Source organism: Yersinia frederiksenii ATCC 33641, assembly GCF_000754805.1.
Classification (GTDB): domain Bacteria; phylum Pseudomonadota; class Gammaproteobacteria; order Enterobacterales; family Enterobacteriaceae; genus Yersinia; species Yersinia frederiksenii.
On the sequence record NZ_KN150731.1, the window covers coordinates 401,749 to 459,419 of the forward strand.

Sequence of the window (57,671 nt, forward strand, 5' to 3'; positions counted from 1 at the left end):
CCCTTTAGAATGTAGAGCGCTATCACATCCAGGGATTACAGTTTATTTATCCATATATTCAGCAAATTTAACCTCTCTCTAACTTTTGACTGACATCACAAAAACGCTGTAGGAAGCAGAAAAGTGCATACTTCCAGCTATTGGCTCCTCACATCTTGGGGTCACTCACTCCTATGGTTATTGCCAATGAACTCTTGTTTTCTGCAATCCTTAGGAGCCCCCCATGGCAGGCGACGTTATATCGGCAGGCGGTCCTTTATCGGAAAACCGCCTTTTATCCCCCCAGGGTGCTATCGCGCTTGGGTTGGATTTTGGCAGCGACTCCGTCCGGGTATTGGCGGTGGATTGCCAACATGGCACCGAAATCGATACCGAAGTGGTTTATTACCCTCGCTGGCAGCAAGGTCTTTATAGTCAGGCAGCACAAAATCAGTTTCGCCATCATCCCCTCGACTATATAGAAGCCATGGAGCAGGCCATTCAGCAGGTGGTTAATCGCCTGTCGCCACAGCAGCGTCAGCAGATTGTCGGCATTGGCGTCGACACCACCGGCTCGACTCCTGCTCCCATTGATGAACAAGGGCAGGTATTGGCGCTGCGTCCGGATTTTGCCGACAACCCCAATGCCATGTTCGTGTTATGGAAAGACCACACCGCTATTGAAGAAGCTGAAGAAATCAACCGCTTATGCCGCAGTGGCGAGTTTGCTGACTATTCGCGCTATATCGGCGGTGTTTACTCTTCTGAATGGTTCTGGGCCAAAATTCTGCATGTGACCCGTGCGGATAAGGCAGTTCGTGATGCGGCAGTATCATGGATTGAACTGTGCGACTGGATCCCGGCGTTACTCTCTGGCACCACGGCCCCGTCAGATATTCAACGAGGCCGTTGCAGTGCCGGGCATAAAAGCTTGTGGCATCCATCCTGGGGTGGCTTGCCGCCACGTGAATTCCTGGCAGCACTGGATAGCAGTCTGGTTAACCATCTCGATTACCCCATGTTTACCGAGACCCACACCGCAGAACGTCCAGTGGGGCTGCTTACCGCTGAATGGGCTGAACGTTTGGGATTACCGGCCACCGTAGTTATTTCTGGCGGTGCATTCGATTGTCATATGGGTGCGGTCGGTGCAGGCGCTCAGCCTTATACCTTGGTCAAAGTTATTGGCACTTCTACTTGCGATATCTTGATTGCAGATGAGAAATTGGTGGGTGACCGGGCAATAGCGGGCATCTGTGGACAGGTGGAGGGCAGCGTTGTGCCGGGCTGGATTGGAATGGAAGCGGGTCAATCGGCATTTGGTGATATGTATGCCTGGTTTAGCCGATTATTAAGCTGGCCATTGCATCAGGCCGCATTAGCGCAACCTGAATTACAACCCCAGCTCAAACAGATTGAATCCACCCTGCTCGCTTCTCTCACCGCCGAGTGGGCGAAGAATCCATCCCTTGATCACCTGCCCGTGGTCTTAGATTGGTTCAATGGTCGCCGCACCCCGAATGCCAATCAGCGTCTAAAAGGCGTGATTGCCGACCTCAATCTGGGGACTGATGCCCCGACGTTATTTGGCGGATTTATCGCCGCTACCGCATTTGGTGCTCGCGCCATTATGGAATGTTTTGAACAGCAGGATATTCCGGTGGAGAACGTGCTGGCATTAGGCGGTATTGCACGCAAATCACCGGTTATCATGCAAGTTTGTGCTGATGTAATGAATCGACCCTTACAGATAGTCGCATCAGATCAATGCTGTGCTCTGGGGGCCGCCATTTTTGCTGCTGTGGCTGCGGGTATCTTTGAGGATGTTCCAGCGGCACAGCGGCAGATGGCGTGTAAGATTGAACGCACCCTAACGCCAAATGCGGCACAAGTCGCACGCTATCAACAGCTTTATCAACGCTATCAACAGTGGTGCATATCGGCTGAGCCACACTATGCGCCGGTCACTGAAGCTAAGCACTAATTGATAAAAAAAACCTATTTTTCCCCAAAGAAATTGGAGTGCCAGATGGACGTATTCAAGCAATCAGAAGTGTGGTTTGTGATCGGCAGTCAGAACCTGTATGGCCCTAAAACCCTGCAACAAGTTATGGATAATGCCCATCATGTCGTCAACAGCCTAAACAGTGAAGCGGGTTTACCGGTCAAATTGGTGCTAAAACCTTTGGTCACCACACCGGATGAAATCACCGCTCTGTGCCGTGAAGCAAATTACGACACCGCCTGTATCGGGATCATGACTTGGCTGCATACCTTCTCCCCAGCCAAAATGTGGATTGGCGGGTTGAGTATTCTGAATAAACCTTTACTGCAATTCCATACCCAGTTTAATGCCCAGATCCCGTGGGAAACCATGGATATGGACTTTATGAACTTGAACCAAACGGCTCACGGTGGCCGTGAGTTTGGTTTTATCGGCGCTCGTATGCGCCAGCAGCATAGCGTTATCACCGGCCACTGGCAGGATAAAGCTGCCCACCAGCGTATTGGTCAGTGGATGCGAGTCGCTGCCGCTAAACAGGAAAGCCAACAGCTGAAAGTTGCCCGGTTTGGCGACAATATGCGCGAAGTGGCCGTCACTGATGGTGATAAAGTGGCGGCACAAATTCAGTTCGGATACTCGGTAAATGCCTACGGCATCGGGGATTTGGTCAGCGTGGTGGACGCCGTCAGTCAAGGCGATATTGATACCCTGGTGGAAGAGTATGAAGCCACCTATCGCTTGACTGATGCCGTGAAATTGAACGGCAATAAACGTGAAAATCTGCTGGATGCGGCGCGCATTGAGCTAGGCATGAAGCGTTTCCTGGAACAAGGCGGCTTTAAAGCCTTTACCACCAACTTTGAAAACTTATATGGCCTGAAGCAGTTACCGGGGCTGGCGGTTCAGCGCCTGATGCAACAAGGCTATGGTTTTGGCGGCGAAGGCGACTGGAAAACAGCGGCGCTACTGCGCATTCTGAAAGTGATGGGAACCGGCCTAAAAGGCGGGACTTCCTTTATGGAGGATTACACCTATAACTTCCAGCCGGGCAATGATTTGGTGGTCGGCTCACATATGTTGGAAGTGTGCCCATCGATCGCCAAAGAAGAAAAACCCCTGTTAGATGTGCAACATTTAGGTATTGGTGGCAAAGCTGACCCAGCGCGCTTGATCTTCTCAACTCCAGCAGGCCCGGCCCTGAACGCCAGCCTGATTGATATGGGTAACCGCTTCCGCTTACTGGTCAATGTGGTCGATACTGTTGAACAGCCGCACCCACTGCCAAAACTGCCGGTCGCTCGTGCTATTTGGCAAGCCCAGCCGTCACTGGCTACTGCAGCTGAAGCCTGGATTATTGCCGGCGGTGCGCACCACACCGTGTTCTCACAAGCTATTGGTGTCGATGAATTGCGCCTGTACGCCGAAATGCACGGCATTGAATTCCTGCTTATCGATAATGACACCACGTTACCGGCGTTTAAAAATGAAATCCGTTGGAACGAAGTCTATTACCATCTGAATCACTGAGTTAAGAGCCATAACAACTTAGCATTTTGATTTATCTGCGCAGTAAACTCAGGGGGCTTCACCGCCCCCTTATCATTGCTAGTTTCCAACTCTATGCCATTAACGCGATGGCCAGCGCCACTCCGGCATCGTTTCTTGTTGTACGGTGGTTTCACTCAGTTGTTTATCCAACAAGATATGGCGACAAGTTTCCTCCTGCTGTAGCGCCCCCACCAACCCGGCGGCATGAGAAACCACAATCACCTGAGTATGTTGTGACGCCTGAGCAATCAGTCGGGCCAAGGGTTGCAGCAAATCAACATGCAGGCTGATTTCTGGTTCATTAAGAATCATCATCTCTGGTGGGCGTGGCGAAAGTAATGCGGCCACCAGCAACAAATAGCGCAAAGTGCCATCCGACAACTCAGCCACTTTAAGCGGCCTCAGTAAGCCCTGTTGTGACAGTAGAATTTCAAAATTGGGCAGGATTTGCAGAGTGGTTCCAGGAAAGGCATCGGCAATGGTGTAGCTCAATGCGTCCGAATCCCCTATTTCGATGATAGTTTGCAATGCCGCCGCCAAATCAGCACCATCACTGGCGAGTACTGGCGTATAAGTGCCAATTTGTGGCTGGCGCGCCGGTGCAGAGCGATCGGTTCGCAGATTGTCATAAAAACGCCACGCCCGCATGCGCTCGCGCATGACCAGAATCTCCGGGGCATCACGAGGGTCGGTACTGTGTGTCATCATGCTGTCATTAGCCGCCAGCCCGTGATGAGCTTCCTGCCAGCTACCGTGCGCATCACGAATGCGCACACTGGGGCCACGGCGTTCAGCAAAAACATTGCTGTGGTGCAGTGTGTCGCCGCACCACAAGCTTTCAATTTTAATTTCTGGATCTTTGGCGAAATAGGATTCACGTGGAGGCGGCAGCCCTAAATCAATGGCATAGCCGTAATCTTCGCCCGAAAAACCCAGCTTCAAACTCACTGGGTGATGACGCACCACACCTTGAACTGGCTGTTCTCCTAGTTTCATTGCCCTGGAGAATGATTCTGGCCCTGCCCATAGCGTTGACTGTAATCCGCCTTCTGCAGCAAGTGATTGAATAACCTGCCCCTGACCAATGTCAGACAGTAATCTCAACGCTCGATAGAGGCTGGATTTACCGCTACCATTAGCACCGGTGATCACATTCAATTGCCCCAATTCAAGCACCACATCGCGTAAAGAGCGATAACCAGAGATAGCCAGCCGAGTAATCATAGTCCTCTCTTTTAATGTCACTGATCCCGTACGCCTCGAAACACTGAATGTATATACAGTATCTTTTTATTCCACTATTTGTCTACATCACAATCACAGAAACCGGTTACAGAAACCGGTTGCATAAATAGCGAGTTCACGAATACACTGGTGACAGATGCTCGAACAACCTCCCTTTTCATTCATTACATAAGAGAGATTTTATGTCTGCTTTCCCGAAGGATTTCTTATGGGGTGCTGCCAGCGCCGCTTATCAAGTTGAAGGTGCCTATGACGCTGATGGTAAAGGCCCGTCAATCTGGGATACCTTTTCTCATCTGCCAGGAACCACTTATCAGGGCACCAATGGTGATGTCGCCGTCGACCACTATCATCGTTTCCGTGAAGATGTGGCGCTAATGGCGGAAATGGGCATGAAAAGCTATCGTTTTTCTATTTCATGGCCTCGATTGCTGCCCAACGGCCGTGGCGAGGTCAATGCCGCTGGGGTCAAATTCTACAGTGAACTGATTGATGCCCTGCTAGAACACCATATCGAGCCGATGATCACCCTGTATCACTGGGATTTACCGCAAGCGTTGCAGGATGAAGGCGGTTGGGAAGCGCGCAGCACTGCCGATGCTTTCGCAGAATATGCCCGTTTGTGCTATCAACACTATGGTGATCGGGTCAAACTTTGGTCTACGTTTAATGAAACCGTCTGTTTTATTGGCTTTGGCTATATTGTCGGCGCTCACCCACCGGGTGTTCAGGATCCAAGCCGTGCTATTCAAGCTTGCCATCACGTTTTTGTCGCGCATACCAAAGCAGTTGCCGCATTCCGCGCCAGTGGTATTGATGGGAAAATAGGTTTTGTGAATGTGCTGCAGACCCACACACCATTGAGTGATTCACCTGAAGATATGGCTGCATTCCATTTAGCGGAAGGGATCTTTACCCACTGGCTGTATGATCCGGTATTGAAGGGGGAATATCCGGCTGAGTTATTGGCGCAAACCCAAGCCATCTGGGGCGTGCCGCAATTTGCACCGGGTGATGATGCATTGCTGCGTGATAATATCTGCGACTTTATTGGGCTGAATTATTATAAGCGCGAGACTGTTGCTGCTAATCATCAGGAAACGCACTTCACGCTCAACACCTCAGGCAAAAAAGGCTCTGGTCATCAGCAAGGTAGTGAGTTTGGCTTTAAGGGATTATTTAAGTTTGTGCGTAATCCTCACGGAGTTTATACCGACTGGGATTGGGAGATTTACCCTCAAGGCCTCACTGAAGGCATCATGAATATCAAAGCCCGTTATGGCGATATTCCTATCTATATCACCGAGAATGGTTTAGGTGCCAAAGACCCGATTATTGACGGTGAAGTGGTTGATGACGATCGTATTGATTACCTGCGTCAGCATATTATCGCTATCGAAGATGCCATCAAGCAAGGCGCTGATGTCCGTGGCTACTATCCATGGTCATTTATTGACTTGCTGAGTTGGTTGAATGGCTTCCAAAAGCAATATGGCTTTGTTTATGTTGACCACCAGAAACAGCTAGCGCGCCAGCGTAAGAAAAGCTTTTTCTGGTATCAGGAGGTCATTAAATCCAATGGTGACAAACTATAATTAGCTGATAAGCATAAATTTATTAAAATGGCCGGGTGGAAATTCACACCCGGTTTTATTGCAATAAATTAAGCGAAAGTTTAGCCGCGCCTGATGTTACTCAGTCTGTAATCGCCACAAATGTGCATAAACCCCCGCCTGCGCCAACAACTGTTGATGGCTTCCTTGCTCTAACACTTGCCCCTCTTTTAATACTAAAATGCGATGACACAAGCGCAATGTATTCAAACGATGTGCAATACAAATGACGGTGCGATTACGGATAATCTCTGGCAACTGACGCATGATGGCCGCCTCAGATTCATAATCCAGTGCGCTGGTGGCTTCATCAAGAATTAATATTTTGGGATCTGCCATCAATGCCCTGGCCAACGCCACCCGCTGCCGCTGTCCACCGGAGAGCATGCCACCCCGCTCACCCACCGGTGTCTGGTAGCCCTGCTGCAATGACACAATAAAATCATGAGCACCTGCCAACCGCGCAATACGTTCAACTTGAGCATCATCCGCATCAGGCCGGCACTGACAGATATTGTCCCTTATCGTGCCGGAAAACAGCACACTTTCCTGCAATACCACACTCATTTGGCAGCGTAAACTGGTGGCATCAGTAATGGCTAAATCCTGCCCATCCACCAGAATCTGCCCGTGCTGCGGGGTGTATAACCGCTGGAGTAACTTGGTCAAGGTTGACTTGCCGCAACCGGATGGCCCAGTAATGCCAATAAACTCGCCCCCGACAACCTCTAAATTGAGATTTTGGATAACTTCCGCAGTATCAGGCCGGTAGCGAAAACGCACCTGCTTAAAGGCCAGATTCCCCACCATGGTGTGGTTTGCCACCAGCCCAACACTGCCCGGTTCCGTTGGGTAATCCAGAATGCTGCCGATGCGTTGCAAGGAGACTTGTGTATGCTGGAAGTCTTGCCATATCTGGGCCAGACGTAAGATAGGTTGCGTGACGTAGCCGGAAAACAGTGTAAAAGCAATAAATTGCCCTGGACTGAGCTCCCCGGCCAGTACCAGCATTACACCACTCCACAGCAAAATCGCCGAAGTCACTTTATTGATCAGCATGATGCCTTGTTCAGCAACATTCGCCGCCCAAGAAGAGGCAAATGACGCTCGCACATAACCGGCCAACGAATTTCGCCAACTGCGGTTAAACAAACGCTCGGTGGCGGAGGTTTTGATGGTTTCCAAACCGCTGATCGCTTCGGTTAGAAAAGCAGTGTTATGAGCACTGGCTTCATATTGACGTTCCACCCGCCGACGCAGAACGCCGCTCACTGCCCACCAAAACAACAGATAACAAACTAGCGAGAATATCACTATCCAGGTCAGCCGTTGGCTGTAGCAAAACATCACCGCAATAAAGGTGCTGACGAAAACTAAATCCAATAGCATGGTCAGGGCTGAACCGGTTAAGAAACTGCGGATTTGCTCCATTTCCCGTACTTTAGCGATGGTTTTCCCGGTTTGTTGTGCGGCAAAGTAGCCCAGTGGCAAGCCTAATAAATGGCGATACAGGCCGGTATTGAGTTCTGCTCCCACCCGGCTGGAGAGATGTGAAAACAGCCAGCCACGCAAAAAGGTATAGCATGGTTCGGCAATCGCCAAGGCAATCATGGCGGTGCCCAGCACCATTAAACTCCCCACCCCACGGCTCACCAGCACTTTGTCGATCACCGTTTCAAATAACATCGGCGTCACCAACAAAATGCCCTGTAACAGTAGCGAAACCAAAATAATGTTACGCAACTGATGGCGATACTTCGTAATCACTGGAATAAACCAGCTAAAACCGAAAGCGGCTTTTTTGGCCGCTGACGGTTCGGCTTTCGCGAGTAAGATAGCCTCACCGCACCACAAACCGGCGAGTTCCTGCTGGCTTATCTGTTGCTGCTGCCCAGTGGCTGAGAAATGAATAAGCGCCCCTTGCTCATTGAGTGCCAGTAACACGTACCACTCAGTCCCATTACGGAACAGAATAGGCAGCGTCGAATGGCTCAAACGCTCAAATGATTGGCTAACCACTCTGGCGCGCAAACCAATCCAATTAGCGCAGCGGCACAGAGCAATGTTGTCTATTTGTTGGGGGGGTAAACCAAGCTTATGCGCTAACACCGGGACTTCAACGGCGAGATCAAAACATGCCGCCGCCCGAACCAGTGCTTCCAATGGTTGAATAACCGGCGTTGAAGTTGAATGCAGCATATCAACGCTCCCTCATGGCTTCTGATTGATACTGTTGCAATGGGCTGAGCAAGTAATCAATCACCCGACGACGGCCAGTTTTAATTTCTACACTGACCGCCATGCCAGCAGATAGACGTACCGGACGCCCCTCGACGCTCAGCGTATCGCTATCGAGCCGAACCCGTGCGGGGAACACCAAACCTTGCTGTTGATCTTCCATCGCATCACGCGAGATATGTTTAACTTCACCGGAAAGTGTGCCGAATCGGGTATAGGGGAAACTGTCAACTTTGACTTCAACCGCCTGTCCAGGCAGAACAAATCCGACATCTTTATTCAGAATCATCACATCCAGTTCCAGCGGATAATCTTCCGGCACCAGCACCATCAGCGGCTGAGCGGTGGTAACCACTCCGCCCAGCGTATGGACCGCTAATTGCTGAATAACCCCACTTTCCGGCGCACGTAAAGTTTGCTGCCGCTGCCGTTCTACCGACTTAATCAGCTCCTGCTGTAATTGATTAATTACTTCGTGGGTTTTATTTAATTGTTCCTGATAACTTCGTTTCTTTTCCGCTAAGTAGTGCAATCGCGTTTGCGTAAGATGGCCCGCTTTCGCTTGTAAGATAGCCAGTTCATTCTGCATACGGCTGGCTTCCGCTTGAGCATTGAGCCACTCCCGCTCTTGTATCAATAACTCCACGGCAGCAATTGATTTAGACTTGGCGAGTGTCTGCAATGCCTGTAGCCGCTGATAAATGTTTTTCATCAAGGTTTTCTGGTTGGCAATGTTGGTAACGGCTGAGTGCATATGTGCTTGATTAACAGCCAGTTCACTCTCTTGGCGCGCCAGTTCTGCATGATGCTCATCATGCTTTTTTATCAACAGTGACTTCGCCGTCATCACCAGATTCTCAGCGCTATCTTCTGGGTAGGTAAAATTCGCCAGTGGATCATCGGTCAGTAACGCGGTGATTTGCGCAGCTTCGAGCAAACGATGTATTAACTGTTGATTGATATTGTCGACTTCGGCGTCAATCCCAATAGGATTTAACTCTATTAGCACCTGACCGGCGCTAACATGGTCCCCATCACGAACATGAATGGCCGCCACGACTCCGGGCTCAAAGGGTTGGATGACTTTCGAGTGTTCGGAGACAATCACTTTGCCATTGGCTGAGGCGTGGATATCTAATTTACCGATTATTGACCAAGCCAATACCGACAGTAATGTCAGTGCCAGAAACCAGGCGGTACGCCGCGCCAATGGCGATACTGGACGCTCAACGATATCCAGATAAGCGGGCAGAAAATCATATTCATCGCGCGTTTTACCTTGATCGACGTGGCGCTGCCAGCGCTGTTTGAGCGCATTTATCCCAGACAATTTAGCCAGATATTGCATCAACTTCATTTTGATCCCTCATGGCAAAAGTCTGCTTGTTGTTGCCACAACTGGGCATAAATTCCGTTGAGTGCCAATAATTCACCATGACTAGCAAGTTCAGCCACTCGGCCCTGAGTGATAACGGCAATACGGTGGCAATGTCGCACGGTCGAAAGACGGTGGGCGATGGTAATCACCGTGCGATTGGCAATAATGCGGGACATATTTTTCTGGACTTCAGCTTGTGACTCATCGTCCAGTGCACTGGTTGCCTCATCAAAAATTAAGACTCGCGGATTCGCCAGCAGTGTTCGCGCAATCGCAATCCGTTGACGCTGCCCACCAGACAGCGATGCCCCTCCCTCTGCTAGCACGGTGTCATAACCCAGCGGCAGGGCAAGAATAAAGGCATGAGCGCCCGCTAACGAGGCCGCATCAACCACTTCACTAAGTGGCGCCGTGGGCCGGGAATAAGCAATGTTTTCACGGACAGTCCGGTTAAACAGGTAATTTTCCTGCATCACCACCCCGACTTGCCGCCGCAAATATTCAGGAGAGAAACGGTTGATTGGCTGACCATCAATACTGATTTCCCCCTGTTCGGCGATATACAGGCGCTGTAGTAACCGAGCGACGGTACTTTTCCCCGAGCCGGATGGCCCCACTAACCCGATATGCTCTCCGGCCGGTAGTGACAGTGAAAAATGGTGTAGCACCGGCTCAAGATCGGGACGATAGCGGAAAGTGACATTTTTCAGCGAAATATGGCCTTGAATCGGGCTATCAGAGGGTACGGACCCTGCTGCTTGTTCGGCGGGTAAACTCAAAATATCGGAGATCAGGGTCAGCCCAACCTGAGCCCGTACGCTCTGTTGCCATAAATCCACCAACTTACTCATCGGCATTAATGCCTGGACAGCCAACATGTTAAAAGCAATTAACTGCCCAATGCTGAGCTGCACCGACATCACTTGATAAGCCCCAACGACAATAACCAGTGCTCCAGCCAACTTTTGCAGCAACTGAGCGCTCTGGCTGCTGAAGTTTTGCAAATTCTGCACGTTAAAATTAGCGTGGGCATAATCACGCGTTTGTCTTTCCCAGCGTTGCTGCATTTGCGGTTCTAATGCCAGGCTTTTTACCGTCTCCACCCCAGATAATGTTTCGGTTAAAAATGCGCCATTTTGGGCGGCACAAGAGCACAATACGCCAACTTTCTTTTGCAATGGCCGCGTGCTGAATGCGGCTAATAACAAATAGAGAGGCAATGTGGCGAGAACAATCAGTGTCAGCTGCGGCGAAATACACCACATAACAATAAACAATACGAGGGTAAAGACAACATCGACAGATAATGTTAGGGCTGAACCGGTGATGAATTCTCGAATATTATCCAGCTCCCGCACTCGAGCAACAATATTCCCCACATGACGTTGCTTAAAGTAACTTAAAGGTAATTTAATTAAATGATTAAATAGCTTTCCGCCTAATAAAATATCCACCCGCGTCGTGGTATGCGTAAAAATATATTCACGCAGAAATTTCAGAACCACCTCATAGATACCAGTCACTAATAATACAATAATTAGCACATCAAGGGTTGTCAGTGCATTATGAACTAAGACCTTGTCCATAATAACTTGAAAGAAAAGTGGCGAGATAAGTGCTAGAAACTGTAATAGCAGTGACAACACCAATACCTGAGTCAGTGATTTACGGTGATGGAGTAAAGCAGGGATAAACCAGCGGATATCAAAGCGTGAATGGCTACAATAGAGAACAACACCGCCCCACAAAGCACTAAGCTCATGATAGCTTATGATTTTTGGCTGTTTACTGTCAGCGTATTGCAACAGTGCTTGATTATCATTCATCCGAGCCAATAAGATAAATCGGCCCTGTATATCGCGAAACGCGAGTGGCAACTGCTCTGCCTTAACACGATTTAATGACTGTTTCTTAACATTAAGACGTGTTGGGATGGTGCGTGATAATTGTGATAAATAGCGTTGCAATAAGCTGATCGTTGCCATTGCCGAGGCTTCAATATTGGCATTTTGTCTAAATATTTTCACAGGTTCCGCGCTGAATCCCGCCAAGCTGAGTAATCGCGCCGCGCATACCAAAGAGGAGTGAACGTGGTTTTCCATAAATTACATTTTCCATTATTTCATCGTAGAAACAGATAGGTTTCCATGCACTAAAAATATAACTATGGAATTGTATGACTTCTTTGATAAACCAACCTCATAAAGTAAGAAGTTTTAATATTCAATATCTCAAAGATTCTTTAATGTTATTTAAAAAATACAATAGATATAAAAACGAGCAAAAATAAAACCGCCAAGATAGAAATCGAGCATTCTGCATTAATCTTTGAATGTGAAAAACACGACATGTTCAACGGCTGACGACTTCACATTTATTGATTTGTATCGCCAAATCCCCAGAACTTTGTGTGATAATTTCGCGGTGATTTATAGCCCCGTGATTGGCTACCGTCGTTTTGTCACTGATAACAGGAATTTCCCCAGCATGACATCAACTCTACCGTCTATTGCCGCTAACCTCTGCCCGATAACCCATGCGAGTCATAACCTCAGCTTGCAACCTATCCAGTATATTGCACAGCAATTAGGTCTCACGGCTGAGGATTTAATTCCATATGGGCATCATATGGCGAAAGTCGATATCAGTGCCTTACGCCCCGGAGAAACGCGCGGCAAACTGATTCTGGTTTCCAGCATTACGCCCACTCCAATGGGAGAGGGAAAAACGGTCACAACCATTGGATTAAGTCAGGGGATCAACCGGTTAGGTCATCGTGGGGTGGCGTGTATCCGTCAACCTAGTCTTGGCCCGGTCTTTGGTGTGAAAGGCGGTGCTGCAGGCGGAGGGGCCGCACAAGTGCTGCCGATGGAGAAATTAAACCTGCATCTAACAGGGGATATTCATGCCATCAGTGCCGCGCATAATCTGGCGGCGGCGGCGCTGGATGCCCGTTTGTATCATGAGCAACGTTTGGGGCAAGCCTTTAGTCAACAAACTGGTATGCCGCTGTTGAATATCGATGTTCAGCAGATCCTGTGGCCACGCGTGGTTGACCATAATGATCGTGCATTACGGCACATTAAAGTGGGTGTTGGTGGCGGAACCCAGGGTGTTGAACGTACCGACCACGTAGAGATAACCGCAGCATCAGAATTAATGGCTATTCTGGCGTTATCGGAAAACTTGCAAGATATGCGGCAGCGTATTGGCCGGATCATTTTGGCAAAAAACACCGACGGTAAACCCATTACCGCCGATGACCTGGGCGTTGCTGGGGCAATGACCGCATTAATGAAAGAGACTATTCATCCAACATTAATGCAGACCAGCGAACATACACCGGTATTGATCCATGCAGGGCCATTTGCCAATATCGCGCACGGAAACTCTTCCGTGTTGGCTGACCGTTTGGGGCTACAGTTGGCGGATTATGTGGTTACCGAGGCCGGTTTTGGCTCCGACATGGGAATGGAAAAGTTCTTTAATATCAAATATCGCCAATCCGGTATTGCCCCTGCTTGTGTGGTCTTGGTCGCGACAATTCGCAGCCTGAAAGCCAACAGTGGCGCTTTTGACATCAAACCGGGCCAGCCACTGCCCGCAGAGATTCTCAGCACCAATATTCCTTTGCTCAGTCAAGGTTGCGCCAATCTGAAATGGCATATTAACCATGCTAAAAGCTATGGTCTGCCGGTGGTGGTCGCCCTCAATCGCTTCCCCGACGACAGCGTGGAGGAACTGGCCTTTGTCAACGATTATGCCCTGTCTGCTGGAGCGGTTGCCTGCGAAATCAGTGAAGCATTTGCCAACGGTGGCGCTGGGACCACGGCACTGGCGCAGCAGGTTATCAATGCTTGCGCCGATGCTCAGCAACCAATATTGCCTTACCCCGATCATGCCTCACTGGAGCAAAAAATAGCCGTCATGGCCCAAGGTTATGGTGCTCATGATGTTGAATTTACACCACAAGCCCGCCAGCAACTTGCGGCAATTACCGCCGCCGGTTTTGCTCATTTGCCACTGTGTATGGCCAAAACGCCCTTGTCTATCAGCGCCGATCCACGTTTGAAGAATGTCCCTCAAGACTTTGTCTTGCCGATCACCGCCTGTGCGGTGTCAGCCGGTGCCGGTTTTGTGCGGATTTATGCTGGAGATATTATGACCATGCCCGGTCTTGGCACCCAGCCAGCGTATTATCATATTGATATAGATGACGAAGGACACATTTGCGGGTTAAGCTAACCCGCATGCAATTTCAGGTAAAAAGGTTCACTATGTCTCAACAGCAAGAATATCAACGTATTGGTGGCTGGTTATTGGCCCCGCTGGCCTATTTAATAGTGACATTGCTCAGTGCCAGTCTGATGCTGGCGCTGTATGCCATGGCAATTTTCACACCAGAATCCAGAGAGTATTTAGTCACTAATTCACAGGCGTTTACCCTGCAATGGTACTTTTCAGTTGTAACCACAATTGTAATGTGGATTTATACGATATGGGTTATCTGGCTATTGTGTAGCCGCTCACAACGTTTCCCCCAATTGTTTATTTTATGGTTATTGTTAACCGTATTATTGGCGTTAAAGGCATTTGCGTTTTCCCCCATCAGCGATGCTATCGCCTTACGTACCTTGGGTTGGCCTCTGCTGGCGGCGGCTGTTTTTGTTCCCTATATCAAGCGTTCTCAGCGGGTGAAAGCCACATTTACCGAAAAATAACAGGAAAAAGGGAATTAACGCCTCTTTTTCCTGGCGCTAAGAAATTTTGATTGGCTGATAGGCTGTCACTTTTCGCCCCAGTAAATACGATAAAAATCAATTCGTTAAATTGGCTTTGGCAACTCACAGCCCCAGTCCTTGCAAGCTGACGGGGATAAATCGTAATAACCTTGCACTTCATCTGTTGTCGTCAGGCCGCCAATTTTGGATAATAGGCGGCTTTTATTTTTTTAGGCTCCGCAATGACTGAATACCTGCTCCTGTTTGTCGGTACTGTTTTGGTAAACAACTTCGTCCTGGTCAAATTTCTTGGCCTGTGCCCTTTCATGGGTGTCTCCAAAAAATTGGAGACCGCCATTGGTATGGGGCTGGCAACCACTTTTGTCCTGACACTGGCCTCGGTGTGTGCCTGGATGGTCAACAGCTTTATTTTGCTGCCGCTCGGCTTGGTTTATTTACGGACGTTGGCATTTATTTTAGTTATCGCGGTGGTCGTGCAATTTACTGAATTGGTGGTCCGCAAAACCAGCCCGGCGCTTTATCGCCTGCTGGGGATATTTTTGCCATTGATCACCACTAACTGTGCAGTGTTAGGTGTGGCGCTACTTAATATCAATCAATCTCACAATTTTATGCAATCGGCCGTCTATGGCTTCAGTGCCGCCGCCGGTTTCTCTTTGGTCATGGTGCTATTTGCCGCGATCCGCGAGCGCCTTGCTGTTGCTGACGTTCCGGCGCCGTTCCGCGGCTCATCCATTGCCCTGATTACTGCTGGGCTGATGTCATTGGCCTTTATGGGCTTTACCGGGTTGGTGAAGTTCTAATGATGTCGTTATGGATTGCCATAGGCGCACTCAGTACGTTAGCGCTGATTTCAGGTGCAGTGCTGGGGTTTGCTGCCCGCCGTTTTCAGGTTGAACAAGACCCCATCGTTGAGCAAGTCGATGCTATCTTGCCGCAAAGCCAGTGTGGCCAGTGCGGCTACCCCGGCTGTCGCCCCTATGCCGAGGCAGTCTCCGGGGGTAGTGAAAAAATAAATAAGTGCGCCCCAGGTGGCGAGCAAGTGATGCTTAAGCTGGCGGAGTTGCTGGCTGTTGAACCACAACCGTTAGATGGCGATGAAACCGCCGCTCATCCTCAGCGCAAAGTGGCGTTTATTGATGAAGCAAACTGTATCGGTTGCACTAAATGTATTCAAGCATGCCCGGTCGACGCCATCGTGGGTGCCACCCGCGCGATGCACACCGTGTTGCCCGATCTCTGCACTGGCTGTGACCTTTGTGTCGCCCCTTGCCCGACCGACTGTATTGAAATGATCCCGGTTGCTACCACCACCGCTAATTGGAAGTGGGATTTGAGCACCATCCCGGTCAAGAATCTTCCCACACAGTTAGCTGCCTCACAGATGATTCCGGTGAAAATGATAGATGTGGAGCAACATGTTTAAGCTGTTTACTGCCCGTCAGCACGACACCCTATGGGATTTCGACGGCGGGATACATCCACCAGAAATGAAGTTGCAATCAAGCCGGGTACCGATGCGTATCGCGTCCCTGCCTGCACAGATGATTATTCCATTGCAGCAACATCTTGGGCCGGAAGGTGAACTCTGTGTTAAGGCTGGCGACCAAGTACTCAAGGGCCAACCACTGACTATTGGCCATGGCCGTACCGTACCGGTGCATGCACCAACATCCGGTACCATTACCGCCATTGCTCCCCACACCACTGCACACCCCTCAGGGTTGGCAGAGTTGTGCGTGCATATTACCCCTGATGGTGAAGACCGCTGGCGCGAACAACAACCTTGGGCCGACTATCAGCAGCACGACAAACTCGCGCTGTTGAACAGGATCCATCAGGCGGGCATTGCCGGTTTAGGTGGCGCGGGTTTCCCTACAGCCAGCAAATTGCATGGCGGTTTAAGCAGCGTAACCACACTCATTATCAACGCAGCAGAGTGCGAGCCTTATATCACTGCCGATGACCGGTTGATGCAAGACCATGCAGAAGAACTGGTTAGCGGGATTCGTATTTTAATCTATCTGCTGCAACCTCAGCAGGTATTAATCGGCATTGAAGATAATAAACCTGAAGCTATCGCAGCCCTGAATCAGGCGCTACGCGGCCATGATGATATACAGTTGCGTGTGGTTCCTACCAAATACCCGTCCGGGGGGGCCAAGCAACTGACCAAAATTCTGACCGGTAAAGAAGTGCCCTTTGGCAAACACTCATCATCCATTGGGGTGTTGATGCAAAATGTCGGGACGGTGGTGGCTATCAAGCGGGCGGTGATCGACGACGAGCCATTAATCGAACGTGTGGTAACTTTAACTGGCGCGGCGTTATCAAAGCCAGGTAACTTCTGGGCCAGAATCGGCACGCCGGTCATACACTTGTTAACATTGGCCGGTTTTCAACCACCACACCAGCCGATGGTCATTATGGGTGGCCCGCTGATGGGCTTTACCCTGCCAAGTTTGGATGTGCCCATTGTTAAAATCAGTAACTGCATTTTAGCCCCAACAGAGGCTGAAATGGGGTTATCCGAGCCAGAGCAAGCTTGTATTCGTTGTGGCTTATGTGTCGATGCTTGTCCAGCCAGTTTATTACCTCAACAACTCTATTGGTTTAGCCGGGGTGAAGAACATGAGAAGGCCCGCAATCATAATTTATTTGATTGTATTGAATGTGGTGCCTGCGCTTATGTTTGCCCAAGTAATATTCCGTTAGTGCAGTACTACCGTCAGGAAAAAGCGGAAATTCGCGCCCTTGATGAAGAGAGCGCCCGAGCTGCGGAAGCTAAAGCACGTTTTGAGGCTAAACAAGCTCGGCTCCAACGAGAGAAACTGGCGCGTGAATTACGTCATAAGCAAGCTGCAGTCAAACTAACAGAGGCCGACCAACAGACAGTTGAAGCAGCGGTTAGCCGTTTGACCCGTGAGTCAGAGAATAAACATTCCGCCATCCATGTCACTGTGGGAGAAACACCGGACAACAGCGCCGTTATTGCTGCCCGAGAGGCGCGGAAAGCACAGGCCAGAGCACGCCAGGCAGAAAAACAGGCCACCGCCGCAACGGAAGAGACAACAGACGCGATTGACCCACGCCAGGCAGCAGTTGCCGCCGCCATTGCCAGAGTCAAAGCCAAGAAAGTGGCGCAAGCACAGGCTCAGACCGACGCGGTGAAAAGTGAAAGTGCTGCACTAGAGGAGGATCCGCGCAAAGCTGCCGTTGCTGCCGCCATCGCCAGAGTCAAAGCCAAAAAAGCGGCGCAAGTACAGGCTCAGCCCGACGCGGTGAAAAGTGAAAGTGCTGCGCCAGAGGAGGATCCGCGCAAAGCTGCCGTTGCTGCCGCCATCGCCAGAGTCAAAGCCAAAAAAGCGGCGCAAGCACAGGCTCAGCCCGACGCGGTGAAAAGTGAAAGTGCTGCACTAGAGGAAGACCCGCGCAAAGCTGCCGTTGCCGCCGCCATCGCCAGAGTCAAAGCCAAGAAAGCGGCGCAAGCCGCCAATCCAGATTAAGGTTTTAATTTACAGCCATTAAATAGTGATAGAGACAGGAAATATCGCGCATTTTAGATTCGGCATTGCAACTGCTATCAACCTCGATAACTTCCATTTCTAAGCCGCCACCGAATTCATCACGCAGCTTAGGTAATACTTCGTTAAACAGATAGATAGAGAATTTCACGCACTCTTTAGCGCTACCCTGATGAGTTATCGACAAAAACTCACCCGCCGGTATCGAGATGTGGTCTATCTCACGATGGCCCTGAATTTCGTGCTTTTTCTCTTTATCAATCGCAGTCGAATAATACACACTGTTCTGCCCTCGCTGACACTCTTTGGCTGAGAACAAAGAATAAACTCGCTGGCATGAGAAGTTCACTTCCTTAAAGAAATCGAGCAAAATTTCATCTTTCATTGCCATACATGATGAATGCTGGCCACTACAATGGTTATGCTCATCGAAATCTAACCGCCGGGTAAAACCAACCAACTCTCGCTCAGGTAAAACTATCCGCTTGATTTCAGGCGTATAATGCTCATAGAAGCCAAAGCGTGGGATCATGTTCTGGACATCCCACTGCACCATCTGACGGAAACTATTGGGTGTCACACCAAAACGCTTTTTAAAGGTACGGGTGAAGGTCTGCTGCGAGTCAAAACCTAACTCATCAGAAATTTCAATGATTGGTCGCCGAGAAATGCGCAAAGCAACTGCCGCCCGAGTCAACACGCGGCCACGTATATAGGAGGCTAATTGTAACCCGACAATACTTTTAAATTTACGTTGTAGATGCCATTTTGAATATCCTGAAATCCTCGCCACGTCATCCAAAGTGGGTCTCTTTTCTAAATTGATTTCAATCCATTCAATTAATTCTTCTATAAATAATATGTCTTCATTAATCATTTTATTGTTCTTTAAATATATAATTACCTTGCATACTACATTAATCTATCATTATGCCAACGCTTTTCTCAAATCTAATTTGATTTGTCAATAAATCGTTAATTTACAATCAATTGACAAAATATAGCGCAATGGAAAATACAATTAAAACAATGATTTCCGGCCCTCTTTCTGACACTTAAATCTAATAAGACTCTTTGATAATTCAGCGCTGTCGACTATTTGTTTGTTACTATTCTTATATGAATTGCAAGTTAATTCTTTGATTGGTTACACTTATTAAACCCCGCTATTTCCGAAACATCACTCGATAGGATGAGCAATAACCCTATAATTAAGGCGTATTACACTTTGTCTGAATAGGGTAGAATACGGCACCAATATTATTCCCCTGACGGCTGAGTGTATTGACGCCCGCAAGTACTAACTTGCCCGCGCGACGCCTGCGTTTGAGAATCCTGTTAAGTATTCGACATATGGTTGCAATTTCATGAAATTCAGGCCTGTAACACCGACCCATAACCAAGGGTTGCAAATAGCCAGCGCCCCTTTTACCCATAATCAACGTAGCACTCGCAGTATCATGCTATTGGTGATTTTAGCCTGTATTCCGGGCATTATTGCCCAGACCTATTTCTTTGGTTATGGCAGTCTGATCCAGGTCGCTCTGGCTATGGTTACCGCTTTGCTGGCGGAAGGCGCGGTTTTGCACTTACGTCAACAACCGGTATTGATACGGTTGCAAGACAATTCGGCCCTGCTCACAGGCTTACTGTTAGGGATAAGCCTGCCACCGCTGGCACCCTGGTGGATGGTTGTCTTGGGTACCTTGTTCGCCATTATCATCGCCAAACAACTCTATGGAGGCTTGGGGCAAAATCCCTTTAACCCTGCCATGGTCGGCTATGTCGTCCTGCTGATTTCATTCCCGGTACAAATGACCAGTTGGCTACCGCCGCTACCATTACAAGGTACGCCGGTCGGATTTTATGACAGCCTGTTAACCATTTTTACCGGGTTTACCCACAGTGGTGCCGATATCCATCAATTGCAAATTGGCGTCGATGGCGTCAGTCAAGCCACCCCACTCGACCACTTTAAAACGGCACTGCGTTCACAACCTGCCGAGCAAATTCTCCACCAGCCGCTCTTTGCTGGGATTTTGGCGGGCATCGGTTGGCAATGGGTTAACCTCGGTTTTTTGGCGGGCGGTATAGTGCTTCTGTGGTGCAAAGCCATTCACTGGCATATTCCGGTCAGTTTTCTGCTGGCCTTGGCCGGTTGCGCCGCGATCAGCTGGATAATTGCGCCACACAGCTTTGCTCCACCACTGCTACATCTGTTTTCTGGCGCAACAATGTTAGGAGCGTTCTTCATTGCCACTGACCCAGTCAGCGCCTCTACCACACCGCGTGGTCGCCTGATTTTCGGTGCATTGATTGGGATTTTAGTGTGGTTAATTCGCGTTTATGGTGGCTATCCCGACGGCGTTGCCTTTGCCGTGTTGCTGGCTAATATTACTGTTCCGCTCATTGATCACTATACCCAGCCACGGGTCTATGGTCATCATCGCGGGCACAAATAAGGAGCCGTTATGCTAAACACTATGAAGCGTCACGGCATCACTCTGGCACTGTTTGCCGCCGGCGCTACCGGCTTAACCGCCGTGGTTAACTCGTTGACCGAGACCACCATCGCCCAGCAGGCTGCTTTGCAACAAAAAGCCTTGCTCGATCAGGTTGTTCCAGCTGAATATTATGACAATGACATGCAAACAGAATGTTACGTTGTCACTGATTCCGCACTCGGCAATAACTCCCCTCACCGCCTCTATTTGGCGCGCAAAGAGGGCCAACCGGTCGCGGCAGCTATTGAAACCACCGCGCCAGAGGGTTATTCCGGTGCTATCCAACTGTTGGTGGGGGCCGATTTTCACGGTAACGTACTGGGCAGCCGGGTGATTGAACACCACGAAACTCCCGGCCTTGGCGATAAAATTGATATCCGTATCTCTGATTGGATAACCCATTTCAGTGGTCAGCAGGTTGATAATGCTCAGGATAAACGCTGGGCGGTGAAAAAAGATGGCGGGACTTTTGATCAATTTACCGGTGCGACCATCACCCCACGCGCAGTGGTGCGAGCGGTGAAAAATACCGCACTGTATTTGGAAACCCTACCGGCAAAACTCGATAGCTTGCCGGTTTGTGGAGAGCATCAATGAGTGAAGCAAAAGATCTGTTAGCCCAAGGGTTATGGAAAAATAACTCCGCTTTGGTCCAACTGCTGGGCCTTTGCCCCTTGTTGGCAGTTTCATCTACTGCCACCAATGCTTTAGGTCTAGGTCTAGCCACGACACTGGTATTGGTCTGCACCAATACCGCCGTCTCTGCGCTACGTCGCTGGGTGCCGAATGAAATCCGCATCCCGATTTATGTGATGATCATTGCATCCGTGGTCAGTACCGTACAAATGCTGATTAACGCCTATGCCTTTGGCTTATACCAATCGTTAGGGATATTCATTCCATTGATTGTGACCAACTGCATTGTCATTGGCCGGGCGGAAGCTTATGCCGCAAAAAATCCGGTGGGTTTATCGGCGCTGGATGGCCTGGCTATGGGGCTGGGGGCGACGGGCGCGCTATTTGTGCTGGGATCACTGCGTGAGCTTCTAGGCAATGGCACCCTATTTGATGGGGCTGACATGCTGCTAGGCAGTTGGGCAAAAGTGCTGCGAATTGACGTCTTGCATCTGGACAGCCCATTCTTGTTGGCGATGCTGCCCCCAGGCGCTTTTATTGGCCTGGGCTTATTGCTTGCCGGTAAATATGTTATTGACGAGAAAATGAAAGCGCGCAAAGCCAAAGCATTGGCCACTGCGCCACAAGCTCAGGATATCGCGGCCGGGAAAGCCTAATGAATAAAGAAAAACGTGTCGCTATTTTAACCCGCTTGCGGGATAACAACCCACATCCAACCACCGAGTTGGTCTATCACACCCCTTTTGAGTTGCTGATTTCAGTGCTGCTTTCAGCGCAAGCCACCGACGTCAGTGTCAATAAAGCCACCGCCAAGCTCTATCCTCTGGCCAACACTCCGCAGGCCATATTGGACTTGGGGGTTGAGGGTTTGAAGTCATACATTAAAACTATCGGTCTGTTTAATACCAAAGCCGAAAACGTCATTAAAACATGCCGTATTTTGCTGGAAAAACATCATGGTGAAGTCCCCGAAGACCGCGCCGCGCTAGAGGCATTGCCTGGTGTCGGTCGTAAGACCGCCAATGTGGTATTGAACACCGCCTTTGGTTGGCCGACCATCGCGGTTGATACACATATATTTCGGGTTTGTAATCGCACCGGTTTTGCCCCCGGCACGAATGTTGATCAAGTTGAAGCCAAGCTGATCAAAGTAGTACCCGCAGAATTTAAACTCGATTGCCACCATTGGTTGATTCTGCATGGCCGCTACACCTGTATTGCCCGCAAACCACGCTGCGGCTCATGCATTATTGAAGACCTGTGCGAGTTCAAAGAAAAAGTTTACCCCGAACATTGATTAGCCCGCCCGGCAACCTAAGCCGGGTGGGATCGTGATAAGCCCCCTCTATGCCGCGATTGCGCTATTCGATTAGACGCCTCAGCCCCGCCCCACTAGACTTGTGACAAAATAGACTCAAGCAGTTAATTATTTTGTTACCTGCTTGAAACAAAAATAACACCTGCGGCGTATCTATAATGAAATTTAAATCAGCAATAAAACCTTATACCGGAGCAGCCGGTGGTTGGGGATCCCTTGAAGCCACGACTCGCTTTGTATTGGACAGTAAGCAAGCTCTGAAGAATATCCGTAACTTGCTGCGCGTCAATCAGGTTAAGGGTTTTGACTGTCCGGGCTGTGCCTGGGGTGATGACAACCACAGCACCTTCAGTTTTTGTGAGAATGGTGCCAAGGCGGTGAGTTGGGAAGCGACACGTAAAGCAGTGGAGCCGCAATTCTTTGCCGAACATAGCCTAACCAGCCTGCGCCAGCAAAGTGACTATTTCCTTGAGTATCAAGGGCGAATCACTCACCCGATGCGCTATAATCCTCAAACTGACCGTTACCAGCCCGTCAGTTGGCAAGCCGCCCTTGAGTTGATTGCCAAACATATTAATGGTCTGGATAGCCCCAATCAGTTGGAGCTGTATACCTCCGGCCGTGCCAGTAATGAAGCTTCCTACCTTTATCAGTTATTTGGTCGCATGTTAGGCACCAATGACTTCCCTGACTGCTCAAATATGTGCCATGAAGCCAGTGGCACCGGGCTAAAACAGAGTATTGGTGTTGGTAAAGGCACCATTCGCATGCAGGATTTTGAACGGGCTGATGCTATCTTTGTTTTCGGGCAGAATCCGGGCACCAACCACCCACGCATGCTACACAGCTTGCGCCATGCCAAAGATCGTGGTGCACGGATTGTGAGCTTTAATACCTTGCGTGAACGCGGATTAGAACGCTTTGCCGATCCACAAAATCCCATTGAAATGTTGACGCCCAAATCCTCACCGATTAGCTCCGCCTATTTCCAGCCCAATCTGGGCGGCGACATGGCGGCGGTGCGCGGTATGGTAAAAGCCCTGCTGGAAACTCATCGTATGCAACTAGCGCAAGGGGAAACTGGCTTATTCAATCAAGCATTTATTGCCGAACAGACTCAAGGCATCGATGACTATCTGGCAGCGGTCGATAACACCTCATGGGCGCAAATAACACAACAATCCGGTTTAAGTGAAGAGCAAATACGCCATGCGGCGGATATTTATCAGCATGCAGAACGCGTCATCGTGACCTGGGCCATGGGAGTAACACAGCATAAACACTCGGTGATAACCGTGCGCGAACTTGCCAATCTTCAACTCCTGTTCGGCCAGCTCGGTAAGCCGGGAGCGGGTTTGTGTCCGGTTCGTGGGCACAGTAACGTGCAAGGCAACCGCACCATGGGGATTGATGAAAAACCCTCGGCCGCCATGCTGGAGCGCTTAGGCCACCACTTTGGTTTCACAGCACCTCAAGTTGCGGGCCACAACACGGTAGAAGCACTGGAGGCCATGCTGCGCGGCGAAGTCAAAGTGCTGCTGGCCCTGGGAGGGAATTTGGCAGCCGCCGCGCCAGATACTGAACGGACGGCACAAGCACTGCGCAGTTGTGACCTCACCGTACACATCAGCACAAAACTCAACCGTAGCCACCTGATTACCGGTACTGAAGCCCTGATTTTACCGACCCTCGGGCGCACCGAGCGCGATATGCAAGCCACTGGCTCACAATTTATTACCGTGGAAGACTCTTTCAGTATGGTGCATGCCTCTGAAGGTGTAGGGAAACCCTTGGCGGATACCCAGCATTCAGAAACTGCCATTGTCTGCGCTATCGCCAATGCGGTTTTTACCCAGCAGCCAGCTCAGGGAAAAACGTTGGATTGGTTGGCATTGGCTGATGATTACAATCTTATCCGTGACCATATTGCTGCCACCATTCCCGGTTTTGCTGATTTCAATGCACGCTGCGAGCAACCCGGTGGTTTCTATTTGGGAAGCGCTGCCGCCGAAATGCGTTTTGCCACCCCAAGCGGCAAAGCCGAGTTTTGTGCCTCAACTCTGCCAGATAGCTTGTTCCCGCAGATTGCTGGGGAGCAAGTCCCGTTTGTGTTGCAAACCTTGCGCTCTCATGATCAGTACAACACCACCATTTACGGCCTTGATGATCGCTATCGTGGGGTTTATGGGCAACGGGAAGTGCTGTTTATTAATCCACAAGATTTGGCCGAATTGTCGCTGGAAGCAGGTGAATTGGTCGAAATTGAAACCCTGTGGCATGACGGAGTCACTCGTAAGGTTAGCGGGTTCAAGTTAGTGAGCTATGATATTCCGCGTGGCAATCTGGCTGCCTACTACCCCGAAACCAATCCTCTGGTGCCGCTGTCCAGTTTCGGTGATGAGACCCATACACCGACATCAAAATCAGTCCCGGTGACGGTACGGCGCTGGCAGCAGCCTCCATCGCTGCGTATTGCCTGAATGGATTAGAACTGGGGTAACAAACATGCCCCTACCTTAACCAGGGAATTGCTCTCTAAGGTGATATGCCGCTTGCCCGATGGGACTGATTCGCGTAAAACTGTCAGCCGGATTAATCCCACTCACTACACCATTCACTGGACGATATGTTTCAAGATAACCCGCTGCTGGCGCAGCTAAAACAGCAACTTCACACTCAGACCCCACGCATCGAAGGCGTGGTTAAAGGTACTGAGAAAGGCTTTGGCTTTCTTGAGGTAGATGGGCAGAAAAGTTACTTTATTCCGCCACCGCAAATGAAGAAAGTCATGCATGGCGATCGGATTATTGCCACTTTACACACGGATAAAGATCGTGAGATTGCTGAGCCGGAAACACTGGTTGAGCCATTTTTATCGCGCTTTGTTGGCCGAGTGCAGAGAAAAGACGACCGCCTGTCTATTGTGCCTGACCATCCTCTGTTGCGTGATGCCATTCAATGCCGTCCGGTGCGTGAATTAACCCACGACTTCCAGAATGGGGATTGGGCTGTTGCTGAAATGTGTCGCCATCCATTAAAAGGTGATCGCGCCTTTAATGCTGATTTGACGGCCTTTATCACCAATGCTGAAGATCATTTTGTCCCTTGGTGGGTCACCCTGGCACGCCATAATCTGGAACGCGAAGCGCCGGTGATGGTCGAATCATCCTTGCATGATAACGAACTGCAACGTGAAGATTTAACCGCACTTAATTTTGTCACTATTGACAGCGCCAGCACCGAAGACATGGATGATGCGTTGCATGTTGAAGAGCAAGGTGACGGTTCCCTGCTGTTGACCATTGCTATCGCCGACCCGACCGCATATGTCGATGAAAACAGTGAGTTGGATTTAATTGCCCGTAAACGTGCTTTTACCAACTATCTGCCGGGCTTTAATATCCCGATGCTGCCGCGGGATTTATCTGACAATCTCTGCTCATTGCGCCCCAATGAGCGCCGCCCGGTATTGGTGTGCCGTGTGACCATTGCTGCCGATGGCGCTATGGGTGATGATATTCACTTCTCCGCCGCTTGGGTCGAGTCCAAAGCCAAACTGGTTTATGACGAGGTTTCTGACTGGTTAGAAGGTTTAGGTGACTGGCAGCCGCAAAATGCCGCTATTGCAGAGCAAATCACTCTACTGAAACGTGTATGTGAAGCCCGCAGTAGCTGGCGTCAACATCATGCATTGGTGTTTAAAGACCGCCCTGACTATCGCTTCTTGTTGGGTGAAAAAGGCGAAGTGCTGGATATTATTGTTGAGCATCGCCGCATTGCCAACCGGATTGTTGAAGAGTGCATGATTGCCGCTAACGTCTGCGCTGCCATAGCATTACGCGATAATCTCGGATTTGGTATTTACAACGTGCATACCGGGTTTGATCCCGCGCTGGTTGAGCAAGCCGCTACTGTACTGCAAGCCAATGGCGTGGAAGCGGACCCACAAGCCCTGCTGACCTTGCCGGGTTTTTGTGAGTTGCGTCGCCATCTTGATGCCTTACCAACTCAATTCCTCGACAGCCGCATCCGCCGTTTCCAGACTTTCGCTGAAATCAGCACCGTTCCTGGCCCACACTTCGGTTTGGGGCTTGAGGCTTATGCCACTTGGACTTCGCCAATTCGTAAATACGGCGATATGGTCAATCATCGTCTGCTGAAAGCCATTATTACCGGCCAACAAGCAGAGAAACCGCAGGATGAAATTACGGTGCAATTGGCTGAACGCCGCCGGTTGAATCGTATGGCTGAACGCGATGTCAGTGACTGGTTATATGCCCGTTATCTCCAGCCGCAAGCGGGAACTGATACGCGCTTCCCAGCAGAAATCATTGATATCACTCGTGGTGGCCTGCGGGTTCGCTTACTGGATAACGGTGCGGTGGCCTTTATTCCTGCACCCTTTATTCATGCAGTACGCGATGAGATGGTTTGCAGCCAAGAAACCGGAACCGTGCAGATCAAAGGTGAAACGGTTTACAGCCAGAGCGACAAGATTGAAGTACGGATTGCCGAAGTGCGCATGGAAACCCGCAATGTGGTGGCCCGCCCTGTCGTTTGATAACTAACATGTAGAAAACTAATAAGCCGTGGTGATAAATAACATCCCACGGCTTTTTTTTATTTTCATTTCTCTATGGTCAATAGATTGCAAGATGCAGCCCTGAATCTTAAGTGATGCTGGGTATATGTCACAATATGTAAGCAAATAATACCAATCATAAGTTAAAAACAAATAGCTCATCACATTTCTCACTTTCGCTACTTTTCTTTCACATTAAAGCTCCTATGTTAAATAACCGTTACAGACCACTTAATTCTACCGACATTAATAACGGTGAACCCCCCCAACATAACGAAGGAGTCGTTACCCATGAAGAACGTCAAGACCGTCGTCATATGGCTGACCGTGGCGTTAATTGGCGCATTTGCCTTTGCCATGCTAGCCCTGAGCCGGGGTGAGCATGTCAATGCCATCTGGCTGGTAATTGCCTCGGTGGCTTGTTACAGCATCGCTTACCGCTTTTACAGTCTATTTATTGCCAAGAATGTGTTTGAGTTAGATGATCGGCGGCTAACACCGGCTGAGCGGCGCAATGACGGGTTGGATTATGTCCCGACCAACAAATGGGTACTCTTTGGTCACCATTTTGCGGCTATTGCCGGGGCCGGGCCATTAGTTGGGCCTATTTTAGCGGCACAAATGGGTTTCTTGCCCGGTACTATCTGGATTCTGGTTGGGGTAATGATGGCGGGTGCAGTACAGGATTTCCTGATCCTGTTCATCTCGACCCGCCGTGATGGTCGCTCTTTGGGGGAGATGGCGAAACAAGAACTGGGCGCTTTCGCCGGCGTCATCACCATGCTGGGGGCATTGGGGGTAATGATTATCATCCTGTCTGCACTGGCATTAGTGGTGGTTAAAGCATTGGCCGATAGCCCTTGGGGCCTGTTTACCATTGCCGCAACCATCCCCATCGCCCTGTTTATGGGCGTCTACATGCGTTTTCTTCGTCCGGGTAAAATCGCTGAAGTGTCATTAATTGGTTTTGTGTTAATGATGGCGGCGATTATTTACGGTGGAAATATCGCCGTCCACCCCTATTGGGGGCCATTCTTCACCTTGCATGGCACCACCTTGACTTGGGTGCTGGTTATCTATGGCTTTATTGCTTCGGTATTACCCGTGTGGCTCTTGTTGGCACCGCGTGATTACCTGTCAACCTTCCTCAAAATTGGCGTCATTATTGGCCTGGCGATTGGCATTGTATTCGCCATGCCAGAGATGAAAATGCCCGCAGTCTCGCGCTTTATTGATGGTAGCGGCCCGGTATTCTCTGGCAGTTTATTCCCGTTCCTGTTTATTACCATCGCCTGTGGTGCGATTTCGGGCTTCCATGCCTTGGTGGCCAGTGGCACCACCCCGAAACTGATTGAGCGTGAAAGCCATACCCGTTTTATCGGCTACGGCGCCATGCTGATGGAATCTTTCGTTGCCATCATGGCGTTAATTTGTGCCTCGGTGATTGATCCGGGCGTTTACTTTGCCATGAACTCACCCGCCGCCTTAATTGGCACCACGGTAGAGAGTGCCTCACAAGCCATCAACAGTTGGGGGTTTGTAGTCACACCTGAAATCTTAGCCATGGTTGCCAAAGATGTGGGCGAGAACTCTATTCTCTCTCGTGCTGGCGGCGCGCCAACCTTTGCCGTGGGCATGGCACACATCATCAGTGAAGTCTTTAACAGCCGCAACATGATGGCCTTCTGGTATCACTTTGCCATCCTCTTCGAAGCCATGTTTATTCTGACTGCGGTGGATGCCGGTACCCGTGCTTGCCGCTTTATGGTGCAGGATTTGGTGGGCGTGGTGGTGCCAAGCTTGGCGAATAACCGCTCATGGTTTGGTAACTTGTCAGGCACTACGGTGGCTGTCGCCTGCTGGGGCTTCTTTGTTTACCAAGGGGTGGTTGACCCACTGGGCGGGATCAATACCTTGTGGCCGCTATTCGGTATCGGTAACCAGATGCTGGCCTCAATGGCGCTGATTTTAGGTACGGTCGTCCTGTTTAAAATGAAGAAGCAACGCTATGCTTGGGTAACCATTCTGCCAACTATCTGGCTGTTTATTACCTCAATGACGGCGGGCTGGCAAAAGATATTCCATGAAAAACCGAGTATTGGCTTCTTGGCTCAAGCGAAGAAATTCTCCGCAGGTGTCGAGCAAGGGGTGTTAATTGCCCCAGCCAAGAGCATTAAGGACATGGAAACCATTGTGTTTAACAACCAGATCAACGCCGCCTTATGTGCTTTCTTCATGTTGGTGGCGGTGACCATGCTGATTTCATCTTTCTTTGTGATTCGGCGTGCACTGAAGTCCAGCAAACCGACCACCCATGAAACTGAAATTGTATGGCGTGAGGAGACGGCTCGTGGCTAATGCAGGTATACCGCTGCGCGTGCAGCGAACGAACCTATTACAAAACAAGCGATTACCCACTGGGCTGCGGCAAATTACACGCTGCATTCCTTTAGTTCCGAGGGTTACTCGCCCAACTACGCTGCGGGCTTGGGCACGGCTGATTGCTCATCGTGTGGCGCAAAGCTTCCGTTTGATGGTAGGCGTTCAGGATTATGGCAACTATGTTAATCATATGCGCCGCCATCATCCAGAAACACCGCCGATGAACGAACGGGATTTCCATCGTTATTGTCTGGACGCGCGCTTCCCCAGCAAGGCAGGTAAACTCGGTAAGTGCCCTTGCTAGAATACAGCATTAAATAAGTGACATTGTAACGCCCTGTTGATCGTTAACAGGGCGTTTTCTTCATAGCCGTTCGTGATGATAGCCAATAAAACTAGCTCAAAATGGCGCTACCAAAGGCTCCCTGCCAATCATGTTCAAACTGCTCTACTGCCGCTTTTACTGCCGGTGTGCTAATAAATTGCTCGGCAACATCCACCGGGATAGTCACCGACTGGCAACCCGCTAGCAGGCAATCAAGTACCTGCCGTGGAGTACGGAAGCTGGCAGCCAGCACTTTCGCACCCGGCGCATGTAAAGTCAGCAACTGTTGTAACTCACGTACCATCGCAATGCCGTCCCCGCCTTGAGCATCCAGTCGGTTGACATACGGTGCCACATATTCAGCACCCGCTAATGCGGATAGCAAACCTTGGCCCGCACCATATACCGCGGTACCCAATGTCGGAATCGACATCGCTTTCAATTTTTTGATTGCGGCCAACCCTTCAGCCGTTGCCGGAACTTTAATCACTAAACCGGGAACCCGCTGCGACAACAACACCGCCTCAGAGACCATCAGTTCACTGTCACTGGCCAACACTTGAGCAAAAAGTTTACCGGTGCCGCCCAGCGCATCACGCAGCGCAGGTAAGACTTCCCAGATAGGCTTACCCGCTTTTGCCAAAATACTTGGATTGGTGGTGACACCCTGTAGTGGCAATATACGTGCCAGGCGTTTTACTGCGGCCACATCTGCGGTGTCGAGATAAAGCTCCATAAAAACCTCCGGGATTATTTAAAACGAATAGATTAACCAATTATCATTAGCCGCAATCATAGACCAGCCATCAATCAATAATGTGATCCTTATCAAACATCTTTCATTCGAAAGTAAATTACACTTCAAACGAAAGTTTATTTCTCTGGCGGGCATGCAATGAACCCAAGGCAGCAATCAATTATACAATTGGTAAATGATCGACAACGCATTAGCGTCAGTGAATTGGCTCAGGCCACCCAAGTCTCTGAAGTGACTATACGCCAGGACCTCAATCTGTTAGAGAAACGGGGCTTGCTCAAGCGCGTGCATGGATCGGCTGTCGCCCTTGAAAGTGATGATGTCGATGTCCGCATGATGACCCATTTCGCCACCAAACAGAAACTGGCCAATTATGCCGCTTCACTGGTTAATGACGGTGAAACCATCTTCATTGAAAGCGGCAGCAGCAATGCCCTGTTGGCACATAAGCTGGCACAGCGCCCCGGTATTACTCTGGTGACGGTGAGTGGTTATATTGCCCGCCAGCTTAAAGACTCTGCCTGCGAGGTTATCTTACTTGGTGGGATTTATCAGAAGAAAAGTGACAGTATGGTCGGCCCATTGACGCAGCTTTGTCTGCGCCATGTACATTTCAGTAAGGCATTTATCGGCATTGATGGCTACCAGTCAGGTGCCGGATTTACCGGGCGTGATATGCTGCGAGCCGATGTCATTAACAGCGTGTTGGCTAAAGGTGCTGAAAATATCATTTTGGCTGATGCATCAAAATTTGGTCAGGTGCATCAAAACCCCTTGACCCCGCTGTCGTCCATTAACCGGGTCATCACGGATAACCGCCTGCCTACAATCTATCAACACCAGCTAATAGCCCAAGGAATTCAAGTTGATATTCTTAGCGAATAAGTATCCATAGTGCAAACCCGCAGTATAGCAAAACAATAATTACCGGAGTCTCAGTAATGGCAGATATCACTTTCACGCGCGAGCAAACCCAGCGAATGGTGCATAAGATTCAGCGCTATATGGAACAAGAACATAACTTTGAATTAGAGGATTTTGATGCGGAGTTTTTATTGCAATTCATCAGCCGTGAGTTAGGTGCGCATTATTACAATCAAGGTGTCAATGATGCTATTGCGCAGGTGGAAGCCAAGATGCTGGATATCACAGACTCCATATTATGGCTGGAAAAACCCGTGCAAGACTGAGCTCGGGTTTGCCAGAATAGCCAGATTATTGCCCGTAATAGGCATTCTTCCCATGTTTACGCAGATAGTGTTTATCCAACAACTGCGGCTGCATATCCGCTAATTGTGGGTTCAACTGGCGTGAGAAAATCCCCATATAGGCCAGTTCCTCTAATACCACGGCGTTGTGTACCGCATTATCAGCGCTGGTTCCCCAAGCAAACGGTCCGTGCGAGTTGACTAAAACCGCGGGTACATCTTCCGGCTTAATCCCGCGCTCATGGAAGGTTTCAACAATCACATTGCCCGTTTCCCACTCATAACGGCCAGCAATCTCTTCAGGTGTCATCAGGCGGGTACAGGGGATGGAACCATAGAAATAATCCGCATGGGTAGTTCCCCAAGCGGGCAAGTCCAAACCGGCCTGTGCCCAGATGGTGGCATGACGCGAATGGGTATGCACAATACCGCCAATCTGAGGGAAGTTAAGGTAAAGCACTCGATGGGTATCAGTATCAGACGACGGCTTTTTGCTGCCCTCCACCACTTTTCCGGTCTCCAATTCCACCACTACCATGTCATCAACCGTCATCACGTCATATTCCACGCCCGACGGCTTAATCACCAACAGCCCTTTTTGCCTGTCGACGGCACTGACATTACCCCAAGTAAAGGTGACCAGATTATGGCGCGGTAACGCCAGGTTAGCAGCAAGCACCTGTTGCTTCAGTTCGTTGAGCATCGTCGTATCCTGAATAACTGAATTTCTCTCATTTTCAGCGCCACAGGTCAGAACCGGTATGGGATAAATGGCTATAAACTGCGTGCAGATCGGCTGGAAAATGCAGTCTGAGAGATGCACAGATCAGAATGAGGAACTTTGTTTAGTGCAGACAACAGGTTAATGACTCAGATAATGCTTAATTTCGCCTAGGCGCAGTCAAATTAAGACTATTTACCTATTAAATGATTCCTGGACATTTATACTAGTTTATATCGGTGACAAAACGAGTTTTTAGCATTAATCCCGAATTTAAATCGAAAATACGTTTTTTATTCCAAACACTAACACAAGAAGACCTCGGCTAAAATTGATTCAATGCCTATACTTAGTAAGGTAAGTTCAATGTGATACGTATGGATCAGGATATATAGATTGAATAGATGTTTCCTGCTCTATCCGTATTAAGCCAACGTCAGGAGAATTATTATGATGATCACTAAACGATTTGCCACTGCTGCATTGGCCCTCACTCTGGCCTTATCGTTATCCGCATGTTCAAACATGTCCAAACGTGACCGTAATACTGCCATTGGTGCCGGTGCTGGTGCTGTCGGTGGTGCAGTGCTAACAGGGAGTACGTTGGGGACATTAGGTGGTGCGGCGATTGGTGGGGTTATCGGTCATCAGGTCGGCAAATAACTTTTATCCTTCGTTCTTGACGTTGCAGGGGTGTTAGCTGCGTTCTCTCACTCGAATCACTGACTTATGTCAGCTCCGCGGGATGAATTCACTGACTGCCTACCTGCAACACCCATGATTTTGGATAATAACTTTCGGACTTGAAGCAGACCAAGCTCAAGGGTGGGGAGAAGTGCCGAATAGCTCGTAACAGCGCAAGCCGTCGGTGCAGTCTCCCCACCAGCCGTCAAGCCAACAATGAGCGTTTTAATCACCCGCCCGCTAGTTTAACTTTCATCCCTTTGGCTTCCAAAAGCTGTTTCAACAGATCCCGTTTATCACCCTGAATTTCAATAACCCCGTCTTTTATCGACCCGCCGCAGCCACATTTCTTTTTCAACTCAGCAGCGAGTTTCTCCAGCATTTCATCACTGCCATCAATACCAGTAATCAGACTCACGCCCTTTCCTTTGCGGCCACTGGTTTGACGTTGGATACGAACAATCCCATCACCTTTAGGTCGTTGCGGTTTTACCTCTGGTTCATTGATACGGCCAGTGTCAGTTGAATAAACCAGCCGGTTATTATCATTACTCATTATGCAACCTTACTCAGTGATGCCAAAATTTCACTCAGTGTTTTTTCCGGATCTGGCGATTGGGTGATCGGACGCCCTATGACCATATAATCGACGCCAACCGCGACCGCCTGTTGTGGCGTCATAATCCGACGTTGATCTCCTGCATCACTGCCTTGTGGGCGAATACCCGGCGTCACCAATTTAAAATCAGTGCCACAAACTTGCTTTAAACGCACCGCTTCATGAGCAGAACACACCACGCCATCCAAGCCACAATCCCAGGTCAATTTTGCCAGCCGCTCCGCCTGCTCCGCCGGGCTAACAGTAATGCCAATATCACGTAAATCTTCACCATCCATGCTCGTTAATACCGTTACCGCAATCAATAATGGGGCTTGCGGCCCGAAAGGCAGTAACGCCTCTTTTGCTGCGCTCATCATCCGCGCGCCACCACTGGCGTGAACATTCACCATCCAAACGCCCAGATCGGCGGCGGCGGCAACAGCATGGGCTGTGGTATTGGGAATATCGTGGAATTTCAAATCAAGGAAAACTTCAAAGCCACGCTGTTGCAGGTCACGAACAAATTGTGGGCCATATAAGGTGAACATCTCTTTGCCCACTTTTAACCGGCAATCTTGCGGATTAACACGATCCGCAAAGGCTAACGCCGCGTCTTTATTAGCATAATCCAGTGCCACAACGATCGGAGAAAATATTGAGCCACTGTTATTAGTTTGAGTTGCAGACGTCATTTTTAAGCCTTTTTCTGTCAGTTAGTCATGATAACGCTGACATTCTACAGGGTACCTCACTGAAATTACAGCGATCAGACCGCGCGGTGTTCACCCTTTGTTCAGCATAGGTTGATAGTGAGAGTCAGTTTGCGTCAATAAAATACCGCTGCCATAGCTATCATTAAGTAAAATAGTTTCAAGAAGCGTAAATTATCAATCAAAATATTTGATTTAAATGGTCAACTGTTTGTGATTTTCATTCAACAGCAATGCTATATCATTCACTCCATCGCATGACATTGGTTGTCTGCTAACGATTTAAATAAACTTCATTAAATCAAATAACACACAATAAATTGGAGCTTCACATGAAAATCATCAAATACATCGCCCCTGCATTGGTTCTCTCTTTAGCCTCATTTGCCACTATTGCTGCAACACAGATTCAGCATACTCAATCAACTGGATTGAATAAAATTGGCGCTATTTCTGCCAGCAATGCCAGTACACTGACTGATTTAGAAAATAGGCTGGCACAGCAGGCTGAAGCGGCCGGCGCTACATCTTTCCTGATTACCTCTGCTGGCGGTAATGACAAGCTACACGGCACCGCAGTTATTTATCGTTAAGTGAGTTATTCCCTCCCTGGTTAAGTCTGTGTCGCAGCTTAAAAGAGCGCTTTTGCGCTCTTTTTGCACATTCTAATGTGAATTTTTTGTGACAGCCGTGTTATCCCCTAGACAGTTCTCCTTCCCTCGCTTAGCTTGGTATTTTCCCCTAAGTTGAAGGTTATATGATGAGCGAAATATCTACCTTAACCATTAAAATCCCTCTGGAATTAAAAGAGAAAATCAAAGCGGCCGCCTTAGAAAAACAATTTTCCCTCAGTACCGAAGTATGCGAAAGATTAGAAAAAAGCTTTGAGGTTGATGTTAAAAGTAGTAAAGGCAGCCGTAAAGATGCCAAATTACATCACAGTGAGATTGATAACCAAGGTGTAGAAGAAATTTCAGAACAGCCTTTGAGTCAGAAAGAGTTGAAGAAACTGCGGCAATTATTGAAAGACGGCGTGAAAACATCTCAAAAGAAAAAATAACGTATAACCTCCTTATCTATGCCAATCGGGTGATTCACTTCACCCGATGACTCTCGCCTCCACACTCATCACTGCCCATCCAACCCTCTGATCGGTTTAACCGATGCCCATGCCCGGCAAGATGGGCAATGCCAGTAGAGGGAATGGGCTGTAAAACCACATTTGTGACAGCGATAACGCGGTTTAGTCCGAATTTGCTCCCCAACCATATCACGCAGCAATAGCAGGCTCTCTTTCGCCCGTCCTTCTTCGGCATCAGCTAAGTGATAATCCATCAACCGATAGAAAACACGCATGGTTGGATGACGTTGCAACTGGCGATTAATATAGGTTTGCGCCACATCACGGCCTTCATGCTGCTCAAGAATTTCTGCCAACATCAATTCAGCCGTGGCTCCGGTATTATCCTCAACACAACGTTTAAGGAAATTAGTCCAAGCCTCGGGTTGTTGTAAATGTTGGTAGCATTCACTCAGCATAGGTAATGCTTCGCTTACGATCTCTTTATCTTGCTCTAGCACTCGTTCCAGTGCTTCAACGCCTTTCGCGTATTCACCTTTGGCAAGATATAACCGCCCTTGCATGATAGAGACTCTGGCGCACTGTTTATCAGCAGAAGCTGCTTTTTTCAGCAACCCCATGGCCTTATCCAGATCATCACTTCCCATGGCTTGCAGCGCCAGTTCGCAATAAAAATGGGCAATTTCCAATCGCTGGTTGTCTTTACCCATTTTGACCAGTTTTTCAGCCACTTCGATGGCATTGTTCCAGTCACTGGTTGCCTGATAAATGATTAATAATTGCTGTAATGCCCCCAGCCGGAAATCTTGTTCCTCAACCAATTGGTTGAACATATCTTCTGCGCGATCATATAAACCCGCCGCCATATAATCACGGCCAAGTTGCTGAATCGCCAGTAAGCGCTGTTCAAATGTCAGGGAGGCACTCTCCATCAAGGCCTGATGGATGCGGATAGCACGGTCAACTTCACCGCGGGAGCGGAACAAATTGCCTAACGTCAGATGTGCCTCAACGGCTGAACTGTCTTCTTTTAGCATTTCAAGAAACAGATCAACCGCTTTATCCTGCTGATTGGAGAGAAGGAAGTTAACCCCGGCGACATATTCACGAGACAGACGGTTAGCATCCTGCTGCTTATCCTGCTGAGCACTTCTACGCCCCATATACCAACCATAGGCGGCAGCGACCGGTAACAGCAGAAACAGCATTTCTAGCATAGAAAATTATTCCTTGCTGACAGCGGGTGTGGCTGCAGTAACACTGGGTTCAGTTGACGGCGCAAGCTGTGCTTCAAGGCGTTTAATTTTCCGCTCTGCGCGACCCAATAAAATTCGCACACGCAGATAAAAAAGCCCGCAAATAATCCATCCCAGAACCAAACCTGCCGCAAAAAGCGTTGCCAATAACGTCGATACTCGATATTCGCCCTGAGCCAATAAATAATTAAAGGTAACGACCTGATCGTTATTTGCCCCTAACGTGACTGAAATCACGAAAATCACCAGTACTAACAAAAAAATCAGCAAATATTTCACGTTTTTTCCTAAAGGCCGAATCAACCTGATGAATTATGCCAAAAATGTGGCGTCCTTACTTAATAAATTAGCACTTCCTCACCCAGCAAAGAAACCCTACGCCAAGATAAAGCGCCGAACCGGTGCTCAATAGATATTATTTTAAGCAACTTAACTGCGAATAATAACTCATTGCTTAACTTTCCCCATGATCACGTTTTTCGATTTCCTGCTGTTCTTGCGCCACAATGGTTAATGGGCCAAACCAGCGTTGCACCAAACTGCACACAATGGCGACTAATAAAGCACTAATAAGGGTTGCAGCCATCAAATCCCGCGGCCAATGCATTCCTAATACCAGGCGGCTTATCATGACACCTTGTGCCCATAACATCAGCAAAATTACCGTTTTGTAGTGCCGCCGTGGCCATAACAATCCCACCGCCAATAATGCCCAACTGGCAGCAAAAACCGTATGTCCGGAAGGAAATGCAAAACCGGTTTCAAATTGCCAATGGTTGCTCAACCACGGTGGAATAATAGATTGGTTCTGTAGTTGTTGTTTCACTAATTCGCTACGCTCAGCACGCGGTAGCGAATAGAAAAAACGATTATCAATGTGATGTTCAGCTTCAAGCCACACCACAAATGGCCGAGGCTCCTGCACATGTTCTTTGATCAGCGATTTGAGACCTTGCCCCAATACAATCAAAGCCGTCAGAATCACCAACAACCCCACCGCAGGTTTGATTCGAAAACGCAAACACCATAAGAACCAACCGCTTAATAATACACTGGTGGCGATTCCCCAAGGGGCCGTCACTGTTTCGGTCAGCCAAAAAAGACCTTTTAGCCAGCCAACATGGTTACCGGGTTGCCACTGCCAGCCGGAAAGCCAAATAACAACGGTTGGCAGTAGCAAAATAAGTGCTCCCACTGTGATTCGTTTTGCTATATTCCACATCTGAGATCCTTTCTTGCTGGCGATATCCACAACACTTAACCTATGGTGATTGTACTAATTGCAGCTATAGCTATAACATATCAATTACGCTATCCATTGATAATATAAATAAATTTTTGTCACTGTCGAAATAAATCCCAGCCTGACATTCACTCTTACCTTCTTGCTGCTTTGTTGAACAGCAGTGAGTCAAAAGTTATGGCAATATAGCTAATAATGATCGCGGAGATACTTTTTATTTAACCTTATACCCCAATATACAGGGTATAGCGGGCATTCACGTTAGGGTGCACGACAATCTTCCTTAGGGTCTGAAGTGATAATATGAACAGCAAGATGCAGCTAAAACGTGTAGCAGAAGCCAAATTACCTACTCCTTGGGGTGATTTTCTGATGGTCGGTTTTGAAGAGCTGGCCACAGGTCATGATCATCTGGCCTTAATCTTTGGTGATATCAGCGGAGATGAGCCGGTGCTATCCCGTGTTCATTCTGAATGTCTGACGGGCGACGCTTTATTTAGTCTGCGTTGTGATTGTGGTTTTCAGTTAGAAGCCGCGCTGGCACACATTGCTGAAGAAGGCCGTGGCGTGCTGATATACCATCGTCAGGAAGGCCGGAATATTGGTTTACTGAATAAGATTAGAGCCTATGCTTTGCAGGATCTTGGGGCTGATACCGTTGAAGCCAATCACCAACTCGGCTTTGCCGCCGATGAGCGCGACTTTACCTTGTGTTCTGATATGTACAAATTACTTGGTGTCAAAGCCGTGCGTTTGCTGACCAACAACCCGAAAAAAGTTGAGATCCTGTCACAAGCGGGGATCAATATCGTCGAACGTGTTCCGCTGATTGTTGGCCAGAACCCTAAGAATGAACATTATATGGCCACTAAAGCCGCTAAAATGGGCCATTTATTAACTAAATAGCCCTGTTACTCGCGTAATCAGAAAATGCTGCTTTCAGCAAATATTAGGGTGGTCTTGCAACCACCCTTTTTATTCGCCTAATTTTTGCTGAGCATATGAAAAGTGACACCGTCACTCATCTATATCATTCATTACAGCATTTTGCGGATCACATAATGTAAAATGCCGCCATTCTCGAAGTAAACCAATTCATTGCCAGTATCGATACGACAGCGGGTATTAACTGTTTGTTGACGTCCGTCAGCATAAGTTATCGTCACGGCAACAGTCTGCCCCGGAGCTAAACTCTGCAAGCCACTGACGCTGATCGCTTCATCGCCGGTCAAGCCTAACGTTTTGCGGTCTACACCCGCTGGAAACTCCAGCGGCAGGATCCCCATGCCAATTAAATTTGAGCGATGAATACGTTCGAATGATTCAGCAATTACCACTCTTACCCCCAGCAATCGTGGCCCTTTTGCTGCCCAATCACGGCTGGAGCCGGAACCATACTCTTTACCGGCAATGACCGCCAACGGCACATTTTCTTGCTGGTAACGCATCGCCGCATCATAAATAGGCATTTCATTTTGCGATGGAATATGTCGGGTGATGCCCCCTTCAACTCCGGGTACCATTTCGTTGCGAATACGAATATTAGCAAAAGTCCCACGCATCATAACTTCATGATTACCCCGGCGGGAGCCGTAGGAGTTGAACTCCTTAATTTCTACCCCACGATCGCGCAGGTAGCGGCCTGCAGGGCTATCGAGCTTGATATTGCCGGCGGGCGAAATATGGTCGGTGGTCACTGAATCGGCTAAAATCGCCAGAATACGAGCATGGTGGATATCCTGAACCGGCTCCGGTAAGGCTTTCATATCACTAAAGAAGGGTGGTAAACGGATATATGTTGAGTCACTCTGCCAATCATAGGTAGGGGTGCTATCAACCTGAATGGCCTGCCAATCTTCATCACCATCAAATACCGCGGCATACTCCTTGCGGAACATCTCGGTTTTCACTTCTTCAACCGCTTTGGCAATCTCAAGTCCGGTTGGCCAGATATCTTTTAAATAGACCGGTTGACCATCCGGGTCATTACCCAGCGAATCCTGAGCCAGGTTGACATTCATGTTCCCAGCCAGTGCATAAGCCACCACCAGCGGCGGTGATGCCAACCAGTTGGTTTTGACTAATGGATGGATACGACCTTCAAAGTTGCGGTTACCAGAAAGTACCGCCGCCACGGTTAAGTCCCCTTCTTTGATGGCTTTTTCTATTGGGTCCGGCAATGGGCCTGAGTTACCAATACAGGTCGTGCAGCCATAACCCACTAAGTTGAAGCCCAAGCGGTCAAGATAAGGCGTTAAGCCCGCCGAATTGAGATATTCAGTGACCACTTTAGAACCAGGAGCCAGTGACGTTTTCACCCAAGGCTGGGTTTTAAGGCCTTTTTCTGCAGCTTTCTTCGCTAGCAGGCCCGCAGCCATCAGCACACTCGGATTCGATGTATTGGTACACGAGGTGATGGCGGCGATAACTACCGCGCCCTGCTGCAGCTCATGAGTTTCGCCCTCAAGAGTGAAGCCAACATGGCTGACTTTGTCTTTCTTACTGTTAACTTCCAGCTGTTCAAATGCATTAAATGCCAGAGGAACTTTAGGCAATGCTACCCGATCTTGTGGGCGTTTCGGCCCCGCCAGGCTGGCTTCTACCGTGCTCAAATCCAGCGATAACTGGCTGGTAAACACCGGCTCATCCCCTGGATGACGCCATAGTCCTTGCGCTTTGCTGTAAGCCTCAACCAAGGCTATTTGCTCATCACTGCGACCACTTAGCCGCATATAACCCAAAGTGACATCATCTACCGGGAAAAAGCCGCAAGTCGCGCCATACTCCGGTGACATATTGGCTATAGTGGCGCGATCTGCCAGCGGTAAATCAGCCAGCCCATCACCATAGAACTCAACAAACTTACCCACCACACCGTGTTTTCGCAGCATTTGCGTGACCGTCAATACCAAATCGGTCGCGGTGATCCCTTCGCGCATTTTGCCGGTCATTTTGAAACCGACCACGTCAGGGATAAGCATAGAGACCGGTTGACCCAGCATCGCTGCCTCAGCTTCAATCCCGCCGACGCCCCACCCCAGAATCCCCAAGCCATTAATCATGGTGGTGTGGGAGTCGGTACCGACCAAGGTATCTGGATAAGCAACCTGCTTACCGCCCTGCTGCTCATGCCAGACTGTTTGCCCCAGATATTCAAGGTTAACCTGATGACAAATTCCAGTACCCGGTGGGACGACACGGAAGCGGCTAAAAGCTTTTTGCCCCCAGCGCAGGAAAATATAGCGCTCGTGGTTGCGCTCCATTTCTAAGCGCACGTTTTCACCAAATGCGGCTTTATCGCCAAATTCGTCAACCGTCACTGAGTGGTCAATAACCAAATCCACCGGGGATAGTGGGTTAACCTGCGCGACGTCGCCACCCAGACGTTTCACCGCCTCGCGCATTGCCGCCAAATCCACGACTGCCGGCACACCGGTAAAGTCTTGCATCAGTACCCTAGCGGGACGATAAGCAATCTCTCTATCGGCATGACCGGTTTGTTGCCAATCGACAATAGCTTTAAGGTCTTCTGCCTTAACTTGCTCACCATCCAGATGGCGCAATAAGTTTTCCAATAACACTTTCAGTGACTTAGGTAATCGGTCGATATCCCCCAGCACTGCCGCCAATTGCGGCAGGCTGTAGTAGTGATATTCGTGGTTAAGGGCGACCAACTTAGCCATACTCGTTTTTCGCAGTTCCAACGACATAGCGCCTCCATTGTTTCTTATAAGTGCTCTAAACAACATTCATCTCAACAAGGCTATTCCCTTGAAATTATGAGGTCTAGATTAAATATAACACAAAGAAACATTAACATTTTGGCAACAATGGCGATTACTGGCAGCGATAGGTGCAAACGATGATAAGCACTCAGAGCCTGATCGAATTCAGGCGACAAATTTTGACTTCCTTTAATTATCTCTCAAGCCCCCTTTCGTCATTTCTCTCATTTCCTTAAAGTTACTGGATAATTTTTCTCCAAGTCGTTCTATTTTTTCTGTCAAGATTTCCATATCTTTATTCAAAGGTTCTATCTCAATTTCTTTAATCTTATTCATAGTGTTGGTATATGTTTTCTGTAATAAGGTTTGATACTCAGGATCACCGATCGTATACTCATGCTCATTCATTCTTTTCGAGCTAGTTATATCAACAACATCTTCTTTTAAGTTGGGTGCTGTATACTTCATATCTATTGTATTAGAGGATACAGAAAGTAATTTTGAAAAAAAGTCACATATTTTATCCCACAAACTTCTTAGATCAAATATAGGCCTCAACTCATCACTACAGCCGTGAAATTTAATCTTTAACACATTATCTTTTGTTAATATCTCACCATTAGGCGTAAATTTAACGATCAAATCCACTCTAACAAAAGGTTCATCACCCTGATATGTCTCATGTATTTCTTTTATTTCTCCGTCAGAGTTACATTCAGCATACTTATCATATTGTAGGGTATGGTGCATGATCAGATTATTTTTGACATCAAAATCAAAATTCATGGCACTCACACTTGGGTGCATAGGATAAAATCTCAACTTTTTATCTGCACGTAATTCATTCAGTTGCTTGTTAACCGCCTTATCAATCATTGGGTTTTCTATCTGTTGAGTAATTATTTCACTTAATTTAGTTAACTTATCCGCTATGGCATCATTTTCTTTTTGTAGATAACTATTTTTTATCGACATAAAATCTTCAGCGGAAACTGAAGGTTTTTTTATATCTATATTCTCTTGCGTGAATTGAGTAGCACTTAACTTATTCGGCGATAGATTATTTTCTCTTAGTGGATAGATATTATTTCTCGATATAAATCTCTCGGCGGAAGTTGGAATTTCTTTTACATCCTGATTAACCTGGTCGAATTTAATAATTGGAGAAGGAGGTGCCCCCCCTCTATCCATTTCTTTTATGCATTCATGAGCACCTTGATTTATATACGCAGGGAGTAATCTTGTTGTTATGATGTCCATTGCTGTTCTCCAATTACCATTGAATATAGCCTCTATTGGTTTAACTCGACTCTACCCAATAGTCATTGACTTCAATATAGATAAAATAAGATTAGCTGGCTTTCAATTTTTGACTAAATAAATAAAAAAACCACCTAAAACAAGGTGGCTTGAATTATTAGTACAGAAGAATCATTTCGTCGGCAATTTAATATCTTTAAACATCGCCTCAATATCATCATTCGACCGCAGGGCTACCGCTTTATCTACTACATCACGCGTTAAATGCGGTGCAAAGCGCAAAATAAAATCATACATATAACTGCGCAGGAAGGTACTGCGGCGGAAACCAATTTTGGTGGTGCTGTAAGTAAAGATATCTCGTGCATCTACCGTCACTAAATCAGGGTCTTGAATCGGGTCGACTGCCATGCTGGCGATAACCCCCACTCCCAGCCCTAACCTTACATAGGTTTTAATCACGTCTGCGTCAGTGGCAGTAAAGACAATGCGTGGTGTGAGGCCTGCGCGATTAAACGCAGTATCCAGCTCAGAACGCCCAGTAAACCCAAAGGTATAAGTCACAATAGGATAGGCGGCCAGCTCTTCAATACTGACATGTGTTTTGCCCGCTAAAGGATGATCGGGCTTCACAACCACCGCACGATTCCAGTGATAGCACGGCAGCATAATTAGGTCGTCGTACAAATGAAGTGCTTCTGTTGCAATAGCAAAATCGGCGCTCCCTTTGGAAACGGCTTCAGCGATTTGTGTTGGTGAACCTTGATGCATATGCAATGAAACACGCGGGTAGCGCTCGATAAAGCCTTTAATCACATTCGGCAGTGCATAGCGCGCCTGAGTATGGGTTGTCGCCACATACAAAGAGCCTTTATCGGGATAGGTGTGCTCACCGGCAACGGCTTTAATGGCATCAACTTTTGATAATACTTCACGGGCGATACGGATGATTTCCAGCCCTGCAGGGGTGACCTGAGTAAGATGTTTACCACTGCGGGCAAAAATCTGGATACCCAGCTCATCTTCCAGCATCCGCACCTGTTTACTGATCCCAGGTTGCGAGGTGTAAAGGCCTTCAGCGGTAGAAGATACGTTAAGGTTATGGTTAACCACCTCAACAATATAGCGGAGCTGCTGCAATTTCATATCTATACCATCCTAGGTTAAACACTGCGGGGAAAGCCACAGTTTGGTATATCGGTATCACCCGGTACACCGAGGAGTTATTCACTGAAACCCATAACTGCATGATGCCAAAGTGGTCAGTATTGACCTTATAATAACATTAGGGAATAAAAAAATATTTTATATAACCACTATATCATTTCATCAGGAACTGTATACACCCTCTCCGATAACATTGCAGCGATATTAGCGGCTTTTTTCGCCTAAATCACTGACACGTACCCACGTGTATACTTTTGCTATTAACAACCTTAGCTTTCGAGTATTAGCCTAAACAATAATCGTGTTTTTGATAAATGCAGACAGCCGTTAAAGATTGATAGTATCAACGGATTAACTAAGACTATAAAGCACTTGGATAGATTAGCCCAATAAAAAAAACCAGCCATTAAGGCTGGTTTCAGTTGCATGACTCGGTGTTTCACTTTGCAGCATAGTGGCAGTTAATCCAGTTAGATACTGCCACATGCTCAATAAGACACTTATTTTTTAGCTTCAACCCATTTGCCATCGATATAGAAAGCAGACCAACCGGTGGCTTTGCCATCTTTCTCTGACGAAACATACTGTTGTTTGGTTTTACGGCTAAAGCGCACCAGCGTTTTATTACCCTCTTTATCCGTCACTGGCGCATCGGCCAGATAACGTAATTTCTCAGGTAAACGATCCTTGAAACGCACCAACTCTTCTACCAATGGCGCACGGGTTTCGCGCGATTTAGGGAAGGTATTGGCCGCCAGGAAGACGCCTGCAGCACCATCTCGCAACACAAAATAGGCATCAGACTTTTCACAAGGTAATTCTGGCAACGGGACCGGATCTTCTTTCGGTGGTGCAACCTCACCACTGCGCAAGATTTTACGGGTATTTTTGCACTCATCATTGGTACAACCCATGTACTTACCAAAACGCCCCATTTTCAGGTGCATCTCAGAACCACATTTCTCGCACTCAACAATAGGGCCTTCATACCCTTTGATACGGAATTCGCCCTCTTCTATCTCATAACCATCACATGCCGGGTTATTACCACAAACATGCAATTTACGTTGGTTATCGATCAGATAGCTGTCCATTGCGGTGCCACATTTCTGACAGCGGCGGCGGGCGCGTAATGCGTTAGTTTCCGCATCATCCCCTTCCAGGATATTCAGAATTTCAGCATCTGGCACCAGATTAATGGTGGTCTTGCAACGTTCTTTAGGTGGCAATGCATAACCAGAGCATCCTAAGAAGACGCCAGTGCTGGCAGTACGAATCCCCATTGGACGGCTACAGGTTGGGCAATCAATACTGGTCATGACCATCTGATTTGGACGCATGCCGCCCTCTTCAGGATCTTTTTCGGCTTTTTCAAGCTGCTGACTGAATTCGGCGAAGAAACCATCCAGCACCGCTTTCCACTCAGCCTGATCGTTGGCTACCTGATCCAAACCACTTTCCATGCGCGCCGTGAAGTCGTAATTCATCAACTCGCGGAAGTTTTCTTCCAGACGGTCGGTGACGATTTCGCCCATTTTCTCGGCATAGAAACGACGGTTTTCTACTCGTACATAGCCACGATCCTGAATGGTCGAAATAATCGACGCATAGGTGGACGGTCGGCCAATGCCGCGTTTTTCTAGCTCTTTTACCAGCGATGCTTCACTGTATCGAGCCGGTGGCTTGGTGAAGTGCTGGCTTGGAATAAGCTTTTGTAAATCCAAGTTACTACCCACTTCAATCACGGGTAAGGTGCGGTCTTCATCACCTTTGCGCAGTGCGGGCATCACCTTGGTCCAACCATCAAACCGCAAGGTACGGCCTTTAGCACGCAGTTGGAAATCGCCTGCCTGCACCGTCAGTGTGGTGGAATCATACTTGGCCGGTGTCATCTGACAGGCTACAAACTGACGCCAAATCAGCTGATACAGCTTCTGGGCATCGGCTTCCATATCTTTTAACTGTTCAGCCAGCACATTCACATCAGAAGGACGAATAGCTTCATGCGCTTCTTGTGAGTTCTCTTTGCTGCTGTACTGATTTGGCGCGGATGGCAAATATTTATCGCCAAAATTATCGCCAATATAGCCACGCACCATCGTCAGTGCATCCTGACTCAAATTGGTGGAGTCAGTACGCATATAGGTAATATGCCCCGCTTCATACAAGCGCTGCGCCATCATCATGGTTTTCTTCACACCAAAACTCAGGCGGGTACTGGCAGCCTGTTGCAAGGTAGAAGTAATAAATGGTGCACCCGGCTTGCTGCTGGTCGGCTTATCTTCACGATCCAGCACTTTATAGCGGGCATTTTCCAGCAGTTTAAGCGCGGCGTGAGTTTGCTCGCGATTTACCGGTTTAAATGGCTTGTCGTGGGCATGGGTGACTTCCATTTGAATAGGAACTTCACCCTTTGCCAGCAAGTCGGCATGCAATTCCCAATACTCTTCAGGAACGAATGCTTTGATGTCGCGCTCGCGCTCAACCACCAAACGCACCGCAACCGACTGTACGCGCCCTGCTGATAAGCCACGGGCAATCTTTTTCCACAGCAGTGGCGAAACCATATAACCCACTACCCGGTCCATAAAGCGACGGGCTTGCTGGGCATTAACCCGGTTGATATTCAATTCACCAGGTTGATTAAACGCCTGTTGAATGGCGTTCTTGGTAATTTCGTTAAATACCACACGGCTAAAACGCTTATCGTCACCACCAATCACTTCCCGCAAATGCCAGGCAATGGCCTCTCCTTCGCGGTCAAGGTCGGTTGCGAGATAGATGTGGTCGGCGTTTTCAGCTAATGCTTTAAGCTCGGCAACCACTTTCTCTTTGCCGGGCAAAATTTCATACTGCGCTTTCCAGCCATGATAAGGATCGACACCCATACGGTTAACTAAGGCAACTTTTTCGTCTTTCTTGACTTTAGTCTTGGGTTTGTCGGCTTTCTTGGCTTTATCTTCAGTTGAGTTAGCGCTCTTCTTACTGGCTGAGCCACTGGTCGGCAAATCACGAATGTGACCGACACTGGACTTAACCACGTAGTCATTCCCTAAGTATTTATTAATAGTTTTGGCTTTTGCCGGGGACTCAACTATTACGAGAGCTTTACCCATAATTACCTTTACCTAAATTATTTCTTCTAAAAGAAGGTTTTTATCTTGCCGTACCGCAGCATTCTGTATCTCTTTTTTATATTGCGGTACTTTCTCAGGAGATCAACCTGTTTTTTTGATCGGAGCTACAAAAGAGTCATGCCAAACAGGCCTGACTACCCTGCAAAATCGTTGCCTATGTTCAGAACAACAGTTGTGAATTCCGCACCACTTATAGCATCAAGAAAACCGATGGCGTCAACAAAACCTTCCACCTAATAGTATAAAATCCCACACTGTACCTGATAAAAAGCGCCACGCAACCTAATTAGCTCGTAATCTGAATTTATCCAACTGTGGTGATAAAGCCACCAATGGCTCGAATAAACCTTAGTCGGTTTGCGAACAAATGCTAACCCGCAGTACAATAGGTAAGAGAAATTACCTTGTTTTGAGGAAATATGATTGTTGTGAGGAAATATAATGTTCGTAAACACAGCACCTATTGAGCGTAATAAATTGTTGGCAGAAGCTAATGAGATTATTCGCCAACATGAAGATTATCTGCAAGGTATGCAGGCCACAGAAGTTGAGCAAAAAGGTTCAGTATTAGTATTTCGCGGCGAATTCTTCCTCGACCCAGAGGGTTTACCAACGGCAAAAACGACTGCGGTATTTAATATGTTTAAACATCTGGCGCACGTTTTGTCTGCTAAATATCATTTAATCGATTAATAGCAGATTGCTCTACTTTTTATTGCTTCCTGGTTTAGCTATTGAGCAAAAAGTAACAGGGGGCTAAGCCCCCTGCTTTTATCCTACAACATTGATGTCATATCAGGTTATAGCAGTGGTTTTTCACCCCGCTGCCACCAGCGCAATAATAAGCGGTCAACACTTTCTGCCGCGCTACCGGTGAAACGATCCATGAGACGTTTACGGCGAGAATAACGAACACCAATGACTTCATGGTTATCCATTTCAGCTATCAGTAAATCATCACTGGTACCAATAGCATCGACCAATCCTTTCTCTTTGGCTTGTGTCCCAAACCAATGTTCACCGGTTGCAACAGCATCAATGTCCAAAGAGGGGCGCTGCTGCTGAACGAACTGCTTGAATAACAGATGTGTTTCATTCAGATCTTCGCGGAATTTCTCACGCCCTTGTTCAGTATTTTCACCAAATAACGTGAGAGTCCGCTTAAATTCACCCGCAGTATGCAGCTCTACATCAATATCATTCTTTTTCAGTAAACGATGGAAGTTAGGTATCTGTGCAACCACACCGATAGAACCGATAATCGCAAAAGGCGCGCTTATAATGCGGTCAGCCACACAGGCCATCATATACCCCCCGCTGGCAGCCACTTTATCTACCGCCACCGTCAGACGTATGCCCTTATGGCGCAAACGTTCCAACTGGGAAGCCGCCAGACCATAGCCATGAACCACGCCTCCCGGACTTTCGAGCCGAAGTAACACTTCATCCTGTGCAGTGGCTACCGCGAGTACCGCCGAAATTTCTTCGCGCAGTGAGGTCACTTCATGTGCATCAATGCTACCTTTAAAATCAATCACATACAGACAGGGCTTCCCTGTCGCCACGGCGCCCGCTTTGGCTCGCTGTTTTTTGAGTTTTTGATCGGATTTTTGCTGTTTTTTAAATTCTTTGTTCCAGGCTTTTTGTTCAGCATGATTCATGCGCGCCAACCGCATTTCACGCTGCATTTCCTTATATTGCTCCCCCAGGTCAACCAGATTAAGTTCTCCCCGTTGCCCTTGTTTTCTCATTCCTTGGCTGACAATCAGTAATACTACCGCACCAATCGCAACCACAATGGTCACCACCTTCGCGAGAAACAGTCCGTACAGAGAAAATAACTCCACAAATACCGCCTTTATTCATCTGCTATTAAAGAGATACCTGCATTCTAGCGAACCCATAGGCCGCCGTCTTGCGCAAATGAAAAATTGCATTGGTTTCGCTTAAATATAAGAATGTAAGAGATATCGCGGCATGCAAAAATCAAAACCCTGCCGCCAGAAAGAGGAATAATTATGCATTACCAACCTAAAGATGACCTGCTCGATAATCGTACTATTCTCGTTACGGGAGCAGGCGATGGTATCGGTCGCGAAGCGGCGCTGACTTACGCACGTTTTGGTGCGCGTTTGGTTCTGGTGGGCAGAACAGAAAGTAAGCTCGTTGCGGTGCAGCAGCAAATTGCCGAAGCCGGTGGCCATCCCGCTTTGGTTATGGTGTTAGACCTCCTGCATGCAACACTGCAAGATTGCCAGCAATTGGCTCAGACTCTCAGCAGTCAAATATCACATTTAGACGGCGTTTTGCACAATGCCGGCTTATTGGGTGATGTTGTCCCAATGTGCGATCAAAATATCGCAGTCTGGCAAGATGTTATGCAAGTGAATGTCAATGCAACTTTTATGCTAACTCAAGCACTTTTGCCATTACTGCTTAAATCTCCCAGCGCCTCTTTGGTGTTCACCAGTTCCAGTGTCGGTCGCCAAGGGCGTGCTGAATGGGGGGCTTACGCAGTATCAAAATTCGCCACTGAAGGTATGATGCAGGTGCTGGCGGAGGAATATAAACACAGTAATCTGCGAGTTAATTGCATTAATCCCGGCGGGACCCGTACTCAAATGCGGGCGAGTGCTTTCCCAGACGAAAACTCTGACAAGTTAAAAACACCCGCTGATATTATGCCACTGTATCTCTACCTAATGGGCGATGATAGCCGGAGAAAGACCGGTATTAGCTTCGATGCACAACCAGGCCGTAAAGCCGGCCCCGCTGAATAAAGGAAAGTTTTATGTCTGAAGAACGCCATCAGCAGCGCCAACAAAAAATAAAAGAAAAAGTTGAATCTCGAGTTGCTGCCGCACAGGAAACTCGCGGTATTTTGATTGTCTTTACCGGCAATGGTAAAGGCAAAACGACTGCCGCATTTGGGACGGTAACCCGTGCGGTAGGCCATGGTTTGAAAGCCGGGGTTATACAGTTTATAAAAGGCGAATGGCCAAATGGTGAAAAAAATCTTCTGCAGCAACATGGGGTTGAATTTCAAGTAATGGCGACCGGGTTTACCTGGAATACGCAGAACAGAGAAACAGATACCGCTGCCTGTCAGGGGGTTTGGCAACACGCCTTGCGTATGTTAGCTGACCCCACGCTGGACTTAGTGGTATTGGATGAGCTGACATATATGGTGGCTTATGACTATCTACCACTGGATGAGGTTGTTAATGCACTAAAACAGCGACCCGCACATCAAACTGTCATTATTACCGGTCGTGGCTGTCATCGAGACTTGTTGGAATTAGCCGATACTGTCAGTGAATTGCGCCCAGTCAAACATGCATTTGATGCCGGAGTTAAAGCTCAACAAGGTATTGATTGGTAATTAATAGTACCCCACGATAGAAATAAGATGCCGCGGCACAAAGCCGGCGGCATTTATCTTTCAATAACGTCCTAATATCGCTAACAGATAATACCTATTGTCCCTCACCTGAGAAAAGTACCGGCATATTGGCAGGCGTTAATATTCCCATGGCAGGTGTTAGAGTTCCCATCGCCGGGGTAATCTCACTCGACGGTTGTGTCTTTTGTTGTGTGCTACCAAAGTAGCAGAGAGTTTTCCACGGCTGTGAAAGAGGGCTACAAGTCTTTTCACAAATATCACCGTAGTGGGAGTGAGGACCACTGCAAGCATAAGTCATTGAGGAAAATCCGGTACCAACAACAAATAAGATTGCTGCGCTGGTGGTTAACAAAGATTTTTTCATGGTAATGCTCCTTAGATTTTAAATCTGATGGGGTTATCCCCCAAGAGCACTGTAGCCATTTGGAATATCATAAGGCCAGGGGTATCTGGTGATGGTTTATAGTAGGTTTACACTGTTAAATCTTTTTTTATAGAAAATTTATTCTTTCAAAAGAAACTAAGTCAGTTTTTTATACTTTCAGCGGAAAAATGAAATATATGAGAAGTGGAAAATAGAGTGACATTGGGGAATGAATAATGGGAAGAAAGGGATTTCTTCCCATTTTGGCGATTACCCGCGCTTGTTGGACCCGCGACGCCCAGCCGTTGTTGCTGGTGCGGCACTACCTACATTTTGACGGGAAGAGCTTTTACGCGCTGAACCTTGGCGACCAGCGACCTGACGGCCAGCCACTTCAGTATGGCGTTTAACTGCACGACGGATCTGATTTGCTTTCACCCGGCGTCTGTCTTTCTCCACAGGCAACTTGCTGACTGTTTCAGAATCGAGTTCAACCAGTTCACGCAGATAGTTGGTCGCGTTCAGATCTAATTCAGTCCAGCCCCCACGTGGCAGGCCTTTTGGCAAATTGATATCGCCATAACGAACACGAATCAGACGACTCACTTGCACCCCAACAGCTTCCCATAAACGGCGAACTTCACGGTTACGCCCTTCGGTCAAAGTGACGTTATACCATTGGTTAATCCCTTCACCGCCTTGGAACTTAATGGTGCGGAATGCCGCAGGACCATCTTCCAATTGCACACCACGGCTCAGTTGTTTGATTTTTTCATCATCAATTTGACCAAATACCCGTACCGCATATTCGCGCTCAACTTCACGGCTCGGATGCATCAGACGGTTGGCCAATTCACCATCGGTGGTGAACAATAATAAGCCGGAGGTATTAACATCCAAACGACCTACCGCTACCCAGCGCGAACCACGCAGTTTAGGCAGACGATCAAATACCGTTGGACGACCTTCAGGATCATTACGAGTGCAGAGCTCACCTTCTGGCTTGTAATACGCCAGAACTCGGCAGACAGCTTCTTCAGATTCTTTAATAGAAAGAAGATGGCCATCCAGACGAATTTTAGTAGCCTGAGTGACTTCAACACGATCACCCAACTTTGATATTTTACCATCAACGCTGACGCGGCCCTGCTGAATGATTGTTTCGATTTCCCGACGAGAACCATGACCGGCTCGTGCCAAGATTTTCTGTAATTTTTCACCCACAATTTTATCGCCCTGTGGTTTAGGGCTTTGTGGCTTTGAGTTTGGTAATTGTTGGTCTTCTGACTTCTCGCTCATTGAGCAACCTCTAATGTCGCCTTCACAGGCGTCAGTTTTAACTATAGAATCAATACGTTAGCTTAATGCTTCATTAGATATCAATGAGTTACAACATTAAGGCACACAATATGGACAACAAATTGGTGAACAACAGGCCTAAGTTTACCACAGAGCGCAATGGAATTTTTTATATTAATTTCAGGCTTTCCAATGGCACATTTTTTCGTATGAGTCTAAATACAGACTCTTTACGCCAATGTGAGGTTACGATGGCGCGTTTGATGCCATATATACCACTTGTCCAATCCGATGTTATGGATGTTGAGGAGTTCACCGACCACGTTAAGGGCATTAAAAAGCTGACTAAAGCGGACCTTGATACGTACTTATATCGTTTGTTAGAGGGGGATTACGTTACTGCGAAGGAATCCCCATTAAAGCTAGGAATAATTGCAAAGAAGAGTACCGATGATCCAACTTACCGCCTATCAGCGAATGCTACTGACAACATAGAATCTGTACAAGGGCAAAAAAGTTTCTACGTGAATGAATACTTAGATGGCGCTGAAACGGTAGCTAAAGGTTTTCAATTTGGCTTTGAGCAACAAGGTTACTCAACGAAAGGAATGGAATACGAAATCCAAGAAGCAGCAATAAAATTCAGTATTTCCCAATCAATGCTCAGCGATGCTTGGACGAAATATTTTGCTGGTGATATGACCGGCTATAAACAAGTATTAGAAGCTATGAAGCCAGAGATACCTCAGCAGGAAATATCCGCGATTCAAACATCTATGTCAGCTATTCCTCAATCAAATAGTAGTGATTCAACTCTCTTGCTCTCAAAAGCATGGGACATGTATATCGCAGATAAAGGCAAAAAATGGAGCACACCGGTTGCCAAAGAAAATAATAGGTTCTTTGAAGTGCTACTTCACGTGCTAGGCGATAAACTCGTGAATACCATAACCAAACAGCACATACGAGATGCTTTGCTGGTTGTTAAAAATCTGCCATCCCGTAACAAGATACCCTACTCCCGCATGATACTCACTGAATGTATAGAATACGATGTCGCCGAAGAGGATCTGATTGCCAGTGAACATGTTCATAAACATCTCAAGCTATGGCGCTCATTATTTAACACCTATCTCGTTGATCAAAAGGATATTTTAATAAAATCCCCTACCGATGGGATTAGTTACTCAGTTAAGCCAAATAAAGGTGGGCACTATAGTCCCGAAGAGATGGATACACTCAAATCCTATCTTAACAAGCTGTCAAAAAGTGATTGGCGGAAAATGTACTTTCTTACTTTAGCCTACACTGGTGCTCGCCGTAGTGAAATTGAAACCGTCCTTAAGAAACATATAAGATTAGATACGAAGACTGGACGCTACTATATATTTATTGCAGGTGGAAAAACTGTCCACGCCATGCGACGAGTCCCGATCCACAAATCAATAGAGGCCAAACTATTAGAGCGTATTTCTACCCTGTCAGCTAATGATCTGGTATTTCATGATTTACCAGACTATACGAGCATAAGCCTTGCGTGGATAGATATAATGGACTCACTCAATATTGATACTTATGACGAATTCGGGCTGAAACGCCGTCTTCATGGCCTACGCCATACATTTATCAGTAAAGCAGTTGTTGAAACAAGCAACCATACATTGGTTCAACGCGTGGTAGGTCATAGCCTGACTCAGAACTTAGGAATTACTGCACGCTACACCCATAGACCGCCATTAAAGGCTCTTTTATGCGTTGTAGATTGTATAGAGTAAAAATAATTTTAATAAAGTAAGACTCATTGAAGTGGCCCTCCAATTCAGGGACAAAGGGGAATTATAATAATATTCCCCAACTCCCTATTTCGCTTGTTACACATAAAACACAATTTCAGTTTTTATTTGCCTGATCCATCATTATCCTTTACCTTTTTGGGCAGATTGCCAAATTGATATTGGCAAATGGAATATAAGGGATGATATGGCAATAGGATATTTTCTGCGTCTTGGCGACAGAACGACGTGTGGAGGGGCGATTCTGTCGGGCGACCCGGCGTTTACTATTGACGGTGTGGCAACGGCACGCATGTAGCTATAAACATTAAAGCAGGATCTTCTTCCGGAGACAGAGGAGTCTAATAACGCCCCTGAAGTATCTAGATTATCTGTGGCGATTCAACTTATAATCAATTCTACACCCCTGACATTTTACCTATTGATGACTAGCCTGATATATCATCAATAATGCTATTTTCGAATGTGATAACAATTACAGTAGAAAGTTAAAAATAGGAACAACCTCAAGCTCCTAAAATTGTCAACATAATGGCTGAAGTGTCTCGGAATTTCCTAAACCGTTAGAACCGATGAGATAAGTAAAATTTTTTAGGCCAATTTTCGTATTTCTGAGCTAAAAGGCAGAAAGCCAACTTGGAATTCAAACCAGAATGGCCTCTTCTCGCTCCTATCAGACCTAAAGGTTCATTAGTCACCTGCTTCGTGCCAAAAGCGGAAATCGGAGGTTATCTAACAACTAAAAGATGGCTACCTACGCCGTGGCGATTCAGTTTACCCAACCTGTTGTTTCCTCTTAGCCATCTGTGTAAGGATAAATTCAGCAGCACTAGCCACTTCGTCTTCAGATGCAAAAACCCGCTCTGGTATGACAACACAACTGTCATTTAGCATGTGAATATAGATGAATCCAGTATTTCTGTAGCTCGACTTGATATGTTCCCAGTAAACCCGTCCGGTAACTGAATGAGTAATATTCTCGACGTAATACCGAGTGAGCTTCACTCTCTGAGAGAACTCTTCATCGGCTTGTTCTGATGCCTGATTCTTTTTCATCACCCTGTTCAGGACAGCATCATAAATAATAGACAATGCCAGAGACACGCCAAATAAGACCAGAAGAATACAGCTGATGACTTTGGCTCTCGCCATAAAACTGCCATCGTCTGGCGCTTTCAGGATAATCATGATCATCTGCAGTATCGTGAACGTTATTGCGAAAATAAAGCTATACACAGAGGCTTTCTTGATAAGAAAAATATAACTGTACGGCTTAAAGCTCGCTTCCTTATAGCTCTTTATGTGCTTTGCAGCCTCACTGCGCTCAAGTAGGGACAAGGAAAAATCAACGATAATGCGATGTTTTGACTGCACAGGATGTGTCCTTTTTTATTTTTGTTTCCATGTATGCAGAGAATATCAAATCCCATCACACTGAAATAGCGGCAAATTCAACTCCCCAACTCTTGAATCACCATGGCTTAGGTATCATTTTTTAGTTGGCATCTAACTCCGAACTTCCGCTGATCGCTCATAGAAGACTTGGTGTCCCTTCATTCTGGCTGCTACGTGCCAGAAGCAAACATTTCACACTTCTGCTTATGTAGCCAAAATCGGTATGCAACTACACTATAGAATTTATATCAATAGTTAAGATAAAATGAAGGTTAATTGGAGTTTCATTCGGTTACATAGACCCACCGTTCAATTAATGATGGACTCAGAAATTATCACTGCAAGGGTTCATGTAAACAATACAGGTAAGGGAATATCAGATGCCATCTCTATACACATTCAATGACCTGCTCGGTCTGCTTGTTTTTTCAAGGAAATATCACTTTCTCCACAATGATCTGGACAGCCTGATCATTGCATGGGCTGAAGATCAAGTCACCGAAGGAAATGATTCGGAGACTCTTTTAATTCTCGCTTCACTGGGGCTTGATAAGCAACCTGAACGGACCGAGGTTGAATTATATATGTCACGGTACGTGGCAGAGCAGCGGATAGATCTGCCGCCGCTAAAAACAGCAGCATTGGTCTGGATCAAGCTATTTATGAGTCAACTTTCCCAGTGCGCGTCCATCCATGATGCAGAACAGAAAATGTATTTTCTGGTGTGTCATTGGCTTGAACCTGACGTAAAGATTTTCGCGGCGGTGGTCGATACCCTGAAATCGCTTTACTGGCATCTCTTTGATGAATGGGAGGGACCTGGTACAAGCGAAGCAGTAAGGATGGAGGAGTCAGAATTCTTTGAGCTGATTAATCGTGCGATGCTGCCCTATTCCCGTAAAATTGAGAACCCAGATTGGCTGGATCTGCTTGTTCGGTAATTTTTACCAGCATCCTGAAAGGTGCCTTTCCTGTGTGCATAATTCCATCTGATTTGAATTCCTTTTCGCATTCTACTTGAGTATATCCAGCAAAAACATCATCGTTCACCCTAGGAACCTAGACACAAAAGTTAACCTAACTGAATAGCCGCTCTGTGCCACAAGCGGAACTTGCTTACATCATGCTATGTTAGTTTGCTGGGAGCAGGTCAAGATGTTCACTGCGCCTATGCTTCAGCAACACCTTCCAGAACTTTTCAAGGAATAGAGAAATGGCTCGTAAGTATGTTTATGGTGATAAACCAATCCGTACAACAACCGCTGAGATAGTTGAAAACGAGTTTGCTGGAAAGGCTACGGCTGTTCAGGTCGATGCAATTTTAAAGAAAAGATTTCCACATTACAAAGACAATACTTATTTGAATCTGATAGTTAACGCAGTTAACTGCAATCGTGGTCACTGGAGTTTTAACAGGACTGCCAGACGAACAGATGATGCCACCCATCGCCACCATGAATATGATCGACTTTTCAAGCGCGGAAACGTTTTCGAGGTCTATGATTCCGCACTTCATGGTGTGTTTGAAATCTATGAAGCTTCAGACGGCAAATGGCTAACACGTCCGGTTAAAAGTGAGTTTGAAAAGGCCATAGAAACAGCGTCTCAACTTACCTCAGAACAACGTAGAGAGAAGCTGGCTACAGCCAACACCACGCCAGAAAGGGTCATTATAAAGAGCTATACCTTCAAGCGTAATCCCCTCGTTGTAGCAGAGGTATTAGCCTTAGCTGGAGGTAAGTGTCAAAGCTGCCTACGTGACGCACCATTCAAGCGGGAAGATGGTAGACCGTATCTTGAAGTGCATCATGTGGAGTGGCTTGCTAACGGTGGAGAGGACTCTGTTGA

49 protein-coding genes (1 of these 49 running past the window's edge) are annotated in these 57,671 nt (G+C 47.7%); 29 read left to right on the plus strand and 20 right to left on the minus strand.

The annotated features are described in order from the left end of the window. Window positions 1–223: 223 nt before the first annotated feature. Both DJ58_RS19515 and araA read left to right on the plus strand, forming a co-directional pair. Window positions 224–1,963: a ribulokinase gene (locus DJ58_RS19515; RefSeq protein ID WP_004711755.1), complete on the plus strand. Its 1,740-nt coding sequence runs from the start codon at window positions 224–226 to the stop codon at window positions 1,961–1,963. 45 nt (window positions 1,964–2,008) lie between these two features. Next, window positions 2,009–3,511, plus strand: a complete 1,503-nt coding sequence (gene araA, locus DJ58_RS19510; protein ID WP_004711756.1) for an L-arabinose isomerase — start codon at window positions 2,009–2,011, stop codon at window positions 3,509–3,511. A 99-nt stretch (window positions 3,512–3,610) separates the two neighbouring features. On the opposite strand, the gene DJ58_RS19505 is transcribed toward araA, so the two are convergent. Beyond that, window positions 3,611–4,756, minus strand: a complete 1,146-nt coding sequence (locus tag DJ58_RS19505) for an AAA family ATPase (RefSeq protein ID WP_004711759.1) — start codon at window positions 4,754–4,756, stop codon at window positions 3,611–3,613. Window positions 4,757–4,959: 203 nt separating this feature from the next. Between DJ58_RS19505 and DJ58_RS19500 the strand changes: the two genes are divergently transcribed. Further along, window positions 4,960–6,372: a glycoside hydrolase family 1 protein gene (locus DJ58_RS19500; protein WP_004711761.1), complete on the plus strand. Its 1,413-nt coding sequence runs from the start codon at window positions 4,960–4,962 to the stop codon at window positions 6,370–6,372. A gap of 96 nt (window positions 6,373–6,468) precedes the next feature. Here DJ58_RS19500 and DJ58_RS19495 read toward each other — a convergent pair whose 3' ends face one another. From DJ58_RS19495 to DJ58_RS19485, 3 genes are read right to left on the minus strand one after another with little or no spacing between them, the layout of a single operon-like run. Then, window positions 6,469–8,589, minus strand: a complete 2,121-nt coding sequence (locus DJ58_RS19495; protein WP_004711763.1) for a type I secretion system permease/ATPase — start codon at window positions 8,587–8,589, stop codon at window positions 6,469–6,471. 1 nt (window position 8,590) lies between these two features. Beyond that, the gene (locus DJ58_RS19490; protein WP_032911735.1) at window positions 8,591–9,985 is read right to left on the minus strand and encodes an HlyD family type I secretion periplasmic adaptor subunit; all 1,395 of its coding nucleotides are present in this window, start codon (window positions 9,983–9,985) and stop codon (window positions 8,591–8,593) included. Then, window positions 9,982–12,108: a peptidase domain-containing ABC transporter gene (locus DJ58_RS19485; protein ID WP_032911736.1), complete on the minus strand. Its 2,127-nt coding sequence runs from the start codon at window positions 12,106–12,108 to the stop codon at window positions 9,982–9,984. The genes DJ58_RS19490 and DJ58_RS19485 overlap by 4 nt, the downstream gene beginning before the upstream one ends. Window positions 12,109–12,493: 385 nt before the next feature. Here DJ58_RS19485 and DJ58_RS19480 point away from each other — a divergent pair, with 385 nt between their 5' ends. The 5 genes from DJ58_RS19480 (at window position 12,494) to rsxC (ending at window position 18,254) form a co-directional block, all read left to right on the plus strand. After that, window positions 12,494–14,251 (plus strand): formate--tetrahydrofolate ligase, encoded by a 1,758-nt coding sequence (locus DJ58_RS19480; protein WP_032911737.1) that lies wholly within the window; start codon window positions 12,494–12,496, stop codon window positions 14,249–14,251. 32 nt (window positions 14,252–14,283) lie between these two features. After that, window positions 14,284–14,727 (plus strand): DUF2569 domain-containing protein, encoded by a 444-nt coding sequence (locus tag DJ58_RS19475; RefSeq protein WP_004711772.1) that lies wholly within the window; start codon window positions 14,284–14,286, stop codon window positions 14,725–14,727. Window positions 14,728–14,969: 242 nt separating this feature from the next. After that, window positions 14,970–15,551 (plus strand): electron transport complex subunit RsxA, encoded by a 582-nt coding sequence (rsxA, locus tag DJ58_RS19470; protein WP_005169884.1) that lies wholly within the window; start codon window positions 14,970–14,972, stop codon window positions 15,549–15,551. Further along, window positions 15,551–16,174 (plus strand): electron transport complex subunit RsxB, encoded by a 624-nt coding sequence (gene rsxB / locus DJ58_RS19465; protein WP_004711774.1) that lies wholly within the window; start codon window positions 15,551–15,553, stop codon window positions 16,172–16,174. The genes rsxA and rsxB overlap by 1 nt, the downstream gene beginning before the upstream one ends. After that, a complete protein-coding gene (rsxC, locus tag DJ58_RS19460) occupies window positions 16,167–18,254 on the plus strand; it encodes an electron transport complex subunit RsxC (RefSeq protein ID WP_032913180.1) in 2,088 nt (695 codons plus the stop codon). Before rsxB ends, rsxC begins: the two co-directional genes overlap by 8 nt. Window positions 18,255–18,258: 4 nt before the next feature. Here the strand turns inward: rsxC and DJ58_RS19455 are convergent, their stop codons facing one another. After that, complete coding sequence (locus tag DJ58_RS19455; protein WP_004712102.1) at window positions 18,259–19,149, minus strand: helix-turn-helix domain-containing protein; 891 nt, start codon at window positions 19,147–19,149, stop codon at window positions 18,259–18,261. Window positions 19,150–19,639: 490 nt separating this feature from the next. On the opposite strand from DJ58_RS19455, the gene rsxD reads away from it, so the two are divergent. The 8 genes from rsxD (at window position 19,640) to DJ58_RS19415 (ending at window position 29,998) form a co-directional block, all read left to right on the plus strand. Beyond that, window positions 19,640–20,734 carry an electron transport complex subunit RsxD gene (gene rsxD, locus DJ58_RS19450; RefSeq protein WP_004712103.1) on the plus strand — a complete coding sequence of 365 codons (1,095 nt, stop codon included), beginning with the start codon at window positions 19,640–19,642 and terminating at the stop codon, window positions 20,732–20,734. A 9-nt stretch (window positions 20,735–20,743) separates the two neighbouring features. After that, the gene (gene rsxG, locus DJ58_RS19445; RefSeq protein ID WP_032911872.1) at window positions 20,744–21,373 is read left to right on the plus strand and encodes an electron transport complex subunit RsxG; all 630 of its coding nucleotides are present in this window, start codon (window positions 20,744–20,746) and stop codon (window positions 21,371–21,373) included. Next, window positions 21,370–22,068 (plus strand): electron transport complex subunit E, encoded by a 699-nt coding sequence (locus DJ58_RS19440; protein ID WP_032911874.1) that lies wholly within the window; start codon window positions 21,370–21,372, stop codon window positions 22,066–22,068. Before rsxG ends, DJ58_RS19440 begins: the two co-directional genes overlap by 4 nt. Further along, window positions 22,068–22,709, plus strand: coding sequence for an endonuclease III (gene nth / locus DJ58_RS19435; protein ID WP_004712105.1), 642 nt, complete (start codon window positions 22,068–22,070; stop codon window positions 22,707–22,709). Before DJ58_RS19440 ends, nth begins: the two co-directional genes overlap by 1 nt. Window positions 22,710–22,888: 179 nt before the next feature. Then, the gene (locus DJ58_RS19430) at window positions 22,889–25,210 is read left to right on the plus strand and encodes an FdhF/YdeP family oxidoreductase (RefSeq protein WP_004712108.1); all 2,322 of its coding nucleotides are present in this window, start codon (window positions 22,889–22,891) and stop codon (window positions 25,208–25,210) included. A gap of 146 nt (window positions 25,211–25,356) precedes the next feature. Beyond that, window positions 25,357–27,291 carry an exoribonuclease II gene (locus DJ58_RS19425; RefSeq protein WP_004712110.1) on the plus strand — a complete coding sequence of 645 codons (1,935 nt, stop codon included), beginning with the start codon at window positions 25,357–25,359 and terminating at the stop codon, window positions 27,289–27,291. 312 nt (window positions 27,292–27,603) lie between these two features. Beyond that, window positions 27,604–29,670 carry a carbon starvation CstA family protein gene (locus DJ58_RS19420; protein ID WP_032911875.1) on the plus strand — a complete coding sequence of 689 codons (2,067 nt, stop codon included), beginning with the start codon at window positions 27,604–27,606 and terminating at the stop codon, window positions 29,668–29,670. Beyond that, window positions 29,663–29,998: a YbdD/YjiX family protein gene (locus tag DJ58_RS19415; protein ID WP_072088210.1), complete on the plus strand. Its 336-nt coding sequence runs from the start codon at window positions 29,663–29,665 to the stop codon at window positions 29,996–29,998. Before DJ58_RS19420 ends, DJ58_RS19415 begins: the two co-directional genes overlap by 8 nt. Window positions 29,999–30,089: 91 nt before the next feature. On the opposite strand, the gene fsa is transcribed toward DJ58_RS19415, so the two are convergent. After that, window positions 30,090–30,755 carry a fructose-6-phosphate aldolase gene (gene fsa, locus DJ58_RS19410; protein ID WP_004712117.1) on the minus strand — a complete coding sequence of 222 codons (666 nt, stop codon included), beginning with the start codon at window positions 30,753–30,755 and terminating at the stop codon, window positions 30,090–30,092. 159 nt (window positions 30,756–30,914) lie between these two features. Between fsa and DJ58_RS19405 the strand changes: the two genes are divergently transcribed. Further along, window positions 30,915–31,661 (plus strand): DeoR/GlpR family DNA-binding transcription regulator, encoded by a 747-nt coding sequence (locus tag DJ58_RS19405; RefSeq protein ID WP_004712119.1) that lies wholly within the window; start codon window positions 30,915–30,917, stop codon window positions 31,659–31,661. Between the two features lie 56 nt (window positions 31,662–31,717). Then, complete coding sequence (locus DJ58_RS19400) at window positions 31,718–31,966, plus strand: DUF2164 domain-containing protein (protein ID WP_004712120.1); 249 nt, start codon at window positions 31,718–31,720, stop codon at window positions 31,964–31,966. 25 nt (window positions 31,967–31,991) lie between these two features. Here DJ58_RS19400 and araD read toward each other — a convergent pair whose 3' ends face one another. Then, window positions 31,992–32,687: an L-ribulose-5-phosphate 4-epimerase gene (gene araD, locus DJ58_RS19395; protein WP_004712121.1), complete on the minus strand. Its 696-nt coding sequence runs from the start codon at window positions 32,685–32,687 to the stop codon at window positions 31,992–31,994. 468 nt (window positions 32,688–33,155) lie between these two features. On the opposite strand from araD, the gene osmB reads away from it, so the two are divergent. Next, complete coding sequence (gene osmB, locus DJ58_RS19390) at window positions 33,156–33,368, plus strand: osmotically-inducible lipoprotein OsmB (RefSeq protein ID WP_049648519.1); 213 nt, start codon at window positions 33,156–33,158, stop codon at window positions 33,366–33,368. Window positions 33,369–33,618: 250 nt separating this feature from the next. Here osmB and yciH read toward each other — a convergent pair whose 3' ends face one another. Both yciH and pyrF read right to left on the minus strand, forming a co-directional pair. Continuing rightward, on the minus strand, window positions 33,619–33,945 hold the full coding sequence (gene yciH, locus DJ58_RS19385) for a stress response translation initiation inhibitor YciH (RefSeq protein ID WP_032911879.1): 327 nt from the start codon (window positions 33,943–33,945) through the stop codon (window positions 33,619–33,621). After that, window positions 33,945–34,682: an orotidine-5'-phosphate decarboxylase gene (gene pyrF, locus DJ58_RS19380; protein WP_004712124.1), complete on the minus strand. Its 738-nt coding sequence runs from the start codon at window positions 34,680–34,682 to the stop codon at window positions 33,945–33,947. The genes yciH and pyrF overlap by 1 nt, the downstream gene beginning before the upstream one ends. A gap of 350 nt (window positions 34,683–35,032) precedes the next feature. Here pyrF and bhsA point away from each other — a divergent pair, with 350 nt between their 5' ends. Together bhsA and DJ58_RS19370 are read left to right on the plus strand one after the other, a co-directional pair. Continuing rightward, entirely contained in the window at window positions 35,033–35,293 is a 261-nt protein-coding gene (gene bhsA, locus DJ58_RS19375; RefSeq protein WP_004712126.1) for a multiple stress resistance protein BhsA, read from the plus strand. A 167-nt stretch (window positions 35,294–35,460) separates the two neighbouring features. Continuing rightward, entirely contained in the window at window positions 35,461–35,760 is a 300-nt protein-coding gene (locus tag DJ58_RS19370; RefSeq protein ID WP_032911880.1) for a hypothetical protein, read from the plus strand. Between the two features lie 68 nt (window positions 35,761–35,828). Here the strand turns inward: DJ58_RS19370 and lapB are convergent, their stop codons facing one another. The 3 genes from lapB to pgpB all read right to left on the minus strand — a co-directional run bounded on the left by lapB (window position 35,829) and on the right by pgpB (window position 38,259). After that, complete coding sequence (gene lapB / locus DJ58_RS19365; RefSeq protein ID WP_004712128.1) at window positions 35,829–36,998, minus strand: lipopolysaccharide assembly protein LapB; 1,170 nt, start codon at window positions 36,996–36,998, stop codon at window positions 35,829–35,831. Between the two features lie 6 nt (window positions 36,999–37,004). Continuing rightward, window positions 37,005–37,316: a LapA family protein gene (locus tag DJ58_RS19360; RefSeq protein WP_004712130.1), complete on the minus strand. Its 312-nt coding sequence runs from the start codon at window positions 37,314–37,316 to the stop codon at window positions 37,005–37,007. 175 nt (window positions 37,317–37,491) lie between these two features. Next, window positions 37,492–38,259: a phosphatidylglycerophosphatase B gene (gene pgpB, locus DJ58_RS19355; protein ID WP_032911882.1), complete on the minus strand. Its 768-nt coding sequence runs from the start codon at window positions 38,257–38,259 to the stop codon at window positions 37,492–37,494. A gap of 336 nt (window positions 38,260–38,595) precedes the next feature. Here pgpB and ribA point away from each other — a divergent pair, with 336 nt between their 5' ends. Beyond that, entirely contained in the window at window positions 38,596–39,186 is a 591-nt protein-coding gene (ribA, locus tag DJ58_RS19350) for a GTP cyclohydrolase II (RefSeq protein ID WP_032911883.1), read from the plus strand. Between the two features lie 131 nt (window positions 39,187–39,317). On the opposite strand, the gene acnA is transcribed toward ribA, so the two are convergent. The 4 genes from acnA to topA all read right to left on the minus strand — a co-directional run bounded on the left by acnA (window position 39,318) and on the right by topA (window position 47,548). Beyond that, the gene (gene acnA, locus DJ58_RS19345) at window positions 39,318–41,990 is read right to left on the minus strand and encodes an aconitate hydratase AcnA (protein WP_004712138.1); all 2,673 of its coding nucleotides are present in this window, start codon (window positions 41,988–41,990) and stop codon (window positions 39,318–39,320) included. Window positions 41,991–42,194: 204 nt separating this feature from the next. Next, window positions 42,195–43,265: a hypothetical protein gene (locus DJ58_RS22120; RefSeq protein ID WP_004712141.1), complete on the minus strand. Its 1,071-nt coding sequence runs from the start codon at window positions 43,263–43,265 to the stop codon at window positions 42,195–42,197. Between the two features lie 171 nt (window positions 43,266–43,436). Continuing rightward, on the minus strand, window positions 43,437–44,411 hold the full coding sequence (gene cysB, locus DJ58_RS19340; protein ID WP_004712144.1) for an HTH-type transcriptional regulator CysB: 975 nt from the start codon (window positions 44,409–44,411) through the stop codon (window positions 43,437–43,439). Window positions 44,412–44,932: 521 nt separating this feature from the next. Then, window positions 44,933–47,548, minus strand: coding sequence for a type I DNA topoisomerase (gene topA, locus DJ58_RS19335; RefSeq protein ID WP_004712146.1), 2,616 nt, complete (start codon window positions 47,546–47,548; stop codon window positions 44,933–44,935). Between the two features lie 462 nt (window positions 47,549–48,010). Between topA and DJ58_RS19330 the strand changes: the two genes are divergently transcribed. Beyond that, on the plus strand, window positions 48,011–48,262 hold the full coding sequence (locus DJ58_RS19330; protein WP_004712148.1) for a YciN family protein: 252 nt from the start codon (window positions 48,011–48,013) through the stop codon (window positions 48,260–48,262). Between the two features lie 107 nt (window positions 48,263–48,369). Here DJ58_RS19330 and sohB read toward each other — a convergent pair whose 3' ends face one another. Then, window positions 48,370–49,416 (minus strand): protease SohB, encoded by a 1,047-nt coding sequence (sohB, locus tag DJ58_RS19325; protein WP_032911886.1) that lies wholly within the window; start codon window positions 49,414–49,416, stop codon window positions 48,370–48,372. 171 nt (window positions 49,417–49,587) lie between these two features. On the opposite strand from sohB, the gene DJ58_RS19320 reads away from it, so the two are divergent. Both DJ58_RS19320 and cobO read left to right on the plus strand, forming a co-directional pair. Then, window positions 49,588–50,349, plus strand: coding sequence for a YciK family oxidoreductase (locus tag DJ58_RS19320; RefSeq protein ID WP_004712153.1), 762 nt, complete (start codon window positions 49,588–49,590; stop codon window positions 50,347–50,349). Window positions 50,350–50,360: 11 nt separating this feature from the next. Then, the gene (cobO, locus tag DJ58_RS19315; protein ID WP_004712155.1) at window positions 50,361–50,951 is read left to right on the plus strand and encodes a cob(I)yrinic acid a,c-diamide adenosyltransferase; all 591 of its coding nucleotides are present in this window, start codon (window positions 50,361–50,363) and stop codon (window positions 50,949–50,951) included. A gap of 94 nt (window positions 50,952–51,045) precedes the next feature. On the opposite strand, the gene DJ58_RS19310 is transcribed toward cobO, so the two are convergent. Together DJ58_RS19310 and rluB are read right to left on the minus strand one after the other, a co-directional pair. After that, window positions 51,046–51,336 (minus strand): hypothetical protein, encoded by a 291-nt coding sequence (locus tag DJ58_RS19310; protein WP_004712157.1) that lies wholly within the window; start codon window positions 51,334–51,336, stop codon window positions 51,046–51,048. A 270-nt stretch (window positions 51,337–51,606) separates the two neighbouring features. Further along, a complete protein-coding gene (rluB, locus tag DJ58_RS19305) occupies window positions 51,607–52,635 on the minus strand; it encodes a 23S rRNA pseudouridine(2605) synthase RluB (protein ID WP_004712159.1) in 1,029 nt (342 codons plus the stop codon). Between the two features lie 110 nt (window positions 52,636–52,745). Here rluB and DJ58_RS19300 point away from each other — a divergent pair, with 110 nt between their 5' ends. Continuing rightward, complete coding sequence (locus DJ58_RS19300; RefSeq protein WP_032911887.1) at window positions 52,746–54,410, plus strand: tyrosine-type recombinase/integrase; 1,665 nt, start codon at window positions 52,746–52,748, stop codon at window positions 54,408–54,410. A gap of 205 nt (window positions 54,411–54,615) precedes the next feature. After that, window positions 54,616–54,726, plus strand: coding sequence for a PAAR domain-containing protein (locus tag DJ58_RS24180; RefSeq protein WP_483053298.1), 111 nt, complete (start codon window positions 54,616–54,618; stop codon window positions 54,724–54,726). 476 nt (window positions 54,727–55,202) lie between these two features. On the opposite strand, the gene DJ58_RS19295 is transcribed toward DJ58_RS24180, so the two are convergent. Beyond that, window positions 55,203–55,802: a hypothetical protein gene (locus DJ58_RS19295; RefSeq protein WP_226977660.1), complete on the minus strand. Its 600-nt coding sequence runs from the start codon at window positions 55,800–55,802 to the stop codon at window positions 55,203–55,205. 401 nt (window positions 55,803–56,203) lie between these two features. Between DJ58_RS19295 and DJ58_RS19290 the strand changes: the two genes are divergently transcribed. Then, complete coding sequence (locus tag DJ58_RS19290; protein WP_032911888.1) at window positions 56,204–56,764, plus strand: hypothetical protein; 561 nt, start codon at window positions 56,204–56,206, stop codon at window positions 56,762–56,764. A 272-nt stretch (window positions 56,765–57,036) separates the two neighbouring features. After that, window positions 57,037–57,671, plus strand: the 5' portion of a protein-coding gene (locus tag DJ58_RS19285; RefSeq protein WP_004712168.1) for an HNH endonuclease. 82 nt of this gene lie beyond the right edge of the window; 635 of the gene's 717 nt are visible here — the first part of the coding sequence; the start codon lies at window positions 57,037–57,039; the stop codon falls past the right edge of the window.

Bases quoted from the DNA above. Each gene is read 5' to 3' on its own strand.
- DJ58_RS19515 (WP_004711755.1), top strand. From the start codon at position 224: ATGGCAGGCGACGTTATATCGGCAGGCGGTCCTTTATCGGAAAACCGC.
- araA (WP_004711756.1), top strand. From the start codon at position 2,009: ATGGACGTATTCAAGCAATCAGAAGTGTGGTTTGTGATCGGCAGTCAG.
- DJ58_RS19505 (WP_004711759.1), bottom strand. From the start codon at position 4,756: ATGATTACTCGGCTGGCTATCTCTGGTTATCGCTCTTTACGCGATGTG.
- DJ58_RS19500 (WP_004711761.1), top strand. From the start codon at position 4,960: ATGTCTGCTTTCCCGAAGGATTTCTTATGGGGTGCTGCCAGCGCCGCT.
- DJ58_RS19495 (WP_004711763.1), bottom strand. From the start codon at position 8,589: ATGCTGCATTCAACTTCAACGCCGGTTATTCAACCATTGGAAGCACTG.
- DJ58_RS19490 (WP_032911735.1), bottom strand. From the start codon at position 9,985: ATGAAGTTGATGCAATATCTGGCTAAATTGTCTGGGATAAATGCGCTC.
- DJ58_RS19485 (WP_032911736.1), bottom strand. From the start codon at position 12,108: ATGGAAAACCACGTTCACTCCTCTTTGGTATGCGCGGCGCGATTACTC.
- DJ58_RS19480 (WP_032911737.1), top strand. From the start codon at position 12,494: ATGACATCAACTCTACCGTCTATTGCCGCTAACCTCTGCCCGATAACC.
- DJ58_RS19475 (WP_004711772.1), top strand. From the start codon at position 14,284: ATGTCTCAACAGCAAGAATATCAACGTATTGGTGGCTGGTTATTGGCC.
- rsxA (WP_005169884.1), top strand. From the start codon at position 14,970: ATGACTGAATACCTGCTCCTGTTTGTCGGTACTGTTTTGGTAAACAAC.
- rsxB (WP_004711774.1), top strand. From the start codon at position 15,551: ATGATGTCGTTATGGATTGCCATAGGCGCACTCAGTACGTTAGCGCTG.
- rsxC (WP_032913180.1), top strand. From the start codon at position 16,167: ATGTTTAAGCTGTTTACTGCCCGTCAGCACGACACCCTATGGGATTTC.
- DJ58_RS19455 (WP_004712102.1), bottom strand. From the start codon at position 19,149: ATGATTAATGAAGACATATTATTTATAGAAGAATTAATTGAATGGATT.
- rsxD (WP_004712103.1), top strand. From the start codon at position 19,640: ATGAAATTCAGGCCTGTAACACCGACCCATAACCAAGGGTTGCAAATA.
- rsxG (WP_032911872.1), top strand. From the start codon at position 20,744: ATGCTAAACACTATGAAGCGTCACGGCATCACTCTGGCACTGTTTGCC.
- DJ58_RS19440 (WP_032911874.1), top strand. From the start codon at position 21,370: ATGAGTGAAGCAAAAGATCTGTTAGCCCAAGGGTTATGGAAAAATAAC.
- nth (WP_004712105.1), top strand. From the start codon at position 22,068: ATGAATAAAGAAAAACGTGTCGCTATTTTAACCCGCTTGCGGGATAAC.
- DJ58_RS19430 (WP_004712108.1), top strand. From the start codon at position 22,889: ATGAAATTTAAATCAGCAATAAAACCTTATACCGGAGCAGCCGGTGGT.
- DJ58_RS19425 (WP_004712110.1), top strand. From the start codon at position 25,357: ATGTTTCAAGATAACCCGCTGCTGGCGCAGCTAAAACAGCAACTTCAC.
- DJ58_RS19420 (WP_032911875.1), top strand. From the start codon at position 27,604: ATGAAGAACGTCAAGACCGTCGTCATATGGCTGACCGTGGCGTTAATT.
- fsa (WP_004712117.1), bottom strand. From the start codon at position 30,755: ATGGAGCTTTATCTCGACACCGCAGATGTGGCCGCAGTAAAACGCCTG.
- DJ58_RS19405 (WP_004712119.1), top strand. From the start codon at position 30,915: ATGAACCCAAGGCAGCAATCAATTATACAATTGGTAAATGATCGACAA.
- DJ58_RS19400 (WP_004712120.1), top strand. From the start codon at position 31,718: ATGGCAGATATCACTTTCACGCGCGAGCAAACCCAGCGAATGGTGCAT.
- araD (WP_004712121.1), bottom strand. From the start codon at position 32,687: ATGCTCAACGAACTGAAGCAACAGGTGCTTGCTGCTAACCTGGCGTTA.
- osmB (WP_049648519.1), top strand. From the start codon at position 33,156: ATGATGATCACTAAACGATTTGCCACTGCTGCATTGGCCCTCACTCTG.
- yciH (WP_032911879.1), bottom strand. From the start codon at position 33,945: ATGAGTAATGATAATAACCGGCTGGTTTATTCAACTGACACTGGCCGT.
- pyrF (WP_004712124.1), bottom strand. From the start codon at position 34,682: ATGACGTCTGCAACTCAAACTAATAACAGTGGCTCAATATTTTCTCCG.
- bhsA (WP_004712126.1), top strand. From the start codon at position 35,033: ATGAAAATCATCAAATACATCGCCCCTGCATTGGTTCTCTCTTTAGCC.
- DJ58_RS19370 (WP_032911880.1), top strand. From the start codon at position 35,461: ATGAGCGAAATATCTACCTTAACCATTAAAATCCCTCTGGAATTAAAA.
- lapB (WP_004712128.1), bottom strand. From the start codon at position 36,998: ATGCTAGAAATGCTGTTTCTGCTGTTACCGGTCGCTGCCGCCTATGGT.
- pgpB (WP_032911882.1), bottom strand. From the start codon at position 38,259: ATGTGGAATATAGCAAAACGAATCACAGTGGGAGCACTTATTTTGCTA.
- ribA (WP_032911883.1), top strand. From the start codon at position 38,596: ATGCAGCTAAAACGTGTAGCAGAAGCCAAATTACCTACTCCTTGGGGT.
- acnA (WP_004712138.1), bottom strand. From the start codon at position 41,990: ATGTCGTTGGAACTGCGAAAAACGAGTATGGCTAAGTTGGTCGCCCTT.
- DJ58_RS22120 (WP_004712141.1), bottom strand. From the start codon at position 43,265: ATGGACATCATAACAACAAGATTACTCCCTGCGTATATAAATCAAGGT.
- cysB (WP_004712144.1), bottom strand. From the start codon at position 44,411: ATGAAATTGCAGCAGCTCCGCTATATTGTTGAGGTGGTTAACCATAAC.
- topA (WP_004712146.1), bottom strand. From the start codon at position 47,548: ATGGGTAAAGCTCTCGTAATAGTTGAGTCCCCGGCAAAAGCCAAAACT.
- DJ58_RS19330 (WP_004712148.1), top strand. From the start codon at position 48,011: ATGTTCGTAAACACAGCACCTATTGAGCGTAATAAATTGTTGGCAGAA.
- DJ58_RS19320 (WP_004712153.1), top strand. From the start codon at position 49,588: ATGCATTACCAACCTAAAGATGACCTGCTCGATAATCGTACTATTCTC.
- cobO (WP_004712155.1), top strand. From the start codon at position 50,361: ATGTCTGAAGAACGCCATCAGCAGCGCCAACAAAAAATAAAAGAAAAA.
- DJ58_RS19310 (WP_004712157.1), bottom strand. From the start codon at position 51,336: ATGAAAAAATCTTTGTTAACCACCAGCGCAGCAATCTTATTTGTTGTT.
- rluB (WP_004712159.1), bottom strand. From the start codon at position 52,635: ATGAGCGAGAAGTCAGAAGACCAACAATTACCAAACTCAAAGCCACAA.
- DJ58_RS19300 (WP_032911887.1), top strand. From the start codon at position 52,746: ATGGACAACAAATTGGTGAACAACAGGCCTAAGTTTACCACAGAGCGC.
- DJ58_RS24180 (WP_483053298.1), top strand. From the start codon at position 54,616: ATGGCAATAGGATATTTTCTGCGTCTTGGCGACAGAACGACGTGTGGA.
- DJ58_RS19290 (WP_032911888.1), top strand. From the start codon at position 56,204: ATGCCATCTCTATACACATTCAATGACCTGCTCGGTCTGCTTGTTTTT.